At 64.0% G+C, this 54299-nt stretch carries 60 protein-coding genes and 2 pseudogenes (1 of these 62 running past the window's edge); 26 read left to right on the forward strand and 36 right to left on the reverse strand.

Annotated elements, in window-relative coordinates; all coding sequences use genetic code 11:
- Nucleotides 1–261: 261 nt before the first annotated feature.
- Nucleotides 262–1635, reverse strand: a complete 1374-nt coding sequence (locus SO139_RS20720; RefSeq protein ID WP_449379986.1) for a PleD family two-component system response regulator — start codon at nt 1633–1635, stop codon at nt 262–264.
- Nucleotides 1636–1647: 12 nt separating this feature from the next.
- Complete coding sequence (locus tag SO139_RS20725; RefSeq protein ID WP_027523000.1) at nt 1648–2013, reverse strand: response regulator; 366 nt, start codon at nt 2011–2013, stop codon at nt 1648–1650.
- 231 nt (nt 2014–2244) lie between these two features.
- Between SO139_RS20725 and SO139_RS20730 the strand changes: the two genes are divergently transcribed.
- Together SO139_RS20730 and SO139_RS20735 are read left to right on the forward strand one after the other, a co-directional pair.
- Nucleotides 2245–2556, forward strand: a complete 312-nt coding sequence (locus tag SO139_RS20730; protein WP_449379985.1) for a DUF3572 domain-containing protein — start codon at nt 2245–2247, stop codon at nt 2554–2556.
- Complete coding sequence (locus tag SO139_RS20735; protein WP_449379984.1) at nt 2553–3845, forward strand: DNA polymerase IV; 1293 nt, start codon at nt 2553–2555, stop codon at nt 3843–3845. Before SO139_RS20730 ends, SO139_RS20735 begins: the two co-directional genes overlap by 4 nt.
- Nucleotides 3846–3969: 124 nt before the next feature.
- Here the strand turns inward: SO139_RS20735 and SO139_RS20740 are convergent, their stop codons facing one another.
- Both SO139_RS20740 and SO139_RS20745 read right to left on the reverse strand, forming a co-directional pair.
- Nucleotides 3970–4371, reverse strand: a complete 402-nt coding sequence (locus SO139_RS20740) for a RidA family protein (protein ID WP_449379983.1) — start codon at nt 4369–4371, stop codon at nt 3970–3972.
- A gap of 250 nt (nt 4372–4621) precedes the next feature.
- A complete protein-coding gene (locus SO139_RS20745; protein ID WP_449379982.1) occupies nt 4622–5470 on the reverse strand; it encodes a cell envelope integrity EipB family protein in 849 nt (282 codons plus the stop codon).
- Between SO139_RS20745 and SO139_RS20750 the strand changes: the two genes are divergently transcribed.
- From SO139_RS20750 to SO139_RS20770, 5 genes are all read left to right on the forward strand, one after another.
- A complete protein-coding gene (locus tag SO139_RS20750; protein ID WP_449379981.1) occupies nt 5469–5678 on the forward strand; it encodes a hypothetical protein in 210 nt (69 codons plus the stop codon). The two genes, SO139_RS20745 and SO139_RS20750, sit on opposite strands and share 2 nt — an antisense overlap.
- Nucleotides 5679–5716: 38 nt before the next feature.
- Complete coding sequence (locus tag SO139_RS20755; RefSeq protein ID WP_449379980.1) at nt 5717–6184, forward strand: RidA family protein; 468 nt, start codon at nt 5717–5719, stop codon at nt 6182–6184.
- Nucleotides 6185–6200: 16 nt separating this feature from the next.
- On the forward strand, nt 6201–6947 hold the full coding sequence (locus SO139_RS20760; protein ID WP_449379979.1) for a glycerophosphodiester phosphodiesterase: 747 nt from the start codon (nt 6201–6203) through the stop codon (nt 6945–6947).
- A gap of 178 nt (nt 6948–7125) precedes the next feature.
- Entirely contained in the window at nt 7126–8367 is a 1242-nt protein-coding gene (locus tag SO139_RS20765; RefSeq protein ID WP_449379978.1) for a GNAT family N-acetyltransferase, read from the forward strand.
- 50 nt (nt 8368–8417) lie between these two features.
- The gene (locus tag SO139_RS20770; protein ID WP_449379977.1) at nt 8418–8843 is read left to right on the forward strand and encodes an HIT family protein; all 426 of its coding nucleotides are present in this window, start codon (nt 8418–8420) and stop codon (nt 8841–8843) included.
- A gap of 34 nt (nt 8844–8877) precedes the next feature.
- Here the strand turns inward: SO139_RS20770 and tsaA are convergent, their stop codons facing one another.
- From tsaA to SO139_RS20790, 4 genes are all read right to left on the reverse strand, one after another.
- A complete protein-coding gene (tsaA, locus tag SO139_RS20775) occupies nt 8878–9369 on the reverse strand; it encodes a tRNA (N6-threonylcarbamoyladenosine(37)-N6)-methyltransferase TrmO (RefSeq protein WP_449379976.1) in 492 nt (163 codons plus the stop codon).
- Between the two features lie 178 nt (nt 9370–9547).
- Complete coding sequence (locus SO139_RS20780) at nt 9548–9892, reverse strand: AzlD domain-containing protein (RefSeq protein WP_449379975.1); 345 nt, start codon at nt 9890–9892, stop codon at nt 9548–9550.
- Nucleotides 9889–10629, reverse strand: coding sequence for an AzlC family ABC transporter permease (locus tag SO139_RS20785; RefSeq protein WP_449379974.1), 741 nt, complete (start codon nt 10627–10629; stop codon nt 9889–9891). Before SO139_RS20785 ends, SO139_RS20780 begins: the two co-directional genes overlap by 4 nt.
- A gap of 133 nt (nt 10630–10762) precedes the next feature.
- Complete coding sequence (locus SO139_RS20790) at nt 10763–11734, reverse strand: transglycosylase SLT domain-containing protein (protein WP_449379973.1); 972 nt, start codon at nt 11732–11734, stop codon at nt 10763–10765.
- 141 nt (nt 11735–11875) lie between these two features.
- Here SO139_RS20790 and SO139_RS20795 point away from each other — a divergent pair, with 141 nt between their 5' ends.
- Entirely contained in the window at nt 11876–12523 is a 648-nt protein-coding gene (locus tag SO139_RS20795) for an HAD family hydrolase (RefSeq protein WP_449379972.1), read from the forward strand.
- A 31-nt stretch (nt 12524–12554) separates the two neighbouring features.
- On the opposite strand, the pseudogene SO139_RS20800 reads toward SO139_RS20795, so the two are convergent.
- Nucleotides 12555–13572 (reverse strand): annotated as a pseudogene (locus SO139_RS20800) (carbon-nitrogen hydrolase family protein).
- 174 nt (nt 13573–13746) lie between these two features.
- Here SO139_RS20800 and SO139_RS20805 point away from each other — a divergent pair.
- The 4 genes from SO139_RS20805 (at nt 13747) to SO139_RS20820 (ending at nt 16565) form a co-directional block, all read left to right on the forward strand.
- Nucleotides 13747–14700 (forward strand): AraC-like ligand-binding domain-containing protein, encoded by a 954-nt coding sequence (locus tag SO139_RS20805; RefSeq protein WP_449379970.1) that lies wholly within the window; start codon nt 13747–13749, stop codon nt 14698–14700.
- Nucleotides 14701–14715: 15 nt separating this feature from the next.
- Nucleotides 14716–15867 (forward strand): transporter substrate-binding domain-containing protein, encoded by a 1152-nt coding sequence (locus SO139_RS20810; protein ID WP_449379969.1) that lies wholly within the window; start codon nt 14716–14718, stop codon nt 15865–15867.
- A gap of 195 nt (nt 15868–16062) precedes the next feature.
- Nucleotides 16063–16296, forward strand: coding sequence for a hypothetical protein (locus SO139_RS20815; RefSeq protein WP_449379968.1), 234 nt, complete (start codon nt 16063–16065; stop codon nt 16294–16296).
- A 107-nt stretch (nt 16297–16403) separates the two neighbouring features.
- On the forward strand, nt 16404–16565 hold the full coding sequence (locus SO139_RS20820; protein ID WP_449379967.1) for a hypothetical protein: 162 nt from the start codon (nt 16404–16406) through the stop codon (nt 16563–16565).
- Between the two features lie 18 nt (nt 16566–16583).
- Here the strand turns inward: SO139_RS20820 and SO139_RS20825 are convergent, their stop codons facing one another.
- The gene (locus SO139_RS20825; RefSeq protein WP_449379966.1) at nt 16584–17471 is read right to left on the reverse strand and encodes a helix-turn-helix transcriptional regulator; all 888 of its coding nucleotides are present in this window, start codon (nt 17469–17471) and stop codon (nt 16584–16586) included.
- 180 nt (nt 17472–17651) lie between these two features.
- Between SO139_RS20825 and SO139_RS20830 the strand changes: the two genes are divergently transcribed.
- Nucleotides 17652–18563 carry a DMT family transporter gene (locus SO139_RS20830; RefSeq protein WP_498540535.1) on the forward strand — a complete coding sequence of 304 codons (912 nt, stop codon included), beginning with the start codon at nt 17652–17654 and terminating at the stop codon, nt 18561–18563.
- A 168-nt stretch (nt 18564–18731) separates the two neighbouring features.
- The gene (locus tag SO139_RS20835) at nt 18732–19187 is read left to right on the forward strand and encodes a PEGA domain-containing protein (protein WP_449379964.1); all 456 of its coding nucleotides are present in this window, start codon (nt 18732–18734) and stop codon (nt 19185–19187) included.
- Nucleotides 19188–19256: 69 nt separating this feature from the next.
- Here SO139_RS20835 and clpA read toward each other — a convergent pair whose 3' ends face one another.
- The 3 genes from clpA to SO139_RS20850 all read right to left on the reverse strand — a co-directional run bounded on the left by clpA (nt 19257) and on the right by SO139_RS20850 (nt 23257).
- Nucleotides 19257–21671, reverse strand: a complete 2415-nt coding sequence (gene clpA / locus SO139_RS20840; protein ID WP_449379963.1) for an ATP-dependent Clp protease ATP-binding subunit ClpA — start codon at nt 21669–21671, stop codon at nt 19257–19259.
- A gap of 188 nt (nt 21672–21859) precedes the next feature.
- Nucleotides 21860–22192 carry an ATP-dependent Clp protease adapter ClpS gene (clpS, locus tag SO139_RS20845; RefSeq protein WP_027523020.1) on the reverse strand — a complete coding sequence of 111 codons (333 nt, stop codon included), beginning with the start codon at nt 22190–22192 and terminating at the stop codon, nt 21860–21862.
- 726 nt (nt 22193–22918) lie between these two features.
- Entirely contained in the window at nt 22919–23257 is a 339-nt protein-coding gene (locus SO139_RS20850) for a phasin family protein (RefSeq protein WP_027523022.1), read from the reverse strand.
- A gap of 437 nt (nt 23258–23694) precedes the next feature.
- On the opposite strand from SO139_RS20850, the gene SO139_RS20855 reads away from it, so the two are divergent.
- Nucleotides 23695–25515: a serine hydrolase gene (locus tag SO139_RS20855; RefSeq protein WP_449379962.1), complete on the forward strand. Its 1821-nt coding sequence runs from the start codon at nt 23695–23697 to the stop codon at nt 25513–25515.
- 241 nt (nt 25516–25756) lie between these two features.
- Here the strand turns inward: SO139_RS20855 and SO139_RS20860 are convergent, their stop codons facing one another.
- From SO139_RS20860 to SO139_RS20875, 4 genes are all read right to left on the reverse strand, one after another.
- Nucleotides 25757–26482 carry a DnaJ domain-containing protein gene (locus SO139_RS20860; RefSeq protein ID WP_449379961.1) on the reverse strand — a complete coding sequence of 242 codons (726 nt, stop codon included), beginning with the start codon at nt 26480–26482 and terminating at the stop codon, nt 25757–25759.
- 67 nt (nt 26483–26549) lie between these two features.
- Entirely contained in the window at nt 26550–27305 is a 756-nt protein-coding gene (locus tag SO139_RS20865) for a vWA domain-containing protein (RefSeq protein WP_449379960.1), read from the reverse strand.
- Between the two features lie 130 nt (nt 27306–27435).
- Nucleotides 27436–28296, reverse strand: a complete 861-nt coding sequence (locus SO139_RS20870; protein ID WP_449379959.1) for an alpha/beta fold hydrolase — start codon at nt 28294–28296, stop codon at nt 27436–27438.
- Between the two features lie 333 nt (nt 28297–28629).
- A complete protein-coding gene (locus SO139_RS20875; protein ID WP_449379958.1) occupies nt 28630–29553 on the reverse strand; it encodes a division plane positioning ATPase MipZ in 924 nt (307 codons plus the stop codon).
- 311 nt (nt 29554–29864) lie between these two features.
- Between SO139_RS20875 and panC the strand changes: the two genes are divergently transcribed.
- A complete protein-coding gene (gene panC, locus SO139_RS20880) occupies nt 29865–30716 on the forward strand; it encodes a pantoate--beta-alanine ligase (protein WP_449379957.1) in 852 nt (283 codons plus the stop codon).
- Between the two features lie 19 nt (nt 30717–30735).
- Here the strand turns inward: panC and SO139_RS20885 are convergent, their stop codons facing one another.
- From SO139_RS20885 to SO139_RS20905, 5 genes are all read right to left on the reverse strand, one after another.
- Complete coding sequence (locus SO139_RS20885; RefSeq protein ID WP_449379956.1) at nt 30736–31176, reverse strand: DUF1489 family protein; 441 nt, start codon at nt 31174–31176, stop codon at nt 30736–30738.
- 41 nt (nt 31177–31217) lie between these two features.
- Entirely contained in the window at nt 31218–32195 is a 978-nt protein-coding gene (locus SO139_RS20890) for a hypothetical protein (RefSeq protein ID WP_449379955.1), read from the reverse strand.
- A gap of 147 nt (nt 32196–32342) precedes the next feature.
- On the reverse strand, nt 32343–32546 hold the full coding sequence (locus tag SO139_RS20895) for a hypothetical protein (protein ID WP_156944292.1): 204 nt from the start codon (nt 32544–32546) through the stop codon (nt 32343–32345).
- A 196-nt stretch (nt 32547–32742) separates the two neighbouring features.
- A complete protein-coding gene (locus tag SO139_RS20900; protein ID WP_449379954.1) occupies nt 32743–33111 on the reverse strand; it encodes a YidB family protein in 369 nt (122 codons plus the stop codon).
- A 117-nt stretch (nt 33112–33228) separates the two neighbouring features.
- Nucleotides 33229–33888 (reverse strand): glutathione S-transferase family protein, encoded by a 660-nt coding sequence (locus tag SO139_RS20905; protein ID WP_449379953.1) that lies wholly within the window; start codon nt 33886–33888, stop codon nt 33229–33231.
- A gap of 125 nt (nt 33889–34013) precedes the next feature.
- On the opposite strand from SO139_RS20905, the gene SO139_RS20910 reads away from it, so the two are divergent.
- Nucleotides 34014–34712: a DUF599 domain-containing protein gene (locus SO139_RS20910; RefSeq protein WP_449379992.1), complete on the forward strand. Its 699-nt coding sequence runs from the start codon at nt 34014–34016 to the stop codon at nt 34710–34712.
- A gap of 8 nt (nt 34713–34720) precedes the next feature.
- On the opposite strand, the gene SO139_RS20915 is transcribed toward SO139_RS20910, so the two are convergent.
- Entirely contained in the window at nt 34721–34930 is a 210-nt protein-coding gene (locus SO139_RS20915; protein ID WP_449379952.1) for a hypothetical protein, read from the reverse strand.
- 283 nt (nt 34931–35213) lie between these two features.
- Here SO139_RS20915 and SO139_RS20920 point away from each other — a divergent pair, with 283 nt between their 5' ends.
- On the forward strand, nt 35214–36731 hold the full coding sequence (locus SO139_RS20920; protein WP_449379951.1) for a hypothetical protein: 1518 nt from the start codon (nt 35214–35216) through the stop codon (nt 36729–36731).
- 6 nt (nt 36732–36737) lie between these two features.
- Here the strand turns inward: SO139_RS20920 and SO139_RS20925 are convergent, their stop codons facing one another.
- From SO139_RS20925 to SO139_RS20950, 6 genes are all read right to left on the reverse strand, one after another.
- Nucleotides 36738–37463: an amino acid ABC transporter ATP-binding protein gene (locus SO139_RS20925; RefSeq protein ID WP_449379950.1), complete on the reverse strand. Its 726-nt coding sequence runs from the start codon at nt 37461–37463 to the stop codon at nt 36738–36740.
- On the reverse strand, nt 37460–38209 hold the full coding sequence (locus SO139_RS20930; protein ID WP_449379949.1) for an amino acid ABC transporter permease: 750 nt from the start codon (nt 38207–38209) through the stop codon (nt 37460–37462). Before SO139_RS20930 ends, SO139_RS20925 begins: the two co-directional genes overlap by 4 nt.
- Nucleotides 38206–38919 carry an amino acid ABC transporter permease gene (locus SO139_RS20935; protein ID WP_498540536.1) on the reverse strand — a complete coding sequence of 238 codons (714 nt, stop codon included), beginning with the start codon at nt 38917–38919 and terminating at the stop codon, nt 38206–38208. The genes SO139_RS20930 and SO139_RS20935 overlap by 4 nt, the downstream gene beginning before the upstream one ends.
- A gap of 30 nt (nt 38920–38949) precedes the next feature.
- Entirely contained in the window at nt 38950–39780 is an 831-nt protein-coding gene (locus SO139_RS20940) for an ABC transporter substrate-binding protein (protein ID WP_449379947.1), read from the reverse strand.
- A 169-nt stretch (nt 39781–39949) separates the two neighbouring features.
- Complete coding sequence (locus tag SO139_RS20945) at nt 39950–40633, reverse strand: RraA family protein (protein ID WP_498540537.1); 684 nt, start codon at nt 40631–40633, stop codon at nt 39950–39952.
- A 38-nt stretch (nt 40634–40671) separates the two neighbouring features.
- Nucleotides 40672–41331: an RraA family protein gene (locus tag SO139_RS20950; protein ID WP_449379945.1), complete on the reverse strand. Its 660-nt coding sequence runs from the start codon at nt 41329–41331 to the stop codon at nt 40672–40674.
- A 182-nt stretch (nt 41332–41513) separates the two neighbouring features.
- Between SO139_RS20950 and SO139_RS20955 the strand changes: the two genes are divergently transcribed.
- Nucleotides 41514–42413 carry a LysR family transcriptional regulator gene (locus SO139_RS20955; protein WP_449379944.1) on the forward strand — a complete coding sequence of 300 codons (900 nt, stop codon included), beginning with the start codon at nt 41514–41516 and terminating at the stop codon, nt 42411–42413.
- A 187-nt stretch (nt 42414–42600) separates the two neighbouring features.
- Here SO139_RS20955 and tolA read toward each other — a convergent pair whose 3' ends face one another.
- From tolA to mgtE, 4 genes are all read right to left on the reverse strand, one after another.
- Nucleotides 42601–43425 carry a cell envelope integrity protein TolA gene (tolA, locus tag SO139_RS20960; protein WP_449379943.1) on the reverse strand — a complete coding sequence of 275 codons (825 nt, stop codon included), beginning with the start codon at nt 43423–43425 and terminating at the stop codon, nt 42601–42603.
- 49 nt (nt 43426–43474) lie between these two features.
- Nucleotides 43475–44293, reverse strand: a complete 819-nt coding sequence (locus SO139_RS20965; RefSeq protein ID WP_449379942.1) for an aldo/keto reductase — start codon at nt 44291–44293, stop codon at nt 43475–43477.
- A 108-nt stretch (nt 44294–44401) separates the two neighbouring features.
- Entirely contained in the window at nt 44402–44698 is a 297-nt protein-coding gene (locus SO139_RS20970) for a helix-turn-helix domain-containing protein (protein ID WP_449379941.1), read from the reverse strand.
- A gap of 63 nt (nt 44699–44761) precedes the next feature.
- A complete protein-coding gene (mgtE, locus tag SO139_RS20975; RefSeq protein ID WP_449379940.1) occupies nt 44762–46183 on the reverse strand; it encodes a magnesium transporter in 1422 nt (473 codons plus the stop codon).
- A gap of 82 nt (nt 46184–46265) precedes the next feature.
- Here mgtE and SO139_RS20980 point away from each other — a divergent pair, with 82 nt between their 5' ends.
- Nucleotides 46266–47066 (forward strand): polysaccharide deacetylase family protein, encoded by an 801-nt coding sequence (locus SO139_RS20980; RefSeq protein WP_449379939.1) that lies wholly within the window; start codon nt 46266–46268, stop codon nt 47064–47066.
- A gap of 181 nt (nt 47067–47247) precedes the next feature.
- Nucleotides 47248–48513, forward strand: coding sequence for a polysaccharide deacetylase family protein (locus tag SO139_RS20985; RefSeq protein WP_498540538.1), 1266 nt, complete (start codon nt 47248–47250; stop codon nt 48511–48513).
- A 14-nt stretch (nt 48514–48527) separates the two neighbouring features.
- Here SO139_RS20985 and SO139_RS20990 read toward each other — a convergent pair whose 3' ends face one another.
- Nucleotides 48528–48902, reverse strand: coding sequence for a hypothetical protein (locus tag SO139_RS20990; RefSeq protein WP_449379937.1), 375 nt, complete (start codon nt 48900–48902; stop codon nt 48528–48530).
- A 342-nt stretch (nt 48903–49244) separates the two neighbouring features.
- On the opposite strand from SO139_RS20990, the gene SO139_RS20995 reads away from it, so the two are divergent.
- On the forward strand, nt 49245–49502 hold the full coding sequence (locus SO139_RS20995; RefSeq protein WP_449379936.1) for a hypothetical protein: 258 nt from the start codon (nt 49245–49247) through the stop codon (nt 49500–49502).
- 130 nt (nt 49503–49632) lie between these two features.
- On the opposite strand, the gene SO139_RS21000 is transcribed toward SO139_RS20995, so the two are convergent.
- Nucleotides 49633–50058, reverse strand: coding sequence for an Lrp/AsnC family transcriptional regulator (locus SO139_RS21000; protein ID WP_449379991.1), 426 nt, complete (start codon nt 50056–50058; stop codon nt 49633–49635).
- A 120-nt stretch (nt 50059–50178) separates the two neighbouring features.
- Here SO139_RS21000 and ocd point away from each other — a divergent pair.
- Nucleotides 50179–51189, forward strand: a pseudogene (ocd, locus tag SO139_RS21005) (ornithine cyclodeaminase); the annotation flags it as partial.
- A 244-nt stretch (nt 51190–51433) separates the two neighbouring features.
- On the opposite strand, the gene SO139_RS21010 reads toward ocd, so the two are convergent.
- Nucleotides 51434–52252, reverse strand: a complete 819-nt coding sequence (locus SO139_RS21010; protein WP_449379935.1) for an IclR family transcriptional regulator — start codon at nt 52250–52252, stop codon at nt 51434–51436.
- A 152-nt stretch (nt 52253–52404) separates the two neighbouring features.
- Between SO139_RS21010 and SO139_RS21015 the strand changes: the two genes are divergently transcribed.
- The 3 genes in view from SO139_RS21015 to SO139_RS21025 are tightly spaced (at most 44 nt apart) and all read left to right on the forward strand, a layout consistent with a single transcriptional unit that may run on beyond the window.
- Nucleotides 52405–53400, forward strand: a complete 996-nt coding sequence (locus SO139_RS21015) for an ABC transporter ATP-binding protein (protein WP_498540539.1) — start codon at nt 52405–52407, stop codon at nt 53398–53400.
- The gene (locus SO139_RS21020; protein WP_498540540.1) at nt 53393–54088 is read left to right on the forward strand and encodes an SDR family NAD(P)-dependent oxidoreductase; all 696 of its coding nucleotides are present in this window, start codon (nt 53393–53395) and stop codon (nt 54086–54088) included. The genes SO139_RS21015 and SO139_RS21020 overlap by 8 nt, the downstream gene beginning before the upstream one ends.
- Before the next feature lie 44 nt (nt 54089–54132).
- Nucleotides 54133–54299, forward strand: partial view of a (2Fe-2S)-binding protein gene (locus tag SO139_RS21025; protein ID WP_449379990.1) — the 5' portion only. It continues 70 nt past the right edge of the window; the window shows 167 of its 237 coding nt (coding positions 1–167); its start codon is at nt 54133–54135; its stop codon lies off the right edge, out of view.

A 54299-nucleotide genomic window follows, 5' to 3' on the forward strand; every position in this document is an offset into this window, starting at 1 on the left:
CCTTGACGCCCGCCGCACCACAGGCGGCCAGCCGTCTTGAGGTCAGGACCAGCAGACGTCCGCCTCCTTCGAACAAGCAGATGATCTGAAATGATCTAACAACCACTCATCCTTGACCAAGCCCATACAAGTATTCCAGAGACGGTTGTTGGATACTGATAGGCTGCGGCGTACTGGATTCCCCGCTTTCGCGGGGAATGACGGCGGAGTGGACGGCAAGAACAACGCGCCCCTCACCCGCCCTGAATCACGCCTTCAGCCTCACGCCGCCTGGGCCACCACGCGATTGCGGCCGTCGTGCTTGGCGCGATAGAGCGCGGTGTCGGCGCGCTTGAGCACATCGGCCACTGCTTCGCCCTTCGTCTCCAGCGTGGTGAGGCCGATCGAGATCGTGACCTCGATGCGCTTGGTGCCCTTGTGGACGGAGAATGACTCGCCCGCGATCGAGCGGCGCAGGCGCTCGGCGACCATGCCGGCAACGTGCAGGTCGGTCTCCGGCATCACGATGACGAACTCCTCGCCGCCATAGCGGCAGGCGAGATCGATGCCGCGAATTGATTTGCGCACGCGCACCGCGAATTCGCGCAAGACGTCGTCGCCGGCATCATGGCCGTAATTGTCATTGATCGACTTGAAATAGTCGATGTCCAGAATCATCAGCGCCAGCGGCTTGCCGCGTGTCGAGGCCTGTTCGGCGAGCGTTGCCAGATGGCTTTCCATGTAGCGGCGATTGTGCAGGCCGGTGAGCGCGTCGGTGATCGCCATCTCGATCGAGTTCTGCACGTTGTCGCGCAGATGATCGGTGTAGCGGCGACGGCGGATCTGCGTGCGCGCACGCGCGAGCAGCTCGTTCTTGTCGACGGGGCGGAGGAGATAGTCGTTGACGCCGATCTCGAGCCCGCGAAGCAGCCGCGTGCCGCTATCGGCGTCGGCAATGGCGAGGATCGGCACGTGGCGGGTGCGCTCCAGCGAGCGCGCCTGGCTGCATAGCCGAAGCCCATCGAAATTGTTGAGGTCGAGCGAGACGATCAGCAGGTCATAATTGCCCTCGGCGGCGTGGAACAGCGCCTCCGTCGGGTTGGGCTCGACGTCGACGGTGTGCTCGGCGGCGAGCAGGCTCGCCAGCCGTTCATAGGAGGACTGGCGGTCGTCGACCAGGAGGATGCGACCGCCCTTGCCGGTGTCGGCCACCGCGCTGCGCTCCGGCGCTTGCACGCCGATCTCGAGCGAGGTGATGGCGCGCATGCGCAATTCGTCCGTCATCATCTTCAGCCGCGTCAGCGAGCGCACGCGCGCGATCAGCACGACGTCGGAGACGGGCTTGGTGAGAAAGTCATCGGCGCCGGCTTCCAGCCCGCGCACGCGATCAGCGGGGCTGTCGAGCGCGGTCACCATCACGACGGGAATGTGATGTGTCTGCGGATCGGTCTTCAGCCGGCGGCAGACCTCGAACCCGTCGATGTCGGGCATCATGACGTCGAGCAGGATGATGTCGCACTCGGCTCTCCGGCAGATCGCCAGCGCCTCGGCGCCGTTCGAGGCCGTCATCACGTCGAAATATTCGGCCGAGAGTCTGGCTTCCAGCAACTTGACGTTGGCAGGGACGTCGTCGACGACGAGGATACGCGCGGACACCTGACTCACTCCCTACCCGATAAAACGCCGGACCGTCTCGATGAATTTGCCGACCGAGATCGGCTTGGAAAGATACGCCTCGCAGCCGCCCTCGCGTATGCGCTCTTCGTCACCCTTCATCGCGAACGCGGTCACCGCGACGACGGGAATGTTGCGCAGCTCCGGATCATCCTTGATCCAGCGCGTCACCTCGAGCCCCGACACCTGCGGCAGCTGAATATCCATCAGCACGAGATCGGGACGCATCTTGCGAACGAGATCGAGCGCCTCGTAGCCGTTGCTGGTGCCCGACGTTTGATAGCCGTGCGCCTCCAACAGGTCGCGAAAGAGCTTCATGTTGAGCTCGTTGTCCTCCACGATCAGGACGGTCTTAGCCATCCCGTCCCTCCCAATTGTCAGGAGACCTGTTCGACATCTGACGCCTCAGGCGCCTTCCGCGGGCGCTTCGAAAACTGGATTCAAACTAGCCTCAGATTCGCTCTAGTTTCGTTAAACCCGGGGGCCAACTTTCCGCGATGTGGTTTCCAGTTGCTTGTCTGGGCTTACTAGACTCGGGCATGATGATTCCAAATTAGAGCCCGAAAGTTAACGGAAAGGCAAATCGTCCGCTTGAAAAAGCCTGTTCAAAACCCCCGCGAAGTAGCTGAAATCGTTGCGATTCAAGCCTTATCCTTCGTCGCCGGCGATCCCGAGCGGCTGGGCCTGTTTCTGGCCGAGACAGGCATCGGGCCGGAGACGCTGCGGAACGCGGCCTCCGACCCCAATTTCCTGATCAGCGTGCTCGATTTCGTGCTGCGCGATGACGCGACCGTGAAGGCCTTTGCGGGCGCCTCGGAGCTCCATCCGACCAACATTGCCGCGGCCCGGCAAGTCCTTGGAGATGCGCTGGGTGACCCGCATTGGGAGCGTGACGTGCCGTGACCACTCCTGAGGCGGCCGGGCCCCGCTGCTTCTGCCGGGATTGTCTGGCCGACCAGGGCGTGACCGCACGGCGCTGTTCCGCCTGCGGTTCCCCGCGCCTCGCCCGCCACCGCGCGCTCGCCGCGCTGACCATCGCCCATATCGACTGCGACGCGTTCTACGCGACGGTCGAGAAGCGCGACAATCCCGACATCGCCGACAAGCCCGTGATCATCGGCGGGGGAAAACGCGGCGTAGTGTCGGCCGCCTGCTACATCGCGCGCACTTTTGGCGTGCGCTCGGCCATGCCGATGTTCAAAGCGCTGGAAGCCTGCCCGCACGCGACGGTGATCCGGCCGGACATGGCCAAATACGTCCGCGTCGGCCGCGAGGTGCGCCACGCCATGCAGGCGCTGACGCCACTGGTCGAACCACTCTCGATCGACGAGGCATTTCTCGATCTCTCCGGCACCGAGCGCGTTCACGGCATGATCCCGGCCAAGGTGCTGGCGCGCTTTGCCCGCGACGTCGAACGTGACATCGGCATCACCGTGTCGGTCGGGCTCTCCTGCAACAAGTTTCTGGCCAAGATCGCCTCCGACCTCGACAAGCCGCGCGGCTTTGCGACCCTCGACCAGGAGGAAGCGCGCGTGATGCTGGCCGACAAGCCGGTCGGCTTCATCTTCGGTGTGGGACCGGCGACGCAAGAGCGGCTGGTGCAGCGCGGCTTCCGCATCATCGCGGACCTGCAGAAGGCCGACGAGATCGAGCTGATGCGGCAGTTTCCGAGCGATGGCCGCAGGCTCTGGCGGCTCGCGCGCGGCATCGACGATCGCCGCGTCGAGCCCGATCGCGGCGCCAAGACGATTTCCAGCGAGACTACATTCGAGAGCGACATCCGCGACTTCGCGACGCTCGAGAAGATCCTGTGGCGGCTCTGCGAGAAGACCTCGTCACGGCTCAAGAGCAGCGAGCTTGCAGGCTCGACCATCACGTTGAAGCTGAAGACCGCCGACTTCCGCCAGCGCACCCGCTCACAGTCGATCAACGCGCCGACGCAGCTTGCCGCAAAGATATTTTCGATCTGCCGCGAGATGCTGGCCAAGGAGATCGACGGCACCGCCTTCCGCCTCATGGGCGCCGGCGTCAGCGCACTCCGCACGGGCTCGGCCGCCGACGATACCGACATGCTCGACCGGCGCGCCGCCCACGCCGAACGCGCCATCGACGGCTTGCGCAAGAAGTTCGGCAGCGCCGCCGTGATCCGCGGGATTGCCTATGACGGGCCGGAGAAGGCCGAGCAGGAGTGAGGGACAGCATGTCCCTGCCCACATACCGGCGTCATGCCCCGGCTCGACCGGGCATCCAGTACGCCGCGGCTTCTCGATTGATCACGACCGCCTCTGAGCGCGTGCGCCAATCTACGATCGCGCCTCAATCCGCGACCGCCACCGCCTCGATCTCGATCAGCCATTCCGGCGCCGCGAGCGCCGTGACACCGACGAGCGTGCTCGCCGGCGGGTCCATGCCTTCGAAGAAGGCGGAGCGCGCCTTGCCGATGATCGGACGGAGTTCAGGTTTGTAGCCGACCACGAAGGTCGTGATCTTCACGATGTTGGCGTAGGTCGCACCCGTAGCCTTGAGCGCGAGACCAAGATTCTGCATCACCTGCGTCGTCTGCGCTGCAAGATTGCCTTCGCCGACCACCCGTCCCTCCTCGTCCACGGAGACCTGCCCCGAGATGTAGATCGTGCGCGCGCCGGAGGCCGTGACGACGTGGGAATAGGCCGGGTTGTGGTGCAGGCCGCTCGGGCGGAGATGGTCGATTTTCGGCATGTGTGCCTCCCTGATGTTTGTGATTGGGAGGGAGCGTAGCGGGGGACAGAGCTCAAAGCCAGACCGTCATTGCGAACACAGCAAAGCGACGAAGTGCCGGACCCTCAGCCTGAGGAGCGCGCTCTTCGCGCGCGTCTCGAAGGGCGAGGCCACCAGCGGGGCCTTCATCCTTCGAGACGCGCGTTCCGCGCTCCTCAGGATGAGGAATTAAGGTTGGACTATCTCGCGCCCCCCGGAATGATGACGCTTGTCAATTACACGGCTTCGTATCCTTGACGTCGAACTTGCCGAGTGCGCCCGAGATGACGAAATCGTTGTAGTCGAGCACCAGCGCGCGGGAGACACCGTTTTCGTAGAGCTCGAACGACATCGCGTAGACGGGGGTCTGCTCCCCCTCTTTCTGCTGGGCTTCGCGATCGAAATAGCTGACCGTGACCGGCCAGCGCGTCAGCGACTTCATGTGCTCGTCCGCTGTCGACGGATCGGGCGAGGACGCCGCGCGGTCGGCCGGGATCGGCTGCCCGATCACGGTCAGCGTGTTGTAGACCTTCTCGCCATTGTCGGAGCCGTCATAGACGGAAAGCTCGAGCAGCGACTTGCCCTCCTTGGCGGCGGCAATGATGCGCTGGATCTGCTCGGTCGGAAACACCGTCCTGCCGTCGAGCGTGAAAGTCTTCGGCGCCGGCAGCTTCAATTTGACGTTGATGTGGTCGCCATCGCGCTCGGCCGATCCATCGACCTGGCTCGAGTCGACGTCGTTCATTCGCGTCTCGATCTTGAAGCGATAGCTTTTGCCGGCCGCGTCCTCCCAGGAATTGGAGCGGAGGTCGCTGAGCGTGACCTTGCCCTCACCGCTGTCGAGCTCGGAGACCTGGCGGAATTCCGACGTGTAGCCCTCGCAGGAATTGCCGGCGAAATTGTAGAGGATGCGCCCGCGCGCGCTGTTGATCGAACTCGAACGCGACTTGACCAGGCTTAAATCGTACAGGGCCTGATGCGAGAGGAACGGACCATTCGCGGCCTCAGCCCTGCCAGAAACGCCAACAGCCACAACCGCGAGCGCCATGACACCGAGCGACGTCCGGAAAAGGTGCACCATGAATATTCCTTGGGAAATCGAGATTCGTCATTTTAATGACCGGCGCATTGCGTCGCAACTGCGGCCGCTTCACGGAAAGTTGCGCTTTTTCCCAGAAAATCGCAGCCTTGCCTCGGAAACATGCAACCCTGCCGGGCGTCCGGGCCATCGCCTCGCCGCCTTGCATGTCACCGCGCAATCGGCGAAACAGGCGCGCCGGCCGGCTTGAGGCCGGGCAGAATTTCCAGATGACATCGAGGTCGGAACATGGCGGGCACGGTCGAGCAGAAACTGGCGGAACAGGGCATCAAGCTGCACGAGGCCCCCACTCCCGTGGCCAATTACGTGCCGTTCGTGCGGACCGGCAACCTCCTCTTCGTTTCGGGCCAGCTCTGCTTCGATCCCACCGGCACGCTGATCGCCAAGGGCAAGCTGGGCGCCGGCGTCTCCATCGAAGAGGGTGCAGCGGCGGCGCGCGGCTGCGCCATCAACTTGCTGGCGCAGGTCAAGGCGGCGCTCGGCGATCTCGACAAGGTCGTGCGCGTCGTGCGGCTCGGCGGCTTCATCAACTCGGCGCCGGATTTCGTCGACGGGCCGAAGGTGCTGAACGGCGCCTCCGACCTGATGGTCGCTGCCTTCGGCGACAAGGGCCGCCATGCCCGCACCACCGTCGGCGTCGCCTCGCTGCCGGCGGACGCGGCGGTCGAGGTCGAAGGCCTGTTCGAGGTCGCCTGATCCGGGAGCAACAGACGTGCGTGCTCCGGATTGGCTGACGGCGCGGCCGGTCGCGCACCGCGGCCTGCATGACATCTCACGTGGTATCGTCGAGAACATGCCGGGCGCCGTGCAGGCTGCGATCGCGGGCAATTTCGCCATCGAGGTCGACATCCAGCTCTCCGCCGATGGCGAGGCCATGGTGCATCACGACCATGCGCTCGGCCGCCTGACCGAGGACGAGGGCGAGCTGATCAAGAAGACCGCGGCCGAGCTCAGGGCTGTCAAGTTCAAGGACACGCCCGAGCGGATGATGTCGTTGTCCGACCTCTGCGCCATGGTCGCCGGTCGGGTTCCGCTGGTGATCGAGGTGAAGAGCCATTTTGGCGGCGACCGCAAGCTCGTGAAGCGGATGGCGGAGGTGCTGGCCTCCTATGACGGCCCCGCCGTCGGCATGTCCTTCGATCCCGACCAGGTGCTGGCGCTGCGGGAGCTGTTGCCGTCACGCCCGCGCGGTATCGTGGCGCAGCGGACCTATGAGGACGAGTACTGGGCAAAGCTCACGCAGGCACAGCGCGACGGCATGCTGTACTTGCGCCACGGCGTTCAGACCCAGCCGCATTTCGTCGCCTTCAAGGTCGATCATCTGCCGGCGCCGGCGCCATGGATCGCGCGCAACGTGTTCGGCTGCGCGCTGCTCGGCTGGACCGTGCGCACGCCGGAACAGCGGGCGCAGGCCGGACAATATGCAGACCAGATGATCTTTGAGGGGTTCGTGCCGTAGGGAGTCTGCCTTCCCAACGTCGTCCTGGCGAAAGCCACAACCTCACCCTGGATCCTGGCTTTCGCCAGGACGACACGTGGATGGACCTGAGCATTCATCCCCCGGTGTGAGTTCCTGCCCCCTTGAAGTCGCTGCTGCAATGCACGATCTTCGGCTAGTGGGTTCTTCAAGACACGCGATGGCATCATCCGAAATCACGCTCGAGGCCGTGCCTTCCATTGGCGACGTTTCCGCTGAGGGTTGGGACGCCTGCGCCAATCCTGCTCGTGTCTGCAACGGCAAGGACGCGGGAACTTCATCCGGGCTGGCCGGCGCCTCCATCGCGCTCTCAAAACCGGCCTATAACCCCTTCGTCTCCCATGCCTTTTTGTCAGCAGCGGAGAATTCGGGTTCAGCAACTGCGCGGACCGGCTGGGGAGCACGGCATCTCGTTGCCAAGCTCAACGGCCGCGTCGCAGGCGTTGTGCCCTGCTATCTGAAATCGCATTCGCAGGGCGAGTACGTTTTCGACCGCGGCTGGGCCGACGCCTATCAGCGCGCTGGCGGGCGCTACTATCCCAAGCTGCAGGTCTCGGTTCCCTTCACACCGGCAACCGGCCCGCGCCTTCTGATCCGCGACGGGGTTGATCGCGAGCGCATTGCCTCCGCGCTGGCGAGCGGGCTGATCGCGTTGTGTGGGGTGAGCAAGGCCTCCTCGGTCCACGTCACCTTCGCGCGCGAGGCCGAATGGAAGCTGCTCGCCGAGCACGGCTTCCTGCAACGGACCGACCAGCAGTTCCACTGGCACAACGATGGCTTCGCGACCTTCGACGACTTCCTCGCCACCCTGAATTCGCGCCACCGCAAATCGATCAAGCGCGAGCGGCGCGATGCGCTTGCCGCCGGCATCAGCATCCACTGGCTCACCGGAAGCGACATCACCGAGGAGGCCTGGGACGCGTTCTTCGAGTTCTACATGGAGACGGGCTCGCGCAAATGGGGCCGCCCGTATCTGACGCGCGAATTCTTCTCGCTGATCGGCGAGACCATGAGCAACGACGTGCTGTTGGTGATGGCCCGCCGCAATCACCGCTGGATTGCGGGCGCCATCAACTTCATCGGCTCGGACACGCTGTTCGGCCGCAACTGGGGCGCGGTCGAGCATCATCCGTTCCTGCATTTCGAGGTCTGCTACTACCAGGCCATCGACTTTGCGATCAAACACGGCTTGACGCATGTCGAGGCCGGCGCGCAAGGCGAGCACAAGATCGCGCGCGGGTATCTGCCGCGAACGACGCATTCGGCGCATTTCATCGCCGATCCAGGCCTGCGCCGGGCCATCGACGATTACCTCAAGCGCGAGCGCGCCTATGTCGCGGAAGCCGGCCGCGAGCTCGCCGATCTGGGCCCGTTCCGCAAGGGCGCCGAAGAGGCGCCTTGACGGCTTCTTCGAGGTGATGACAGTAAGGCCGCAACTTCAGGAGCTGCCGCATGACCGCCTACGATCCCAACAATATCTTCGCAAAGATCCTGCGCGGCGAATTCCCCTGCTACAAGGTCTACGAGGACGAGCACGTGCTCGCGTTCCTCGACATCATGCCGCGCTCGCCCGGCCATACGCTCGTCATCCCGAAAGCCCCGGCCCGCAATATCCTCGACATCAAGCCCGACGACTACGCCCATGTCGCGCGCGGCGCGCACAGGATCGCTGCCGCCGCGATGAAGGCGTTCGATGCCGACGGCATCACCGTGCAGCAGTTCAACGAGCCCGCCGGCGGCCAGGTCGTGTTTCACCTGCACATGCACGTGATGCCGCGCCACGACGGCGTCGCACTGCTGCCGCCGGCGAGCCGCAAGGAAGACGGCAAGGTGCTGGAAGAGCATACGGCGAAGCTGATCGCGGCGTTGAAGGGCTAGGTCCTTCCCCTCGGCAACGACGACGGTGAGACCGTCACTCCGTCTCGAAATCCCCGGCCTGCGGCGCGGCAAGCGGCGTGAACTCGCAGCGGTCCGGCTTGATGTCGATCAGCGGCGTGTTGTCGATGCAGTCGAGGCCGCGCACCAGGATGGTGTTGCCCTCGATGCCGACCAGCTTGACGATCGAGGTGCCTATCGGATTGGGCCGCACCGGCGAACGCAGCGAAAACGTGCCGCGGGTCTTTTCGTTGTTCTTCGGGCTCTGCAGGATGATGTCGCGACGCGACCGGTCGAGCCAGTAGAGCACTTCGAGATTGCTGTAGAAATCGACGCCCTTGATCGCCGGCACGAAGGGCTCAAAAATCTCCAGCCGGCACACGGGGCCGTCATGCCGCCCCTGCCGCGGCGTCTCCAGCCGCGAGGTCCAGGGCGTGCGGATCCGGCCGATGAAGACCAGGCCGGCGTCCTGCGTCGCCGGCAGCTCGATCGCGACCTCGCCTTCGCGGAGCTCATTTTCGCGAACCATTTTTCTGTTCCTTGCTGTTCGAGCAGAGTCTAACCGATCAGCGCGCTGCGGCAAACACGGCTCTCTCCCCTCATCCTGAGGAGCGCGGAACGCGCGTCTCGAAGGATGAAGGCCACCAGCCGGGGCTGCATGGTTCGAGACGGCCGCTCCGCGGCCTCCTCACCATGAGGAGCAGCAGCTACCCCAGCCACCACCTGCCGGCCAGCATGAACAGCTCGCCGGTGACGACGCCGGCAAAGATCGAGCGGCGTGTCAGCATGAAGACGATGAAGCCCGCAACCACCGCGCCATAGCGTAGCACGTCCGGCACGCTGGCGAGCGCGCCCGGCGGCTGGACCACGATCTGGGCGATGACGCCGGCCAGGATCGCGGTCGCCACCGCCCTCACCCAGACCAGAAGCTCCGAGCCCTCGTCGATGCCGCCGCCGAACCACAGGCCCAGCATGCGCCATATCTGGTTGGGAATAACGCCGGCCACGAACAGCACGGCAAGCGCATGCCAATCGCCGATGAAGGCACTCATGTGCGCGCCTCCCGCCAAAGATGAACGCCATAGGCGATGGTGCCCGCCACGACACCGCTGACGAGGATGTCGAGGCCGCTGTTCATCTTCGCGGCCAGCGGATAGAGCACGAGCCCGAGCACCAGCGCGACGACGTCGGCGATCTCGCGGCTGTTGCGCGCGGTCGAGAACAGGAACGACAACGGCGTGAGCAGCAGGATCGCCGCGCCCAGCGTCTGCGTGAGGTTGGCGGCGAGGAAATAGCCGACCGTATTGGCAGTCAGGCACACCGAGACCAGGCCGCAGCCGAGCCCGTGGACGAAGGCAATGCGTCGCTCGCGCGGCACCTGCGGCAGGAAGCGATGGCATTCGACCCACAGTGTCACGGCGGTGAGATGCGCCGCGAAGATCATTTCGCGCCGTTTTGTCGTCGGCGTGCGCATCAGCGGCAGGACCGACACCACCATCGGAAACAGCCGGATGGCGCTGACCGTGACGGCGATCGCCGACTGGATGATGGTCGCCCCGGAGCCAAGCGTGGTGATCAGGATGATCTGCGCCGGCCCCGCCCAGACGAACAGCGTCGAGGCCAGCGCCCACGCCAGGCTGAAATGCGTGTCGTGGGCGAGCGCCCCGATGCCGAGATAGGTCACGAACAGCACGACGGTGAGGATGGTCTGCGTGATCGAGCGCAGCCCCCACGCAAAAGCGCGGAAGGCACTGTGCCATTCAGGTGAATCGAGCGGAGGAAGCGCCACGGAGAGACTTGGTCGGGAGAGGAATCGTGCCTGCATAACGGGCAATACGAAGCGTCACGTCAAGGAACCAGGCGGCGGGGCTGGCATGCACGCGCACCAACCGCCCGTCATTCCGAGCGCGACCCGGAAGCCCCTACCCCGTAACGCCCCTGTTCTTCAGCACGAAGCAGGCACCGCCGGCTCTACGGATGCGGTTGCAGAGATCATCCGCCTCTGGCCGCGTATCGGCACCGATGCGCACCTGATAGAAGGTGTGGGTGCCGCGGCTGCGCATCACCGAGGAAAGCAAGCTCGGGTCGCGATCGCCGACCACCGAGCTCAGGCGCGTGACCGCGCGGGAATACATCGCGAGCGCCTTGTTGCGGTCGAAGCCGGCGGCGAGCTGCACGCCCCAGATCTTCGCGGCGGCAAGCTCGACGTGCTGCTCGAGCCCGGCGACGAACGGGTTGGGCGCGCGCTTGAGCAGCGCCATCAGTTCGCGGCAGCTCGTCGGCGGTGAGCTTTGCAGCGTCTTGCCGCCGCGCCCGGCCGCCTTCCAGTCCTCGACTGTCGAGCCGGTGATGGCGACGACGTAGTTGCGCGTCTGCTCGGGCATGCCGCCGGTGCCGGCGAGCCACTCCAGCACGCGGCGGGGACCGGCATTGTAGGCGGCCGCCGCAAGCCCGAGATTGCCGAACTGGCTGCGCAGCTCGTTCAGGAATTCCGCCGATTTCGGCAGCGCCTGCACCGGATTGAAGGGATCAAGCAGCCCGCGCTCGCTCGCGGTGCCCGGCATGAACTGCGCGATGCCCTGCGCGCGCTCACCGCTGCGCGTCACCGGGCCGACCGCGTCGCTCTGGAACCGGCTCTCCTGCCAGATCACGCGGGCAAAGAATTCGAGCGGCAGGCTGGCATCGCGCGCCGCCGCCTCGATGATCAGGCAGATCGATTCCCGCGTGTCGCTCTCGCGCGCCGCCTCCGCGGGCTTTGCCGGCGGCATCGCGAGCTCCTCGACGCTCGGCACGGCGACGTCAGTCTTCGCTGGCGAATTGTCCCAGGCCGCCGCCGGCGCAACCAAGAACAGCGAGGCGGCGGCCTGGCAGAGCGCATATCGGGCTCGTGTCATTGGCAGGTACCGGCGATATCGGGCAGATCGGCTTGAACTCCAAGGCCCTTGAACTTCAAGGCACTTGAACTCCAAGGCACTTGAACTCCAAGGCCAAGCCAACTAGCAACTGGCGGCATAATCAACGCAGGCCGGGGCGGAATGGCAACAATCTATTTTGATCTCGACGGCACGCTGACCGATCCGAAGCCGGGGATCACCCGCTCGATCCAGTATGCGCTGGAACGGCTCGGACAGCACGTCCCGAGCGAAGACGATTTGACCTGGTGCATCGGGCCGCCGCTGCATGCGAGCCTCAAGAAGCTCACCGGAACCGACGAGCTCGCCGACCGGGCGCTGCTGCTCTATCGCGAGCGCTTTGCCGATATCGGTCTGTTCGAGAACGAGGCGTATTCCGGGATCGAGGAGACCCTGTCCGCGCTCTCTGCGACGGGTGCGCGCATGTTCGTGGCGACCAGCAAGCCGGCGGTGTACGCGACCCGGATCGTCGATCATTTCGGCCTCAAGCGTTATTTCGAGCAGGTGTTCGGATCCGAGCTCGACGGCACGCGCGTCGACAAGGGCGACCTCCTGGCTTACGCGCTCGACACCGCCAGGGTCGATCCGCAAACGGCTGTCATGATCGGCGACCGCAGCCACGACGTGGTCGGCGCCCGGAGGAACGGCATGACGTCCATCGGCGTGCTCTATGGCTATGGCAGCGAGGCTGAGCTCAGGGAGGCCGGGGCGCATCATATCTGCGCCGCGCATCCCGAGCTGCTCGCCCATTGCGCGACGCGCGCCGCGTGAACGTCAGGCACTGACGATCGCGATCCGCCGGTCAGCTCGCTGCCGCCGCGATATCCGCAGGCTCGACGCTGTCGACCGGCAGCGCGAACTGCTCGACCCGCTTATACGGCCTCTTGTTGAGCAAGAGCCGCGTCACGTCGGGCCGCGAATAGTGCCCGGCCGGATCGGCGGCGTTCTTGGCGACGCCGATGGCGCCGAGATCGATCTCTGCGACCAGAAGCCCTTCCTGATCCGGCGCCAGCTTGTCGCCGATCTGGCTGCCGTCGGGGCCGTAGATCGCGGCAAAGCCGCCACCGGCATGCAACAGCGCATGCTTGTCCGGCCGGTCGCAGAGCTCATCGATCATCGCCTGAGAGACGGTCGCGCAAGGCGCAAGCACGAAGCACGAGCCCTCCACCGCATAGACGCGCGACGCGGCGTTGTTCACCTCTGCTCCCAAGGCGGGCGCGAAAGGATCATAGAGCGAGAAGCTCGGCCAGGACGCCACATGCACCTGCTCGTTCTGGGCGTACATCGCGTATTTCGACAGCGGCTGGAGATGCTCCCAGCAGCACAGCGCGCCGAGCCGTCCGATGTCGGAGCGGTCGTGGACGGCAAGATCGCTGCCGTCGCCTTCGCCATAGACGGTGCGCTCGGCGTGGGTCGGCCTCAGCTTGCGACGCTTTGCAATGGTCTCGCCATCAGGTTCCGATCAGCCATTGCGCGATGTAGAGGCTGCCGCCGTCGCGCTCGGAGAGCCCGATGACCGCGGTCAGGCCGGCTCTGCGCACGGCCTGCCGCAGCTTTTCGGCCTGCGGGCTGTCGTAGGCGAGCGAATTGTCGAAATAGCGCTGCACGAAGCCGCGGCCGATCGACCAGGCCGGCGAGTCCAGCCAGATATGCCAGGGGTATCCGGGGATGAACACCTCCGGGAAAGCGATTAGCTTCGCACCCTTTCCTGCGGCCTCCTCGATCAGCGCGATCGACTTGTCGACCGACGCATCAAGGTCGAGCCAGGCCGGCGCCGCCTGCACCACCGCGACCCTGTATTTCGGATGTTCGATGCCCATTCCCGCCTCCATGCTCCCTGGGACAGGGCCGCTTTCCAGTTGATCGAAGGCCCAAGTCCGATGCAATCTTCCGACGCAGTCTATTGAGCCACGGCCGGACGACGCCTGCTCGACCGCCATGGCATGAAAATTCGACCGGGACGACGGCGTGGTATGTGAAAGGAAGGCCTGCCGATGACCATCCAGTTCACGACGGACGGCAGCCCCGGCCACCGGCGCCTGGCGCTCTGGCAGGACATCGTCTGCGACGTCTTCGTCGAGCTCGACTGCAAGTCGGATCTCGGCAGCGCCTTCCGCGGCTCGGTGACACAAGCCTCCCTTGGGCGCGCGGTCTGTTCGGATGTCTGCTCGGACCGTCAGCACGTCTTCCGCACGCCGTCACGGATCGCCCGCTCGGATCTCGACTTCGTCCTGATCGCGCTGGGCAATCAGGGCGTCGGCGGCGTGGTGCAGGATGGCCGCGAGACCGTGATCCATCCCGGCGAATTCGCCCTCTACGACACCACACGGCCCTATGAGCTGAAGTTCGATCACGCCTTCACGCAGACCATCTTCAAGGTGCCACGCGAAATGCTACAGCGGCGCCTCGGAGCCACCGAGGCTCTAACGGCGATATCGTTCGGCGACGCACCGCTGCAAATGCTCGCTTACGATTTCATCTTCAAGCTTTGCCACACCGCCGATCAGATTGATCCGCAGCATGCCGTCGCGCTCTCCGAGCAGGCGGTCGATCTCGTCGCCATGGCGCTGAGCGAACGGCTCGGCAAGACGTCACTGCCCTCCTCGACGCATCGCTCGGCCCTACTCTACCGGCTGAAGATGCATATCCGCAGTCATCTCGCCGAGCCCGATCTGTCGTTGTCGGATACCGCAGCCGCGCTGGGCATCTCGCCGCGCTATGTCAACGATCTCCTCAGCCGGGAGCACACCTCATTCCAGCGCTATGTGCTCGCAGAGCGGCTTGCCCAATGCAGGCGCGATCTCGCCTCGCCCGCGCTCGCAGGCCGTCAGGTCGGCGAGATTGCGTTCGCCTGGGGCTTCAACGACCTTTCGCATTTCGGTCGCGTCTTTCGCGAGCATTTCGGAATGTCGCCGCGCGACTTCCGGCAGAGCCAATTGCCGCACTAGACTGGAAATGATTTGATGCTTTGCGCCAATCTTGCGGTCCGTTTTCGCACAAGGACCGTCCGGCTGATCCTGACGCTCGTGCGCAGCGCTGCGCTGGCGTTGGCACTTTTTGTCTGCACCTCCGGCTCCATGGCCCAGGAGGGGACCACCAAGCTGGAGACCACCAAGCTCCGGGTCGCGACTCGAATAGTGCCTCCCTTGGTCATCGAGAAGAACGGCACCCTGAGCGGCTTCAGCGTTGAGCTCTGGAACGGCATTGCGGAGCGGCTGCATCGCGAGACCGAGTACGTCATCACGCCCGACGTCGCTGAGTTGCTTGCGGCCGTGGAAAGCGGGCGGGCAGATCTCGGAATCGCAGCCATCTCGATCACATCCGAGCGGGAGAACAGGTTCGACTTCTCCCAACCGATCCTGAATTCGGGACTGCAGATCCTGGTGCGCGGTACCGCCGCCAATGTCGAGCCGAATCCGCTGCTCGAGTTCGTGGAGCTCTTCTTCTCCCGCACTCTCCTGATCTGGCTTGGCATTGCGCTGCTCCTGATCCTCATTCCGGCGCATCTGATTTTCCTGGTGGAGCGACATCATCATAACGGAATCATCCCAACCAGCCGGTATTTTCCGGGAATCTTCCATGCGATGTTTTGGGCTGCAGGCACGCTGGCGACCCAGGCGGATCAAATGCCCCGGCACTGGATCGCTCGCATCGTCGCCGTGTTGTGGATGTTCACGGGCGTGGTCTTCGTAGCCTTCTATACGGCGCAACTGACGGCATCGCTGACGGTCCAGCAGATCAGGGGACCGATCAACAGTCCGCAGGATCTCGTCGGCAAGCGCGTCGGCACGACACGGGGAAGCACGGCCACACTCTATCTGAACGAGGTCAAGGCCGAGGTCCGCGAATTCGATAAAGTCGATGACCTCTACAAGGCCCTGCTGGACCAGGAGGTCGACGCGGTCGTCTTCGATTCACCTGCGCTGCTTTATTACACAACCCACGACGGCAGAGGATTGGCACGGACCGTCGGCAGTGTCTTCCATCGGGAAGACTACGGCATCGTCTTTCCGACCGGCAGCCCGCTGCGCAAGCACGTGAACGAAGCGCTTCTCGCACTGCGCGAGAGCGACGCGTATCAGCGGATTCACGAGGAATGGTTCGGCAAGCGCTAGGCCGATCCGACGCGCTCGGAGGAGCCACCACAGATCCCCGCCGTTTTCGACGCCTCGCGGACCGACGCAATTTATCCAATACGAGCGTCGCGCGCGATGCCGCCGATGTGACCGATCGTGAAGCCGCGGGAGATTGCGGCGCCGCGAGGCGAGCCTCACCTATGCTTGGTGGCAGGTTCCATCGGGGAGAACGCAATGCGTCCCATCTTGCTTTTGAGCCTTCTGATCGCGTTGTCGAGTGCTGCCAACGCCGCGCCGGTGCATCACACGCACCGGCACTATGCCGTTGACCCTGCCGCTCGCGTGTTCAGGGATCCCATGTCGAGCTATGGCTATGCGCCGCCTCGGGCGCCGGCCCCCTATCTGTACGCGCCGAGCTATCAACCCGATGCGACGTATGACAGCCCCTACAAGAATTGGGGCGGCTAGCTGATATCGCGTGCAGCCGGTCGTTTCGCACGGTTGCGCGTCACGCATTGACGTGCGTCAAGCCGAGGTTTCCCGAACGTGCCATGGTGCACGCGCGAGGATCATCGATGCGCCGATTTGCCATGAAGGCACTGTTCACCGCCCTCCGGCTCAACCGAGAGGACAGGACGCGGATCGATTGGGATCGCAATGTCCTGATCTTCTCGACGGCGGTCACTGCGGGTCTGATCACGCTCTACGTCTTCGGCAAGGCGACGGCGCGCTGGTAGCAGCCTCTCCACTTCGGCTCAACCTTTCAGCATGCGCGTGTATTGGCGCGGCGTCATGCCACTCAAGGCACGGAAGCGCTGCGTGAAGTGACTCTGGCTGCTGAACCCGCAGGCGAGCGCGACCTCGGCAAGTGGAATATCGACTGTCGCCAACAGTTGCTTCGCGCGCTCGATACGACGGCGTAAAACAAAGCCGTGCGGGGTTTCACCCGTGGCACGCTTGAACATGCGCGCGAAATAATACGGGCTGAGCTCGGCGACCCCAGCAAGATCCTCGATGCCGAGTGGCCGGTCGAGATGGGTTTCGACAAAGTCGGTGATGCGTCGCAGTCGCGCCGGCGGGATACCGCCACGCGTCCGCAGCGCTGCCGGACCACGCGTGGTGAGGCGCGCGACCACATAGGCAAGGAGCGTCTGCGCGGCATGGCCAAGCGTCACCCGCTCCGCCGGCTCATCCCAGGCAAGAGGCAGCATGGCCTGGCGTATCAACGTCTCGATGTGGGGATCGCGAAAATACGTCTCATCGCGCAGGTCGATGGCGGCAGGATCGGCGTGAAGCGCCTCCACGGCGGCGCGCTCGAAGGCCGCGCGCGCGACATAAAGGTGGAACATGGCGATGGGACCGCTGACGTCCCAATCGCTGGTGAGACCGCGCGGCATGGTGCAGAGGCTGCCGGCGCCGTGACTGCCGATGCGCTCCCCGTCGCGACGACGATAGATGCCTTCGCCGCCACGCAGATAAAGGCTAATCGTGTGATGGTTGGGCGCGGCGTAGCGCGTGAAGGCCGTCTCGTCGCGCTCCCACAATGCCACCGCCAGGCCGCCGCCGAGCGCGACGGCGCTCCGCAACGACACATGGGCACCCTTGAGGCAGTCGAAGACGGTGAATCCCTGGAGACCGGACATCGCTAGCCGTATGGCGGTTGAAGACGCGTCCGATTAGAGCAAAAGAGCCATCGCGCCACAACGTCAGGCGCCTCGGACGCCGCGCTTTTGGAGCAAGATCCTGACAAGAACAGGCAGCGTTGCGACAGACAAGCTAGCAAGAGCCGGACTAGGGATCGCGGACTCCAACGATCGAGTGCCATGACCGCTCTGCTCTTCATCACCGTCGTCCTTGCCTGGGGCTTCACCTGGTTCGCGATCAAGCTGCAGCTCGGGATCGTCGCTCCGGAAATCTCGATCCTTTGGCGTTTCGCTCTCGCGACGGCCTTGATGTGGGCTGGCCTTGCGGCAACAGGGCGGTTGCAGCGCGTCGACTTGCAGCAGCATGGCTGGTTCGCGGCCATGGGCATCTGCCTCTTCTGCGTCAACTATATCCTCACCTATGCCGCGATCGGCCATGTCGCGAGCGGCGTCGCCTCCGTCATCTTCACGACGGTCACGATATTCAATCCGCTCAACCAATGGCTCTTCCGGGGCGAGCGCCCGAGCCGGCGCATCCTCAGCGCCGGTTTGCTGGGAATGGTCGGCATCATCCTCCTTTTCGGCGAGGCGTTCGCGGGCGTTGCGGTCGATGCCGGCACGGCGCTCGGCGTTGCGCTGCAGCTCGCCGCGGCGCTTGTCTTCTCGCTCGGCAATTTCGCCTCCTTGCGTGCCACGGCGAACGGGACGAACCTTCCCAACGCCGTCGCCCGGGCCATGACGTGGGGCACGGTCTTCCTCGCTCTCTTCTGTCTGGCACAAGGCGCGACCTTCGTGATCGACCCCTCGCCCACCTACCTCCTCAGCCTGCTCTATCTCGCGGTGATCGGCACGATCGCGGCGTTTCTCGCCTATCTCTCGCTGGTGGCGCGGTTGGGTGCCGATCGCGCCGCTTATGTGACGGTGCTCTACCCCGTGGTCGCGCTCGCCGTCTCCAGCGCCTTCGAGGCCTACCCCTGGTCGCCCTGGTCGATCACCGGATTGGCACTCGTTGGCCTCGGCAATGTCGTCCTCTTCGTGCGCCTGCCGCCGAGCCGAGCCGCGACTTTGGAGCGAGCCGCGACGCGGGCTTGATGTCCTGCTGCGCCCGGGGGACGGCTACGGCAGCATTCGCCGCTTCATCCCACCCTGCCCGCGCGTCCGCCGCACAACCTGTGCGTGGCTTAACCATTTGGCATGCCTGCCACTTGCCCTCGCGCACTGGTTGCGCTTGATTTGCGGCGGGGATTTTAGGGGCATTTCATGCGAATATTTGGAATTGTGGCGCTCGGCGTCATGCTGGGCGGCTGCGCGTCGGTCACGCGCGGCACGACGGAAAACATCGCCATTTCATCAACACCATCCGGCGCCGAGGCGGTTGTTTCGGGACTTGACGTGCCGACCACCTGCACCACGCCATGCTCGGTCGTTGCCAAGCGCAACGCCGATATTTCCATCACCTTCCAGAAGCCGGGTTACGAGTCACAGGTGGTCCAGCTGCAACGCGACATCCCGGGCACCGGAGCCGCCGGCTTTGCCGGCAATCTGCTGCTGGGAGGTGTCGTGGGCATGGGCGTCGACGCGGTAACGGGCGCGGCAACCGACCACAAGCCCAATCCAGTCATCGTCACGATGCAGCCTTCGGCTCCGCCGCCGCGCGCGCCGGCGCCGGCTGCGAGAAAGCCGCGTCCGCCGAAGGCGCCCGAAGCCGGCACCTAAGCCTGCTCCGCAGATCGACAAAAAAGGCCGGCTCTTCAGCCGGCCTTTTTCAATTCATGACGCTCCCGATCAAACCTTGACCAGCGGCCCCTTGGAGGTCGGCCCCTTGGAGGGGCCGCCGGGACCGCCCGGCTTGGACTTGCCTGACGGCGGGCGCTTGCGGGTGCCGGGCAGCTTCTCCTGCTTCGGCGTGACCGGGCCCTCGACGAACTCGAAGCCAATCTTGTCCTTCTCGGCGTCGGCCTCGTCCTTGACCAGCACGACGCGGACATGGCCGCCGCCCTTGAGCTTGCCGAACAGGACCTCGTCGGCGAGCGGCTTCTTGATGTGCTCCTGGATCACGCGGGCCATCGGCCGCGCGCCCATCTGCTCGTCATAGCCGTGCTTGATCAGCCAGGCCTTGGCCTCCTCGGAGAGCTCGATCGTGACGTCGCGGTCGCCGAGCTGGGCCTCGAGCTGGAGCACGAACTTCTCCACCACCATGCCGATCACATCGGCATTGAGATGGGCGAAGGAGACGATGGCGTCGAGACGATTGCGGAACTCCGGCGCGAACTGCCGGTTGATCGCCTCGTGGTCGTCGCCTTCCCGCTTGGAGCGGGTGAAGCCGAAGGCCTGCCTGGCAAGGTCGGCCGCGCCGGCATTCGTGGTCATGATCAGGATCACGTTGCGGAAGTTGACCTGCTTGCCATTGTGATCGGTGAGCCGGCCGTGGTCCATGATCTGGAGCAGCACGTTGTAGAGATCGGGGTGCGCCTTCTCGATCTCGTCGAGCAACACCACGCAATGCGGATGCTGGTCGACGCCGTCGGTGAGCAGACCGCCCTGGTCGAAGCCGACATAGCCGGGAGGCGCGCCGATCAGGCGCGACACGGTGTGCCGCTCCATGTATTCGGACATATCGAAGCGCAACAGCTCGACGCCGAGGCTGGAGGCAAGCTGCTTTGCGACTTCGGTCTTGCCGACGCCTGTGGGCCCTGAGAACAGGTAGCAGCCGATCGGCTTCTCCGGTTCGCGCAGGCCGGCACGCGCCAGCTTGATCGAGGCGGACAGCGACTCGATCGCCTTGTCCTGCCCGAACACGACGCGTTTCAAGGTCTGCTCGAGATGCTTGAGCACCTCGGCATCGTCCTTCGACACGCTCTTCGGTGGGATCCGCGCCATCGAGGCGATCGTGGTCTCGATCTCCTTGATGCCGATCGTCTTCTTGCGCTTGTTCTCGGCAACCAGCATCTGCGCCGCACCGGATTCGTCGATCACGTCGATCGCCTTGTCCGGCAGCTTGCGGTCGTGGATGTAGCGCGAGGAGAGCTGCACCGCGGCCTCAATGGCCTCGTTGGTGTATTTCAGCCGGTGGTAGTCCTCGAAGTACGGCTTCAGCCCCTTGAGGATCGCGATCGCGTCCTCAACCGTCGGCTCGTTGATGTCGATCTTCTGGAAGCGCCGCACCAGCGCGCGGTCCTTCTCGAAATGCTGACGGTATTCCTTGTAGGTGGTCGAGCCCATGCAGCGGATAGTGCCCGAGGCGAGTGCCGGCTTGAGCAGGTTCGAGGCGTCCATCGCGCCGCCCGACGTCGCACCCGCACCGATCACGGTGTGGATCTCGTCGATGAACAGGATGGCGTTGGGATGCGCCTCGAGCTCCTTCAGCACCTGCTTCAGGCGTTCCTCGAAGTCGCCGCGATAGCGCGTGCCGGCGAGCAGCGTGCCCATGTCGAGCGAGAACACGGTTGCCGCCGCCAGAACCTCCGGCACCTCGCTGTCGACGATGCGCTTTGCAAGGCCTTCCGCGATCGCGGTCTTGCCGACACCGGCCTCGCCCACGAACAACGGGTTGTTCTTCTGCCGGCGGCAGAGCACCTGGATGGCGCGGTTGATCTCGGAATTGCGGCCGATCACCGGATCGATCTTGCCGTCGCGCGCCTTCTTGTTGAGATTGACGCAGTAGGTCTCGAGCGCCTCGCCTTTTTTCTTGGAGTCCTCGTTGCCCTTTGTCTCGGTTTCCTCGTCGACGCCGCGAACGGGGCGCGCCTCCGAGACGCCCGGCCGCTTGGCGATGCCGTGGCTGATGTAGTTGACCGCGTCGTAGCGCGTCATGTCCTGCTCTTGCAGGAAATACGCGGCGTGGCTCTCGCGCTCGGCGAAGATCGCGATCAGAACGTTCGCACCGGTCACTTCCTCACGACCGGATGACTGCACGTGAATCACGGCGCGCTGGATCACGCGCTGGAAACCGGCCGTCGGCTTGGCGTCGTCGGCTCCGTCCGTCACCAGATTTTCGAATTCGGTCTCAAGATAGTTGACGAGACTGGTGCGCAGCTTGTCGAGATCGACGCTGCAGGCCCGCATGACGGCTGCTGCGTCGGAGTCATCGATCAGCGACAGCAGCAGATGTTCGAGCGTCGCGTATTGGTGGTGACGCTCATTTGCGATCGCCAGCGCACGATGCAGGGATTGTTCAAGGCTTTGAGAAAAAGTCGGCATTCGCGTCCTCTGTGGCCCCCACCATCATGATCGCCATCGCCCGGTCAGGCAACAACAACCTTTGTCACATATAGTTATACAAGATCGCGGCGAAAGAGCGGTTCCGCGACACAGGACTCATGCGCGGTATTTTCGATGCAAAACCCGTTCCGATTTGGGCGGAGGTGACCCCAGGACTCGGGAGGCGCCTACTTCTTTTCCATCACGCATTGCAGCGGGTGCTGGTGCTTGCGGGCAAAATCCATCACCTGTGTGACCTTGGTCTCGGCGATCTCGTAGGTGAAGACGCCGCATTCGCCGATGCCATGATGGTGGACATGCAGCATGATCTTGGTCGCTGCCTCGATGTCCTTGTTGAAGAACTTCTCCAGCACGAGAACCACGAACTCCATCGGAGTGTAGTCGTCGTTCAGGATCAGCACCCGGTAAAGGTTGGGTCGCTTGGTCTTGGGCTTGACCTTGGTGATGACCGAGGTGCTCGGGCCGGACGGACCATTAGAACGGTTCTCGTCATTGCTCATCCGCGGAGCATAGGCGACGGCTGACGTGGGCAGATCGAGGCTGGAAGTTAGTTGCGGCATGGCACAGGCGTTCAAAATCCCCACGGAAGCGTATGGCAGCCCGCCGCGCTGCTCCGTCGTCGGAGCCTCGCATAGGCGAGCCGTCTTGTTCGATCGCCGCTCCCGACCGGTCCGGTCCTCACCGGAACGGCATCAAGGAATATGGGCCTGCCCCCGACCCGCCGCAAGCGTGCAAAGGCTCGACCAATGCGGCCGCAGCGGTCCCGATTCCCGGTCACTGGCGATCCTGACCAAGGTTAATCAATCCGGACCCATTTGACAAAAAAATCCGATCGGCAGGAACCCGGCGTGAATCCCCTGGCGGCCGCGGACCGAACACACCTCCGGTTTTCTACGGTCGAATTAACCAGCCCGCTCTTCACCGACAAAGCACCTCGCTGGCGATGTCATGAACCGCAGCGATCATCAAGCCAGTGTGCGCAAGCAACAGCTCGACGGTTTCGACAATTCCAGTCGACGACGATCCGACACCGTTCTGCGGGACTGCGCGAGCAGCTCGGCAAGTTCTGCATGCTGACCAGCTCGCCTCAGATTGTGACGACCTTCAACACGATCGATACCGCGCTCAGCAAGCTCAGGGTCTCGCAATAGCCCACGCGAACCCACCCACGAAAAAAGCCCGGCTGAACCAGCCGGGCTCTTCCGATTCCAAGACTTGACGAAGTGTTAGTGAGCGGCCGGGGTGAACTTCGAGACGATGGTCTCGACCGGCTTGAACGCCTGCTTGGCGAGGTCGTTGTAGAGGCCGGCGATCTTCTGCGATTCCGCAACGAAGGTCTCGTAGGCGGAGCGTGCGAAATCGGTCTGCGCTTCCAGCGCCTTGTCCAGCGACTTCACGCCGGAAAGCTTCTCAACGAAGGACTTGGTGTCCTCGAACGACTTCTTGGTGTAGTCGCCATAGGCGCTGGCGATCGCCTGGAGGCCGTGCTGCACCGAGCTCGCAGAGGCGACGCACTGCTCGAACTGCTCTTTCCCGTAGTTCTGAAAGTCTTCAACCTTGAACATCATGGAATCCTTTTTTCCCTGGCTCTCGTCCGGAAGCCTTAGATTTCTCAAGCCTTGGATATCTCAAGTCTTGGTTCTCTCCTTGGGGCCGCCTGACGCTGCCCACAAATAGTGCAACGCACAAAAAAGTCAAGAATCTTTGTGCGACGCACAATAATACGTGCAACTTGAGATGATTCCCGGATATCTACGCAAGGGTTCCTTAAGCTTTTGGAAACCGGCCGCCCCTACCCTGATTCCCTGGACGTGTTCAGCTTCCGACAGGCGGTCAAAAGCCGTTTGCGAACATCGCCTTAGCCAGAACAGCGGTTTGAGCCTCGATTGCCGGCGATGAGCGCCGGCGGATTGGCGGCTTAAGCAGGTCATGGTCCCGGATCTGGAGGGCACAATTTTGCCTAACGAACCGGTGATCAAGTCAGAAACGGGGACGGGGTTTCATGCTTCGTAAGAACTGGTCATCCTCGCGCTTGGCGCGGGCTGGGGTTTTCGGGCTTCTTACAGTCACCACCGCAGTCATCTTCACGACCGATGCTGCCGAGGCGCGGCGCCATCGCGGCAGGCATTATGCGCACCGCGTGCATCGCGACTCCGGCGAGAGCTATAGCCCGCAATTCGCCTCGATCATCGTCGACGGCAATTCCGGCACGACGCTGCAAGCGACGAGCCCCGACGGGATTCGTCACCCCGCTTCGCTCACCAAGATCATGACACTCTATTTGCTGTTCGAGCGTCTGGAGTCCGGCAAGGTCAAGCTCGACACCGAGATGCCCGTATCCGAACACGCTGCCGACCAGGATCCCACCAAGCTGGGCTTGCGCCCCGGCCAGACCATCCGGGTCGAGGACGCGATCAAGGGCCTCGTCACCCGTTCCGCCAACGACGCCGCGGTCGTCATCGCCGAATATATCGGCGGCACCGAGGACGATTTCGCCCAGATGATGACGCGCAAGGCGCGTGCGCTCGGCATGTCCAGGACGGTCTATCGCAACGCCTCGGGCCTTCCCAACGACGAACAGAACACGACGGCGCGCGACCAGGCCACGCTTGGCCGTGCGATCCAGGATCGCTTCCCGCGCTACTATCGCTACTTCTCGACCACGGCGTTCAATTTCCGCGGCCGGACGATCACGGGCCACAATCACCTGCTCGGCAGTGTCGAGGGCGTCGACGGCATCAAGACCGGCTATACCCGCGCCTCCGGCTTCAATCTCGTCAGCTCGATTCACCGCGGCAACCACTTCCTGGTCGGCGTGGTCCTGGGCGGCCGCAGCGGCGGCTCACGCGACGCCATCATGCGCAACCTGCTCGCAGAGAACCTCGAGAAGGGCGCCAGCAGCCGCACCGTGGCCGCCATCACCGAGCGCAATGGCGCCGACACCAGCACCGACGTCGCCGATGCCTCCGACACGCCAGCGCGTGCAGCACCGCAGGCCCAGGCCGCCGCAGCCCCCGCCCCCGAAGCGCCCGCGCCGCGCCCCGCCTCACGCCTCGCCACTCTTGCGGCCGCTACCGCGGCCATGCCGCCGGCCGCCAAGCCGGAGCCCAAGGTAGTCGAATCCAAGGTCGAACCCGCGCCGTTGACCAATGGCGTGATCTCGAGCCAGCCGCTCTCGATCATTCCGGGCTCCTCCGAACCCATGAAGCCGGTCAAGGTAAAGACGGTTCAGGTCAAGGCCGGCGCCGTGAAGATCGCCTCCGCGGCCCCGTCGCAGCCGGCACCGCCGATCACCAACACGATCTCCAGCGCGCGTGCCGAAGTCGCGGAAACCTCCGGCGCCGTCGTCGCCAAGGCTGACGTCGTCAACAAGCCGGAGGTCATCGCCAAGCCTGAAGTCGCCCGCAGCGAGTTGCCGCCGCAGCCGCCGGGCTTTGGCACCGGCAACGGCATCCTCGGCGTCCTGCCGGCCTCCAGCGCCGCGGCCCCCGCGCCTGCGCCTGCCGCAAAACTCGCCTCGGCCGAGCCGGCCCCGCAGCCGATCCAGACGAGCGCAACGACCAAGCCGGTCGCCGCGCATAGTGGCTGGATCGTGCAGGTCGGCGCGCTGGAAAGCGAGAACGAGGCGCAGCAGCGCATCGAAGCCGCCCGCAGTTCGGCCCGCGGCCTGCTCAGCAAGGCCGATCCGTTCACCGAGGTCGTCGCCAAGGACAATCGCAAGCTGTTCCGCGCCCGCTTTGCCGGGCTCGAGCGCGACCAGGCGGAGGCCGTCTGCCGCACGCTGAAGCGTGCCGACATCTCCTGCATCACCGTCCGCAACTGACGCCCACCAAATCGATCCGATCCCGATGCCCGCGCCTGGTGCGCGGGCATTGTCGTTTCAGGCAAGTCGTTTGAGACAAGCGCGAAGACTGTTTCGCAACAACCTCTCGTCAACGATTTACGGTTAAGATTTCGCTCAAGGAATCGACCACGCTGACAATGGCGGGCGACATCGGGGCGACGGCAGGCAGAGCAATACGGAGCTGACGCGGTACGGGCGTTTGTAGCGTTAGTTGCCGGAGTTAGCCGTTATGCGTGCGAAGCAGAGTATCCTTGGCCTCGTTTACCCGAGCAGCGAGATACGTCGAGCCCCCCTGGTCGGGATGCAGTTTCTTCATCAAGGTCTTGTGGGCCCGGCCGATCTCCTCGCGCCCCGCTCCCGGCTGCAGGCCAAGGATCTGATAGGCTTCCTCCGCCGTCATTTTGCCGCTCGGCGCCGCGCGACCCTGCCGCCCTGCCGCATCTCCCTGCGCGTTCTGACGCCAGGCGGGAAACCGGCGGTCAAGATAGCTTTCGAGTAGCGCGACGCTCTCCGCGTCGAAGGCGGGGCACATCGCAAGCAGCGCGGCAAGATCGAACTCGTCAAGCGAACGCCCGGCATAAGACCCGGCGACGATCTCGCCCGCAAGCTGGCCGGATTCGTGGTCCAGCCGCATGTCCAGAAATTGCGAGCGGACGCGCGAGGTCTGCCCAGGCGAGCGCGGCGCGCCGCCGAACAGCCCGCCGATATTGCCGAAGGTCGAGTTCGCGAGCGGCGTCCAGCCGAGCAGGCCGGCACCGAAGATGCCGAGCGGGATCGCGACCGCCAGTTCGCCCCGCAGGCCCGTGAAGGCAGCAACCGCCAGCGCCACGACCCCGCCGCCGACCTTGATGGCGCGCGCAAGCACCGCCGGATTGGCGGAACGGAACATCTGCAACAGCAGGTACAGGGTAACGACGGCGACAGCGCCTGCGATCAGGGTCGGCATGATCGGAATATAGTCGCCTTGGTCACAAAAAGCATGCGGGCCGGTTTCGACGCGGACGGCTAGCGCCTCACTTCATCTGCCCGATCAGCTTCGCCGCGCCGCTCGTCGTCTTGGCCAGCCTGAGCAGCGCCTCGCGGCCGCCGGCGGCGTAGGCCGCTGCCGCGCGCAAGAGCTCGCGCAGTTGCGCCGCCGCGCCCGGATCGAACCTGCACCACGCTCCGCCGGTCAGCCGTGCGATCTCGCGGAACGCCTGCTCGGCGGTCGCATCATGACCTTCCTGAAACACGAAGACCGGAACCTTGAGCATGCCGAGCTCGCCCGCCTTGGCACAGAGCTCGTCGACCTTCTCCTCCATGGCATCGCCGACGAAAACCACCGCGCGTACGCCGGAGGATGCCGCTTCGCGCCGTGCCTCCGAAAGCACCCGGCCGATCTGGGTGTCGCCGCCGCGGCAATCGATCTTGCTCATCAGGCGCGCGAGCTTGGTGCTGTCGGAGATCCATCCTGTCGCACGACACTCGTTGAAGCCACGGTAGTAGACGAGGCGGATATCGAGGCTGCCGAGCGCTGCCGCCTCGCGGAACATGTCGGCCTGGAGCGCACAGGCCATGTCCCAGGTCGGCTGCCGGCTCATCGTAGCGTCGAGCGCGAAAATCAACCGGCCCTTCGCACCGGGCGCATGCGGCGACATCGCGCGTGCCTTGGCGACGAAGGCCGCGATGTCGTCGCTGGTGGAGGTCTTTGCCTGCGGCAACCTCTCGTCGGCCTCGGCCCGCGCCGACACGGCATCGCCGCTGCGTGGTTTGGTCGGTTCGCCGGACATCCCTGCTCGCACACTAGACTACATCACCAATATGTGGCGAGCGCGCCATGATCGGTCAATGTGCAAAGGCCCCCGCGGCGGTCAGCAGCGGAGGCCCGGCAGGGCGAAAGTTCGGAGGTCGACGGAAGCGTCAGCTCTTGGAAGGTGCCATCAGCGCGACCGGGCCCGGCTCGAGCACCTTGGGCGGCGCGTTGAGGGTGTCGACGGGCGCCACTTCGCTGTCGGTGTCCGCCAGGAACTTGTCGAGCATGCCCTGGATCGAGTTCTTCGCGTCATCCGGTCCGGTGTCGCGCATGTCGTTATGCTGGAAGTCGGTCTTCACGACGGTGATGCCCGCCTTCTCGCACTCCTCGTCTGTCGGAAGCACGCCAGGATCGGTCTTGAACTGCGGATCCTTCGAGCGGAACGACAGGATCTTGAACTTGCCGGCGGTGACGAAGGGTACGCGCAGATTGTCGAGCGTCACGACCTTCTTGACCTCGTCCGGATACTGCTTGGCGAAATACATGGTGATGTCGCCGCCCATGGAATGGCCGACCATCGTCACCCTGGAATAGTTGGCGTTGGGCTGGACGGTCTTCATGTCATGCAGCGCCAGATGGATGTTGGCCACACCGCGCAGAATTTGCGGCAGGCGGCCGACATAGAGTTCGCCCGGCTTGGTCACCATCGGCGGATCGGTCGGCAGGTCATGCTGCGGGCTCACCACGAGATAGCCACGCATCGCAAAGACGTTGGCGAGGAAGCCATACTCGGTGTTCTTGACGGTGTTGCCGTGGTTGATCACGGCGACCGGCAGCGTGATCAAGCCGCTATCCGCCTGCATTTCGCGGTCACGACGAACGGCGACATCAACCGGCACCGGGCGGTTGTCGCGCGAGGCATCATAGAAGGTGATGGTCTCGTGCTTGATGGCCCACTTCGCCATCGTGAAATAGGCGACGCCTGCAAGGGCGGTGACGGAAACCAGAACGGCAATTCCACGCTTCATCTTCGTCCTCAGCCTCACGCTCAGGCTCTTCTGGCCTGAACTCCCGTTTGAAATTGTATTGCTTGAAGGCTCTTGGGCCCCTTGTCGGTTATTCCTTAATATATGTCACAGCGTCGTGACGGGAAGACCAAAAATTGTGAACCGGCAGCTCTTTCATTGTGCGCCGCACTCGTTTTCTGAGCACGGTATTCCAAGACCACTACGTCAGGTACTATTATCCCTCTGACGCAACCTGTCTGCGCCAGGTTCAATCGCAGATGGTCCCGCCGGTTCCCGTGGAACCCGGGCGCCGATCAAATATCTTTGGTGGAAGTAGCTTCGTACCGCGCCCGGTCAGGCACCGACGATGTCGTGAAGCTCGAGCGGCTTGTCGACCTGGCTGAACCATTCGGCGCGATTGGCGGCGCGGCGGCGGCCGCGCTCGTCGAGCGGCAGCTTGAGCTGGCGGAGCAGGCTCGTCACCTCCTCGCGGGCGGTGACGTGGCCGAGATTGGGCCGCATGCCGAGGGTCGCTTCGTCGATATCGTCGAGGGCGGTCAGGCCGCGCGGGAAAAATTCGCGGTAGACGACGCGCTCGGCAAAGCCGTCGACATAGCGGAAGCCGAGCCGCAGTGACAATTCCTTCAACCCGTCGGCGACGAGCTGCTTGTTGCGTGAGCCCAGCATCGACAGGCGGTTGCGCACGACGATCCAGTCGGTGGTCGAGCCATCGAGCTGGCGGCGCTTGCGCCTGACGTCGCGGACCATCTCGGCATAATGACTCTCGCCGGTCACCGCATAGTTGGCGGGATCGACGGTGCCGAGCACGTCAAAGTCGAGGAAGCTGTCGTTGATCGGGGTGACCAGGGTATCCGCCATCGAGTGCGCGAGCCGCATCAGGTAGCTGTCGGTTCCGGGCGTATCGATGACGATGAAATCGAAGTTGCTCTCGACCGCCGCGACCGCCTCCATGAACTGGAGGAACTCGGAGTTTTCGTTGTCGGCGATCTGCATGGTCTCGCCGAGTTTGATGCAACGATGCACCGGCAACTCGAGGGCGAGGCCGGTACGGCGCCCCCAGGCGGAACGGTTGTTGATGTAACGGGTAAAGCTCTGCTGGCGGCAGTCGAGGTCGATGGTGGCGACGCGTTGGCCGGCCTTCAGCAGCGCGACCGCGATGTGCAGGGCCGTGGTGGATTTCCCAGAGCCACCCTTCTCGTTGCCGAGCACGACAACATGCGCCGAGCCCAATTGGCCTTGGCTAGCCTGCACAAGCATGTAGGAATCCTCAACGCCCCTAACAAATATCTTCAAGTTGACCGGGTCTGCGGTCAAGTGAAATGCGCGACAGGAAATGCAAATCGCAACGCGCGTTTCTTAATCATGAATCGCGCACGTGTTTCGCGTCCATGATCCAGCCCACGCACCCGCGAAACATTCTCTGACTCCTGCACGTGCATGGCGTCCACCCGTGCCGCTTGTTAAGGTTAGCCCTGTCTCGCGGAACGCCGCTCCCGCGGCTACGACTTCAGCAAAGAATCCAGAAGCCGAGAATCCAGAAGCCAAGACTCCAACAGCCAAGAGTCCCGATGCCACGAAGTCCCCTGATCGCCCGCACGGTCCCTGCCCTGCGGCGCAGCCTCGACGTTTTTCACAAGCGCAAGGCCACGGTCGCGCTGGTGCCGACGATGGGCGCGCTCCATGACGGGCATATGTCCCTGGTGCGCCTCGCCAAGCGACGCGCGAACAGGGTGGTCGTGTCGATCTTCGTCAATCCGACGCAGTTCGCGCCGACTGAGGACTTCGGCGCCTATCCGCGCACCTGGAAAGCCGACATTGCAATGCTCGCGGCGGAAAACGTCGACCTCGTCTGGCACCCGACGGTCGAGGCCATGTATCGGGAGGGCTTTGGGACCCGCATCGTGCCGGAAGGACCGGCGCTCGCGGGGCTCGAGGACCGTTTCCGTCCGCACTTCTTTGGCGGCGTAGCCACCGTCGTCGCCAAGCTGTTCACGCAGTGCCGACCGGACGTCGCGATCTTCGGCGAGAAGGACTTTCAGCAATTGCGGGTGGTCACGCAGATGGCCGGGGATCTCGACCTCGGCGTCAAGGTGGTTGGCTCGCGCACGGTGCGCGAGCGCGACGGGCTCGCGATGTCCTCGCGCAACGTCTATCTGTCGGCCGAGGAGCGCAAGCTCGCCCCCACCCTCTACCGTGCCATGAAGGAGAGCGCTGGGCGGATCCGCGCCGGCGAAGCGATCGCGCCGGTGATGGCCGATGGCGCCGGCATGATCGAAAAGTCCGGCTTTGCGCTCGACTATTTTGAAGCGCGCCATGCCGAGACGCTGGCGCCGGCCACCTCGCGCATGGACGGGCCGCTGCGCATCCTGGTGGCGGCGCGGCTCGGCACCACCCGCCTGATCGACAATATCCCGGTGTAGGACGCGTTTTGGCGGCGTCTCAGAGCAAGCCGAGATCGCGCAACTCGCGCCGCATCGGCTCGGGCATCGCCGCGATGGTTCCGGCGGCGGCCTTGCCGAGATCGGGCGGCACGGCATCTTCCGTCAGATAGCGCCAGCCCTGGAACGGCCGCATCGGCCGCGGCGACACCGCGAACACCTTGGGCTGCATCACGATGCGGCAGCGCCCGATGCCGTCCTTGTCGCGGAACGGCTCGATACCGATGATCTTTTCGCGTGCGGCGATCTCGCCCTTGATCACCCAGTAAAGGGAGCCACCCGAGAGGATTTCATCGCCGCGCTTGGGCACCATGCGGGTGACGTGGATATGGCGTTGCGGCAGGCCCTCCTTCTTGGCGGTCTGCATCCGCTCGGCGATCCACTCCTTCAATTCCTTGACGGAGTCGCAGCCGACGGCGAGCTTGATCAGATGTAATGGCATGGCCCAGCATTAGCGGGCCGGCCGCGCCTTTGAAAGCCGAACTAATTGTTATCCGCAGCCGCGGGAGCAGCCGGAGCTGGCGCGGGCTGAGTTGGCGGCGCGATTTGAACCGGCGCGGGCGCAGGCGCACGCGCAGCCTTCGGAGCAGGCGGCTTCTTCGCAGCCGGAGGCGGTGCCGAAGCTTGCGCCGAACTCGCCGCAGCAGGCGCGCGCGGCGCAGCCGGCGCTGCAGCGGTTCCCGACGGCGCCGGCCGGGTGCCCGGCTCCGGCGCCATGATGCTGACCGCCGGCGTCGATGCGGCGCTCGGGAACTCCGCATTGGTCGGCTTGCCAGTCGGCATTGAAGGCGGCAGCGCGGCGACCGCACCCGGCATCGCCGCCACCGGCGTGTTCCAGCTGGATGCGTAGCGCGCGACCAGCCCCTCATAGAGATGGGCGTCCATGTTGGCGGCGACCTGTTGCTGATCCGTCAGCGAACGGAACGCGGCACAGTCGAATTGCGTGCAGCCGTCGCGGGCGACAAGCACTTGCGCAACGAGGCCATAGCGGTCGTGCTCGATGGCCCGCCGCAACGCCTTGAGCTCCGGGGGCAGGTTCTTGCCGGCGGTAGCGGCATCGCCGAGCGCCGTGAGCCGGCTGATCTGGGCCGCAGTGTAGGAGACGGCGGCGGCGACCGCTTCAGGCGAGCCGAACAGCGCCTTCTCGCAGGCCGCCAGAACGGTGTCGCCCGCGAGATCGTCGATGCAGGACAGCGCGGGCAACGCGGCGGTCATTCCGGGCCGCGCGCGGGTTTCGCTCGCGGCTCCTTCTCCGCTCGGTGCATAGGCGCGAATGGTCGCCGCGACCGCTATGCCGATCCCGAGCAGCGTGATCACGGTCAGCGCACCGTTCGCAACCGATCGCTCGGCGCGCAGCAACGTGATCAGAAGGATCAAGCCGAAGAAGCCGGCGGCCGCCAGTGTCAGCCACATCGGAAAGCCCGCTGAGCGCCAGATTTCGTCGGCCCATGCCCAGTTCATGCGCGACGTCCCCTCACGCGAGCCGAGATCAAATTCGGTGATGGCAACTGCCCGCGAAACGACTGCAGCCCGCTCATCATGTTGACTTGAACCGGGCCGTCTGACGGCGGGTCGACATCCAATTCGTCATCACACCCTTGCGTATCGTCACGACAGGGCGAGCTGGCTTTCCTTGGCAACCCGTTCGAAGGCTTCGGTCGAGCTCTTGATCCGATACTGACAATCGTCGCCCTCGGTCGGCAGCAGACGGATGACCTCGTAGGTGCCGCTGGCAGCCGGGCGCGCGATATTGCTGGCCGTGAACAGGACGCGCGCGCCCACGGGGAATTTGTGCTTCAACACCCTCTCCATCACTCAAACAACGCCTGCCGCGCCCACGTGTCCCGCTGCGGCGGCCGGCCAGAAGCCCGGCGCGGTGTATAGCACGCGGCCGGCCTTCTTGGCCAGCGCTATGCCACTATGGCGAATGTGTGATTTTTGTAATCTTTTCAGCACGATAGCGGGCAGACCGCCCGCCAATGGTACCGTCTGGAACCCGCCAACCGCGTCAGGCGCCGTGGGGCAGCTTTCCGTCGGGGCTCGCATTATCCACAGCCTTGGGCAGCTCCTGGGCCAGGATCTGGCTGATCTGGTCCACCGGGATGTTGTAGCGCGCGGCAAGCTGTCTGACCGTGTCGTTGCCGAGCACCTGACGGAGCTGGTCGGCCGAGATCGGCAGGTTCTGGCCATTGCCGAGCCACGACTTGACCTGGTCTCCGAAGCCCGCCTGCTCGAGCTTGGCGACGATGGCGCCCAAGCCGCCCTGGTTGTTGCTGCCCAGCACCTCGTTGAGCACGGCCGGCAGCACCGCTGAGCCAAGCTGGCCGAGCGCGCTGCGGAATGCGGGATTGTTCTCAAGCGCGTCGAAGATTCCCATGGCCCGTCTCCCCTTGCGCCCGATGCGCATTTCCCATTGCCGATTGAGCGCCGCCGGCCGGCCTGCCGTCAAGCCGCGCCCAATCACATTCCTGTCTGCGCGCCGATCCCGCCCCGCCTACGCGGTTTCGAACTTCTCGATGACCAGCGTTTCGGCAAGGCCGTCCCGCGTCCATTCCTGGAATGCGGGCTGCGCCAGCATGGTGTCCATATAGGCGCGCGTCTGCGGCGCAACCTCGATCGCATAGGTGCGGAAGCGATGCACCACCGGCGCATACATCGCGTCCGCCGCGCCGAAGCGGCCGAACAGGAACGGTCCGCCCGCGCCATAGCGCTCGCGGCACTGCTGCCAGATCTCCTGCACGCGCGCGACATTGGCTTGCGCGTCCGCCGACAGCGTCACGGGACGTACCGGCCGATGCAGGTTCATGCCGCATTCGCCGCGCAGCGCCATGAAACCGGAATGCATCTCGGCGCACACCGAACGGGCATGCGCGCGCGCCGCGGCGTCGTCGGGCCAAAGCTTCTTCTCCGGAAAGCGCTCGGCGATGTATTCGATGATGCTGAGCGAATCCCACACCGTGACGTCGCCGTCGACCAGCACCGGCACCTTGCCGGCGCGGCTGAAGGAGATGATGCGTTGCTTGTCCGCGGGATTGTCGGTGTAGAGCGGGATCACGACCTCCTCGAACGGGATGTCGTTGGCGCGCAGCGCGAGCCAGGGCCGCATCGACCATGACGAGTAGTTCTTGTTGCCGATCGCGAGCTTCAGCGCCATGTGACTGGTCCTTCTCAAATGCTGGTCCATCAAGCCGCTGCTTTTAACGCCATCGCCTGCACGCAATCAATCGTTGCCGCAGCGGAACATGCATGGCAATCCTGCGCGCCAACGAGGGGATCACAATGAGCGGATACTGGGTCGACATCGCCGCCGTCGGCTTTTTCGTGCTGGAATGGCTGGTTTATGCCATCACGCTGGAGCACTCGTCCTATGGCCGCGACAGCCTGTCGGCGCGCATGAATCGCTACCGCGAGGTCTGGGTGCGCCGACTGCTCGACCGCGAGGCGCGCATGGTCGACATGCAGATCATGGCCTCGCTCCAGAACGGCACCGCCTTCTTCGCCTCCACCAGCCTGTTCGCGATCGGTGGCGCACTGGCGCTCTTGCGAGCGACCAACGACGCGCTCGCGATTCTGAGCAAGCTGCCGATCGATCTCAGCCCCTCGCCCGCGCTGTGGGAGCTGAAATGCGTCGGCCTCGTCCTGATCTGCGTCTACGCCTTCTTCAAGTTCGCCTGGGCCTATCGTCTGTTCAACTATGTCGCGATCCTGTTCGGCGGCATGCCACCGGCCTCGCAGCGCGACACACCGGCGGCCGAAGCGCATGTCCTGCGCACCTCCCGCCTGTTCGAATCGGCCGGCAGGCACTTCAACCGCGGCCAGCGCGCCTTCTTCTTCGCGCTCGGCTATCTCGGCTGGTTCATCAGCCCCTGGGTGCTCTTCGTGACGACGGCGGCGGTGGTGATCGTGACGTGGCGGCGGCAGTTCGCATCCAGCGCGTGGGCGGCAATGGCGCCGGACGAGGCGTCCGCGCAGGGCTAGATTGGTCGTCATGACGAGGCGATCAGTTGCTCCAACCTTTGCCCACATACAGCTGTCATGCCCGGCTTGACCGGGGCATCCAGTACGCCGCGGCCTATCGATTCAATCACGCCCGTCTCGGAGTACTGGATCGCCCGGTCAAGCCGGGCCATGACATCGAGAATTTGGCGCGCGCGTGCCCCAATCTCGTCATTGCGAGGAGCGAAGCGACGAAGCAATCCAGAATCCCGCCGCGGAAAGACTCTGGCTTGCTTCGTGCGCTCGCAATGACGGAGTGCGGGCGGCTTGCGATCTCCTCCAACTCGCATTTCGAATTGTGGACGCCTGCTCGTCGTCAGCGGACCGATGATCATAGATATTGACGTGGGATACTTTCCCACATATGTCTCCCGTCGCGAATTCGGACGGTAGCCGGCGCGCATGCATCCTTTCCTATGGCCGGCATCGGCACACACTGCGGTGAGGCCGCGGCAATACAAGCACATCGGCTGCGCAGGCGTCTTGGCAGCGACAATTGCAGTTGTCGCTGCCGCCCTGTCCGTTCGGCTGAATTCGTTTCCCGGCCTGCACGGCGACGAAGCCTGGGTGGGGCTGCGTGCGTTCGAGCAACAGGCGCGCGGGATGTTCACCCTCCGGGGCATGAATGGCTACACGGGATCGCTCTTCCCCGAGATCGTGACGATGAGCTTCTCGATCATCTCACCCGGCGTCGGCAGCCTGCGGCTGGCGGGCGTCGTTCTGAACAGTCTCGCCCTCGGCCTCTCTGCTGTTGCTCTTTGGAGACGAGGAGGAGCAGCAATCTACTTCGTGCTGCTGATGGGTTCCTCGCTCCTGTTCCTCTTCTACAGTCGTGTCGCCTGGGAAGTGAACGCATTGCAGAACCTTCTGCTCGCAATCGTGCTCCTGACGCTCCCGCATGTGGCGGAGCCAGGTCGAGGCCGACCGAAGTGGCTCTTCCTTCTTCTCCTTACCTTCTCGCTGGGATGCTGGAGTCACGCGATCTTTGCGGCTGCCGCGCTGTCCTTTGCCGCGGCGGCAACGTTCGTCGCGCTCAAATGGCCGGGTGAAAGCAGTGCGAGGCTGCTGCTGATCGGGCAGTTGAACCTGCTTGTTCAATTCGTGCTGTCCGCAAGATATTTCGTTGGCGACGGCAGCTTCTCGAGCCGGGTGCTACCAGCGATGCTGGTGGGCCTCGCTTTCCTCGCGCTCGCAACACATGCCTATCTTCGCCTGGAATGCCGCCTTCTTCCACACGCGCTGAGGGCGATCACCGATCGGCGCGTCGCAAGCTGCGTCGATCCCATGCTTGCCGGCTTCGTGGTGCTCTCGCTGGCGGCTTCACCGATCGGCGATGTCAGCTTTTTCGGGACGGCATCGGGCGTGATCCTGCTCGAGCGCGTCGTCTCCTACCTGCCCGGTCCGATCGAGATGACCGCGCTACACGCGCGCATGGCGCTGCTTCTCGCAATATTCGCGGCGATCGCGCTCGGAGCGTTCCGCGGCAAACGGAACGGACCCGAGCAACTGATCCTGCCGCTCTTCGTCTTGTGGACGATCGCCTATTTCCCCGCGCTGCGGCTCTCGATCGCCAGCGTTGCCGATCGATACTACATCATACCGCAGTTCCTTCTCTTCGTTTCGATAGCCTTGGGCCTCGACAGCTTTCGCGCGACCTGGCGGATCCTCGTCATATCGTTGCTGCTGGTCGCCTTCGCCGCCGCGCAAGTCACGGCGTTCCGCGAAGCCCTTCGCGAAAATGACCGGACGCCCTTCGAGCTGTTCAACTATGCCGGCTACACCGACACCTCTCGCCATTTCATGAAGCTGGGTGTCCTCACGGATTACCTGAAGTCGCGGAGCTATTGCCGGGTCGAGTCGTCCAGTTTCTTCATCGCCCAGCCCATGCGCTTCCTGATGGCGGTGGATCGGCCCTGCACCGGCGCCGACACTGTGCGGGTGGAGTATTGTGCAACGTGTCTCGCGCCGGTTCCGGGATTTGCGGTGCAGTTGCAGAAGTAGCCACCCTCAGTGCCTGAGGTCGGAGAGAAAGCGTTTGACCCGCTCGTGCTTCGGTGCCGCAAAGAACTCCTTGGGAGATGCATCCTCGATCAACACGCTCTTGTCGAGGAACCAGATGCGGTCCGCCACCTCACGCGCGAAGCCCATCTCGTGCGTCACGCACATCATGGTCATGCCGGAGTGAGCGAGATTCTTCATGACCGCCAACACCTCGCCCACCATCTCCGGATCGAGCGCGCTGGTCGGCTCGTCGAAAAGCAGGACGGGAGGGTCCATGGCGAGTGCGCGCGCGATGGCGACGCGCTGGCTCTGCCCGCCAGAGAGCTGGTCGGGATAGGCATCGGCCTTCTCTGCCAAACCGACCCGCGACAACAGATCGCGCGCTCGATCCTCCGCTTTTCCCCGGTCGATCTTGCGGATTTTCACCGGTGCGAGCGTGATGTTCTCCAGCACGCTCATGTGCGGGAACAGGTTGAACTGCTGGAAGACGAAACCGATCCCGCTGCGGAGCAGATCAATGTCTACGCCCTTCGCGTGCACGTCCTGGCCGTTGACGACGATGCGTCCGCCTTGGATCGGCTCCAGGCGGTTGATGGTTCGGATCAGCGTGGTCTTGCCCGAGCCGGACGGACCGCAGAGTACGACGACCTCGCCCTTCCCAACGTTGGCATTGATGCCGGCAAGGCACTTGTGTGCGCCATACCACTTGTCGACATTCTCGAATGTGATCATGGCAGGGACTCCGTGGCGAGCGCCTCGTCGAGGCCGGTCTGAGGCTTTGCTGCATTGACCCGTTGCAGCCTGCGACGCAGCATGCGGCGCTCCATGAGGCGGGCCGTCTGCGTCAACGCAAAGCAGAGAAGAAAATAGGTCACCGCAAGAATCGAGAAGACCTGGACGGGCTTTGTGAGCAGCGCGTTGTTGACTTGAGCGGCCGCAAAGGTGAACTCGTTCATGCTGATGACGTAGCCAAGCGAAGTGTCCTTGATCAGCGACACGAACTGGCTGAGCAGGCTCGGCAGCGCGTTGTGCAGGGCCTGGGGCAGGATCACATAGGCCATCGTGCGACGGGCGCCCAACCCGAGCGAGCGAGCCGCTTCGGTCTGGCCGACTGGCAAAGCCAGGATGGCGGAGCGGATGATTTCGGCCAGGTAGGCGCTCTCATAGATCACGAGAGCGCCGATCAACGTCACGAAGCCCGGAATCGCATGACCGATCAGCATCGGCAGCGCGAAATAGCTCCAGAAGATCACCATGAGGACGGGCGTACCCCGCACCACCTGGATGACCACGGTCGCCGCGAGAGATAGCGCGCGAACTGAGCTGAGCCGGGCCAGTGCAAGGCCGAGCGCGCAGGGGAAAGCCAAAACCAGTCCCGCGATCGCGACGATCACGGTCATCGCGAGCCCGCCGAACGGGCCGTTGGGATATTGTCCAACCAGGAACAGAAGCCAGTTGTCGCGGATGATGCCAATCATGGCACGGCCCCCGTCCGCTTCCCGAGACGCGTACGCCTCTCCAGGTACTCGCCAAGCCCCGTGATCAGGAGCGAGATCGCGATGTAAATCCCGGTCGCCACCAGGAACGACTCGAAGGTGCGGAAGGTGTCGCTCTCGATCTGCCTGACCTGATAGGTCAGCTCGTGCACGCCGATCGCCATGGCGAGGCTGGTGTTCTTGAACAACAGCAGCGAATAGTTGACGAGCGGCGGAATCGCGACCCGCAAGGCCTGCGGGATAACGATATAGCGCATCGTGCCGAGATAGCCGAAACCGAGCACCCGCCCCGCTTCGTATTGCGTCTTCGGAATGGCGCGGAGTCCGGTTCGCAGCGCCTCCGACATGTAGGCAGCGAAGCAGAAGGACAGCGCGAAGAAGGCCAGGATGAATTCGCTGTTGCGCTCATTCAGCCAGATGCGGGCGTCCTCCGGTAGCAGCTCCGGAACCGCGAAATACCAGAACATCACCTGGACCAGCAGCGGGATGTTCTGGTGGACTTCCACGTATGCGGCAACGAGCCATTCGGCGTCCTTGAAGCCGGCCGAGCGCACGAGAACGAGGCCGATCGCTACGAGGAAGGCCAGGCACCACGCACAAACCGCCAGCTCAAGTGTGGTGATCAGACCCCCGAGCAGCCATTCCAGGTGTTGCCCGCTGAGCACCGGCCTGAAATCGAGCGAAAGGGTCATGGATCGTCCCCCGATGTGGCGGCCCGGCTATCAGCTCTTGGGGTCGAGGACCGGACTGCGCACCGTTTCGTCGAGACGGAAGGTGCGTTCAAGCTTGTAGGGACTATCCTTGCCGAGCCATTTGGCGAAGATGGCAGCGCCCTCACCCGAAGCTTCGAGCTTCTTGAGGGTGTCGTTGACGGCCGCGAGGAAGCCCGGCTCGTTCTTGCGCACGCCAAGCCCCCAGAATTCGACTGCAACAGGCTGCTTCAGCAATTCGAGGCCACCTGCCTGTTGCTGGAACTTCACCAGGCCAAGCTCACCGAGCGCCATGGCCTGAACCTTCGATTGCTCGAGCGCCAGGAAGGCGCTCGGCGGATCCTGGAACGTGAGGATCGTCGCACTGGGCAACAGGGTACGAACGTATTTCTCCGAGGTCGATCCCTTCGGAGCGCTGACCTTCTTGTCCTTGAGCTGGTCGAGCGACGAGATGCCGCTCGACGACTTCACCATCAGCATCTGGCGGCTGACGAACGAAACAAGGCTGTAGTCGATCAGCTGGGCACGCTCATCCAGATAGCCGAGAGCCGCCGAGAGAATATCGACCCGCCCCTGGGTGAGCTCGGGAATGCGCGCCTCCACCGCCAGGAGTTTCAGCTCCAGCTTTACACCGAGTTGCTTCGCGACTGCCTGGCACAGGTCAACCTCGTACCCCACCGTCTCGCGGGTCTTGGGGTCCTGGAAGCTGAAGGGCTCGAAGGTGCCTAGCGTGCCGCAAATGAGCGTGCCGCGCTGCTTGATATCGGCGAGCTGATCTGCGCGGGCGGCGGCGGTCATGCCGATCGAAAGGCCAAATGAAAGGACGATGGCTAAGGCTTTCATTGCGACGTTCTCCAGAGGTTGATCATCTTTGCGTGCGGCTTCCCTACTCACCAGCGCGATGCCACGTCGTTGATCGGCACGTGTACCGCCGCTCAGGGCGCAGTGCGGGGCGAGCACGAATGTGATCAAAGGAATTGGGCAGCAGCGATCCTCGAATGCGTGGAGCCAATCATTCCTTGCGTTGCAGGGTGTGGTAGCCAAGCGCTGCCCGCGCTTCGCGGATCGACGCACCGCTCGCGATGCGCTCGCGGATGGCTGCTTCGACCGTCTCGATCTTGCGGGCGGCTTCGGCGACCTCGCGCGCGCGCTGGCGCGGCACGACGACGACGCCGTTGGCATCCGCGACGACGATGTCACGCGTGGCGACACGCACCGTGCCAATGGCGACGGTTGCGCTCACGGATTCGACCTGCACACGATCCTTGCCGGTTCGCATGAAGCGACCGGCAGTGAAGAGCGGATAGCCATCCGCCAGTGCCTTGCTGACGTCGCGGCAGACCCCGTCGATGACCGTGGCTGCAATGCCGCGCAGACCCGAATATTGGGTGAGGATGTCGCCCCAAACGGTACAGTCCGTGCGTCCGCCGTTGTCGATCACAACGACATCGCCCTCAGGCACGTCGTCGATGTAGTCGCCGACCGAGCCTGCGGGTACGGTCGCGGGCACGTATTTCACGGTGAAAGCCGGGCCAACCAACACCTGCGAATAGTCCGCCAGTGGCGCAATGCCGAGCGCCTGTCCGTGCAAACCGAGCTTGTCGAGAGCATCCGAGACGCCGGGGGTGTCGAGCCCTGTGAAGAGCGCAACCAGCTCCTGATCTTCGGCGCTTGCTTTACGGGGATTCTGGGTCATTGGAGGAAGTACCTCGTCAAAGAGAGACAGCGACGCCCTCAGGCGCGGCGGATGGCTTCGAATTCCTTGTCGTGCATGACTTCAGCGACCGGACGGCCGGCTCGTACCGCAACGACCATGCCGTCCTGCCGACGCGCGATGCGCTCGCCGAGGTCGAGCACCTCGTCGATGCGGGCCGCCGGTATGAACGCCGTGCCGCAGCGGTCGGCGATGACGTAGTCGTCCTGGCTCACGGTGACGCCAGCCATCTGGACCGGCGTGCCGGAGGCGATCTGGATCACCCGATTGCGCGCGCTGATCATCGTGATGCCGCGGCCATAGACGGGATAGCCGATCGACTCGCTGCCCTCGATGTCACGGCTCACGCCGTCGATGACCGAGCCGCGGATCTGCTTGGCACGCGCGGCATTGGCGATGATATCGCCCCAGCAGGAGATTCCCTCCAACCCTCCGGCAATGACCAAGATGCGATCGTCAGTGGCGATCGCGTCGATGACCGGCGTTATGAGGTGAACCGTCGGCGCCGCATTGGTCTTCGGGCCAAGTTGGATGGTGCTGGCCCGTCCAACGATCTTCGGGCAATCCCACAACGGCCGCAGGCCGTAGGTGGCCCCGGGCAGATCGAGGAAATCCAGCGCATCGGACACGGTGTTCGTGTCGAGCGAGGCCAGACGGTCGAGCAAATTGGATATTGTCATCGCTGAGGTCCCTGTTTCCCCCGGCGGCAAGACTGAGCTGAAACTGCTGATATTGAAATTTCGATTAACTTATGTCTGTGATAGCCATTTCGGATCAGACCGCCGGATCGCGGGCATAATTGCCCACTGACGGCGTAATTGCCCACTGACGGCGGCCAGGTTCGGCGGGGACCCTGCCTGCAATGAGCACGATCGATTTCCGGCTGATCCGGCAGCTATGGATGTTTCTGGCCGTCGCCGAAGAGCAGCATTTCGGCCGGGCCGCGCGACGCCTCGGCATGTCGCAGCCTCCACTGACCGAGCAAATCCAGGTGCTGGAGCGTTCACTCAAGCTCAAGCTCCTGGAAAGATCCCGGCGCGGCACCAAGCTCAGCCCCGCAGGCGCAGCCCTGCTGCCAGCCGTCCGCCGGTTCGCCGGGCATGTCGAGCAACTGGAAACCGTCGTGAGGGAGATTGCCGCGGGGCATTCCGGCGTGCTTCAGATCGGCGCGATCACCTCGGCCATGCTGGAAACCGTTCCGCCCCTGCTGAGTGAGCTTCGGCAACGCTATCCGGCACTGACCATCTTCGTTCGGGAAATCGACAGCTTCGAGGCAGTCGCGGGGCTCGAGGCCGGGGAACTCGATCTGGCATTTGTCAGACTGGAAGGAGAAGTCGGATCGGGCATTTCCACCATGCCGCTGACCGAAGATCGGCTGGCGATTGCCCTGCCCCGAGATCATGCCCTTGCTAGGCTTCCGCGGGTGCGGCTTCGGTCACTGGATGGCGAGCAACTCGTGATGCCATCTCGGCAAGTCAGCCCGATCTATTTCGATGCGCTGGTCGCAGCATGTCGGTCCCATGGTTTCGCCCCGCGCATTCAGCACGAGGTACGCTCGATTTCTTCCCAGATCGCCTATGTGAGCTGCGGCCAAGGAATCGCACTGGTGCCAGCGACCATGCGCAAGCTCGCGCCGGAGGATGTGGTTGTTCGCCCTCTCAAGGAAAGGGTGATGGTGGTAACGGCGGCACTCGCCTGGAATTCAATGCGCTATAATCCGATGGTCGACGCGACCGTCGCATGGTTGAAGGCGCACTACTGAGGTCAAGACGTCTCGGCCAAGCGCGTAGATGTCGCCGTCGCTCGTCCGGGCCACAATATCTTGTGTTGCCAGCCGAAACGGCGATCTAGCCCTACTTTGCATGGGGTTGATTTCGAGGAATCAGATCAGCCATCGGGCAGAGCCTCTCGTCCTCCAATCGGCTTCGCTGCGCACGCCATGACGGGAACTACGACGCTCCGAAGTCCTTCGGTGTAAACGTCAGGTCGAGCACCCTCCACTCCTCGTACTTGTCGGCCGGCAGCATAGTGTAGGGCTGGCAGGCCTGGAGCGCGGCCTTGGCGGCCTGCATCAGGGCAAGGCCCTTGGCGGGCGATGCGCTGGCCTCGATCAGTGCCGGGACGGTGGCGAGCTGGCCGTCGGTGGTCATGAAGGTGCGGATCTTGATGTGGATGTTGTCGGACGGCGCGATCGTGTCAGGCAGCCTGGCGCAGCTTCGCAGGTGACGGCGGAATTCGGCGATGACGTTGGCCGGAAGCTTGGCCGCCTCAGTGGCCGTTTCACCGCCGCTCTCATTTTCCTTGGGGCCCTCTTTCGGCATGGGCGGCAGCTCGGCGGGCAAGCCCAGCATCACCCCGTATTTGAGGGTGACGTCGGGCTCAGGTGGCGTGTAGCTCGGCTGCGGCGCGGGTTGCGGCTGAGGCTGCGGTTGCGCTTCGGCCTCGCGCCTGGAAGGCGATGGCTGCGGCGGCGGTGAGGCCTGTGGCTCCGGCTGCGGCGATGGCTGCTGCGCCGATTGTGGCGATGGAGGTGGTGCGGGCGCCTCCGCCTTGTCCTTCGCGGTCAGCTCGGGCAGTGAAATCTGCGGCGACGGCGTCGGCTCCGGCAGCTTCTCCTTCAGTTCCTCCGGCGTGACGATGTCGACGGCGACCGTGTCGCTCGGCGGGGCATGGAACGGATGCACCTCGCTGATCAGGACGATCAATGCAACCAGCGTCACGTGCACGACGGCCGACGCCGCAATGTCCGTCCGTATGATCCGCCGCCGTTCCATGGCCCAACTTCGGTTGCTACCCACGGTCCTAGCATATGGATGCGGCGCCTCAATCCCATTTCGGCGCGAAGCCGAAATCGGTCAGCCGACCCTTGGGATGTGCGAGAGCGGCAATCTGGCTCATCTCGTCGGGCGACAAGTCGAAATCGAAGATCTCGATGTTTTCCGACAAACGTTCGACGCGCGAGGTGCGCGGGATCGCCACGACGTTCTGCTGCACCAGCCAGCGCAGGCAGATCTGCGCAGCCGTCTTGCGATGGACCCGGCCGATTCTGGCCAGTGTCTCGTCGCTCTTGATGCGCCCCCTGGCGATCGGGCTATAGGCGACGAGGGCAAGGCCGTGCTGGTCGCAGGCCGCCCTCACCTTGGTCTGATCGAGATAAGGATGAAATTCGACCTGATCGCAGACCAGTGGCTCCGGACACGCGGCGACCGCCTCTTCGATCAGCGCCACCGTGAAGTTGGAGACACCGATATGCCGCGTCAGCCCGAGCCGCCGGGCATGCGCCAGCGCGCCGAGCGTCTCGACAAGCGGCACGTGCGGATTGGGCCAGTGCAGCAGCAGCAGATCAACCGACGGCAGCCGCAGCCTGACCAGACTCTCCTTGACCGAGCGTTCGAGATCGTTCGGGGCAAAATGATTGGTCCAGACTTTCGTCGTGATGAAGACGTCGTCGCGGCGCACGCCGGAGGCGCGAACGCCATCGCCGACCTCGCGCTCATTGTCGTAGACCTGCGCGGTGTCGATATGGCGGTAGCCGAGCCGCAGCGCCTGTTCCACCACGCGCGCGCAGGTCCGGCCGCTCAGCTCCCAGGTCCCGAGCCCGAGAGCAGGAATGCTTGCACCATTGGCCTCGACGAACAGCATGAGGAATCCTCTCCTCGCCCGCCCCCGGTTGCATTATGGACCCCACGCACGCGGCTGCCAACCGAGACAGCCGGCATTGGCGTCAGGCCTTGTAGTCAGGCCCTGTAGTCAGGCCTTGGCGAGCGCCTGGAAGACCATATCCGGCGCATGCGCGATCACCGCAAGCAGCGCCCGTGCAGGTCCCCGCGGCGCGCGCTTGCCCTGCTCCCAGTTGCGGATGGTCTCGACGGGCACGCCGAGTTTTGCGGCGAACTCCATCTGGGTGAGACAGGCACGGCGGCGCAGGTCGCGCACTTCGAGCGGGCCGGCTTCGCTCGGCACAGCCGCGCCTTGCAGCGGAAGCTCCTGCCCGTCCCGCAATTCGACGATCCGTCCGTCCGCTTTCAGCCGCAACCGCATGTTCATCCCCAAGCGGGGCGATCATGATCGAGCTGGCTTAAGTTCGGATTAATGATAGCGCGATTGCAGCTATTTCAGCCCGAACCACAAGGTCGCAATGCCGAGGAAGGAGAAGAAGCCGACGACGTCGGTCACCGTCGTGACGAAGGTGCCGGAGGCGACCGCAGGATCGGCGCGCACCCGTTCGAGCCCCATCGGGATCAGAATGCCGCCGAGCGCGCCGGCAACGAGGTTGCAGATGATCGCCAGCCCGATGACGATGCCGAGCCCCGGGATCTTGAACCAGGCCACTGCGGCAATGCCGGTGATCACTGCAAAGGCGAGGCCATTGACGAGGCCGACGAAGGTCTCGCGCATCACCACGCGCCAGGCATTGGAGGAGCCGAGCTCGCGGGTGGCGAGCGCCCGCACCGCGACCGTCATGGTCTGGGTCGCGGCGTTGCCGCCCTGGCTCGCCACGATCGGCGCGAGCACGGCGAGCGCCACCATCTTTTCGAGCTGCCCCTCGAACAGGCCGAGCACGGAAGATGCCAGGAACGCGGTGGCGAGATTGACCAGGAGCCAGTTGAAGCGGGCGCGCGCAATGGTCAGCACGCTGTCGGACAGTTCTTCGTCGCTGGTGACGCCGCCGAGCGCCTTGAGGTCCTCGTCCGCCTCCTCCTCGATGACGTCAACGACATCGTCGACGGTGATGACACCGACGAGACGGTCCTGTGTATCGAGCACGGGTGCGGCAACGAGGTTATATTTGCCGAACATGTGCGCCACCTCCGCCTGGTCCTCCAGGACGGAGACGCGGCGGCGATCCTCGTCGCGGAGGTCGGCGAGCGGCACCGGGCGCCGGGCGCGCAAGAGCACGTCGAGCGGAACGGCGCCCTGCCAGTGCTGGTCCTTGTCGACGACGTAGATCTCGTAGAAGCGGTCCGGCAGATCGGGCGTCTCGCGCATGTAGTCGATCGCCTGGCCCACGGTGAAATCCTGGGGGACCGCAATGAACTCGGTCTGCATCCGCCTTCCGGCGGAGTTTTCCGGATAAAGCAGGCTGCGCTCGAGCGCGACGCGCTCGGGCAGCGGCAGCTTCTCGAGGATCTCCTCCTGATCCGCCTGATCGAGGGTCTCGAGCAGCTCGACGGCGTCGTCGGATTCGAGCTCGCGGACACCCTCGGCAACCGTTTCCGGCGGCAGCTCCTCGAGGATCTCCTCGCGGACGGCCTCGTCGACCTCGTTCAGGGCCGAGAAGTCGAAATCGCGCCCCGTCAGCTCGACCAGCCGGACGCGGTCATCCGCCTCCAGCGCGCCGATGAGGTCGCCAAGGTCCGCCTCGTGCAGTTCCGCGACGATGGCCCGCAACTGGGTGCTGTCGGAGGCCTCTATGGCACGCGCGATTTCCGCGACGAATTCGTGACGAATTTCGCCATCTTCATTGCGCATGGGAACGTGGTCGAGGACCGAGGTCTCGGCGGGTTCGGCAACGTCCATATGTTCGTCCATGGCGCGCCTCGCCGTTTGACAGGATGGATCAATTGGTCTGAGCTGGAGTTGAGGCAATAGTCACAAGGCAACATCGAGCGCAATGACAAAGATGCGTCTGCACCAATGGTCCCTGTCGGTCGCCATCGCGACGGCCGTGCTTGCCGGCAGCACGGCGGCGGACGCGGCCGACTGCCCGCGTCAGGATGCGCTCGGCACCGCGCGCGTGCTCAGCGTCGATGCCAAGACCTATCCGCGGGTCGGGCTGAAGAGCTTTCCGCAGACCCTGCCGCTCGCCGATCACGAGGTCGTGCTGACCTTCGATGACGGGCCCCGGCCTCCGCACACGCAAAAGGTGCTGGCAGCGCTAGCGCATGAATGCGTGCGCGCCACCTTCTTCCTGGTCGGCCAGTCATCGGCGGAATCTCCCGCACTGGTCAAGCGGATCGCTGCTGAAGGCCACACCGTCGCGCATCACACCTGGTCGCACCCGATGTCGTCGAAAATCTCCTTCGAACAGGCAAAGGAGAACATCGACCGCGGGATCGAGGCCGACGAGAAGGCACTCAACGGCGTGGCGACCCGCACGCCCTCGACGCCGTTCTTCCGCTTCCCCTATTTCGACTCCACGCCAGCGACGCTCGATCTGCTCCAGTCGCGCGGCATCGCCGTGTTCGGAGCAGACCTTTGGGCGAGCGACTGGGAGGACATCACCCCCGAGGAGGAATTGAAGAAGGTCAAAGAGCGGCTCGAGGCCGCCAGGAAGGGTATCATCCTGTTGCACGACGCGCAGGCGCGAACTGCGGCCATGATGCCCGCCTTCCTGCGGTACCTGCACGACAATGGCTACCACGTCGTTCACATTGTCCCGGCGGCGACGCAAAAGAGCGCCAATGCGCATTGATGCCGGAATGTCACGGCGGCCCAAAATGGGGTGATCGTGGGGCAATTAAGCCTCCGTTCATGCTAGGCCATGCAAATTGGACGGGGACCGGGCCTGAACCATTTCGGCTGGGCTTCGACCAAGGTTTTGAGATCGCGTGGATGTTCTGTCGCGGATCGCGTACGAGGGCAGACGGAGAGCAATGATCGGTCGTAGAGTTTCCTGCCGGATGCGGTCCTGGATCGTCTGCCTCGGATTTTTGGCCGCTGGCCCTGCCGCTGCGCTCGCCGCCGACTGTCCCGGCCATCCCGACGCGCTCGGCACCTCGCGCACGATCGTGGTCGACCCCCGCGAGCATCCGCGCATCGGCACGATGCAGTACCGGGAAACGCTGCCGCTGAGAGACCACGAGGTGGTCCTGACCTTCGACGACGGTCCGCTGCCGAAATACTCGAACCAGGTGCTCCAGATCCTGGCCGATGAGTGCATCAAGGCGACGTTCTTCACCATCGGCAATCAGGCCAAGGCGAACCCCGAGGGCGTGCGCAAGCTGGTCGCGGCCGGCCACACCGTCGGCACGCACAGTCTCACCCATCCCCTGACCTTCGAGAAGATGCCGATCGAGAAGGCGCAGGCCGAGATCGAAGGCGGCATCCAGTGGACCACCGCGGCGATGACCGATCCGTCGGCGCTGGCGCCGTTCTTCCGGATTCCCGGGCTGCTGCGCGCTGATGCCGTAGAGAACTATCTCATCTCGCGCGGCATCCAGGTCTGGAGCGCCGATTTCCCGGCTGACGACTGGCGGCACGTCTCGCCCGACCGTGTCTATCAGCTTGCCATCCAGCGGCTCGAGGCCAAGGGCAAGGGCATTCTGCTCCTTCACGACATCCAGCCGCGCACCGTCGCGGCGCTGCCCAAGATCATCCGCGAGCTCAAGGCCCGCGGCTATCGCATCGTGCATGTGGTGCCGGCGACTGCCGAACGGGCGGCAACGCCGACCGAGCCGGTTGAATGGTTGCTGCATCCGGCGAGCGAGAATGTGGCCGCGGTGCGCTGGCCGAGGATTCCGAGCTTCGTCTTCACACGGAGCGAAACGCTGCCGGCCCCGCTGCTGTCGGATTTGAACGCCGAGCTGCCGCGCCAGGCCGGCTCGTCGCATTGGGGCGTCGCGAAGGCCGGCGCGGAAAGCCTGCCCGTTCCGAGCCGGGACCTTTTCGAGATCAAGGAAGGCTCGCTCGAAGTGCTGCTGGCCAAGACGGCGTCACGCCAAGTCGCAACAAAGCTCGCGCGGGCCAACACGGCCGATGCGGTCTCCTCGAGGAATGCAAAGGGCCGTGCGGCGGTCGCAGCGCATGGCGGCCAGCATGCGCAGGCCTCGCGCGCTACCTCGAAGCGCACAGCGCGGGACGCCAATGCCAGCGCGTCGCGCCCGACAAAGCTCGCGAGCCTGAAGAAAAAGCAGCAATAAGGCTTACAAGCCGCCTACTGCCGCACGATGGCGGCGACACAGAGCAGCACGATCAGCGCCAGGAAGAACAGGTCCATATAGGACTTGAGCTCACCGTCGCGGCGCAGCCGCGCCACATCGGTCACGATCTGCTTGCGTGCATTGGTTCCGCCACTGCCGTCATTGATCGGCGCTTGCAGGCGCCGCGTCTCGCCTTCCAGCTTCTCGATCTTCTGATAAAAGTAGAACGCGCGCAGCGTCGAGGCCGCGCGCATGCCGCTATAGACCAGCACGAGAATCGCGAGGATCGCGCGGTTGGGGTATTTCTCCATGAAGTTCAGGCTGAAATAGACCATCGCCAGGAACGCGAAGTTGGTCACGAAGCGGTAGACGAAGCTTAGAAAGACCATGCTGGCTCCAGCGAAGGGCGGCGCGATCGTGCGATCGTTGTGAGTTGCGGAGATATTGGACGCAAGCCGGAACTGCCGGCCTGGAATGCTGTGGGTGCTGGTCTACGCCAAGATTGTGCAACCAAGATTAAGGGTGCCCGCGCAGTGCGGGCCGAGAATCGATCGGGGGCCGGACGCGCGCGCCTTTTAGCTACGCTTGGCCATAATGCAAGAGAGCGCAGGCGGCTTGCCGCGACGCCACGCGCGGACGGCGGCGGCCGCGTCGGCTCAATGGAGATTCAGGAAAAGTCGCGTTACACTGCCTTTGCCACCAGACTTTGCCTGACGATGTGGGGTCTGCCGATGCCGAAAAAGGGAATCACGGGCCACGACGAGTGGGTGCTCACCGAGGCGCTGGCTACCGCGCTGGTCGCGCTGGAGCAGCTCGCGCCAAAGCACCAGCCGCGCGCGCATATGGACGACATCCGCAAGATGCTCGCCAGCGGCAAGGAGCCGGCGACGGTCAGCCTGCACCTCGCCCAGGCCAAATGCCGCCTGTTCCCCGACACCGATCCGCTCGAGATCTACCGGGAATACGGGATCGGCGAGGAATATGGCTGAGCGGTCCGCTCGTGAGTCCCCTTCCTGAAGACGTGAATTTTTCGAGATCGCTGCGCCCGGGAGGGGTGGTCGCACTTGCTGCGATTTCAATGGTTTGCCGGGATCGTTGTGACGGGCGTTTGCAGTCCCCTCAGATTGAGCTCAGCATAATGCTGGTCTCGGTATTCAAGATTCCATCGATCGTGCGCACCTTGCCCAATACACGATCGAAGTCGCTGAGCCCCGACGCGCGGATTTCCGCAATCAGATCCCAGCCGCCATTGGTCGTGTGAAGCGCGTGAAGTTCCGGAAGGCCCCGCAGCCGCCGGATCACCGCGGTCGTAGAGCGGCCCGCGACTTCGATCATCATGATCGCTCGGATCGTGTTTGCGTCGTAGTCCTGCCGGACCCGCAGCGTGAAGCCGAGCACGGCGCCGGATTCTAGAAGTCGGTCGAGCCGGCTCTGCACCGTGGCGCGCGACACGCCGAGAATGGTCGCAAGCTTCGAGATCGGAGCTCGTCCATCCTCCCGCAGGGCAGCGACCAGGCGATGGTCCAGATCATCTAGAATGTGCATTGCGCAAATTGCCATCAATGACCGTGCACAATGCGCAATATAGCACGGTAAATTGTCATCTATTCCCATTTTCTATGCAAATTGTGAAAATTAACACTGCTCCTCCCAAAGGAGCAAAAGATGGTCCGATTCGTCGGGGTAGAGAACATGTTGCGGCTGGTGCGCTCGATCGGCGTCGAGCCGTACCTGGTCGGTCTTTCGTCCTATATTGAAGAGGACTTCCGCCGCTGGACCGTCTTCGAGAAGACGCCGCGCCTGGCCAGCCATTCGCGCGATGGCGTCATCGAGCTGATGCCAACCAGCGACGGCAGGCTCTACGGCGTCAAATATGTCAATGGTCATCCCAAGAATACCCGGGCCGGACTTCAGACGGTGACGGCGTTCGGCTTCCTATCCGATGTCGATACCGGCTATCCCCGATTGCTCGCCGAAATGACGATCACGACGGCACTACGAACGGCCGCCACCTCGGCGCTCGCCGCCAAATATCTGGCCCGCGCTGACTCCCGAACAATGGCCATTATCGGCCTGGGGGCGCAGTCCGAGTTTCAGGCACTGGCTTTCAAATCGTTGCTCGGCATCCGCCATCTTCGCGTCTACGATATCGAGGCCGCGGCGACGCGAAAATTTATCGCCAATCTCGCATCCTTCGGCTTCGAGATCGAAGCCGCCCGAAGCGTGCACGAGGCGATCCTTGGCGCGGATATCATCACGACCGTGACTGCCGACAAACTCAAGGCGACCATCCTCTCCGACAACATGGTTGGCAGTGGCATCCATATCAACGCGGTCGGGGGCGATTGTCCTGGAAAGACAGAACTGCAACGCGAAATCCTGCTACGCAGTGACGTCTTCGTCGAGTTTCCCGAGCAGACGCGAATAGAGGGTGAAATCCAGCAGATGCCGCCGGACTTTCCGGTCACCGAGCTATGGCGAGTGATCGTCGGCGACGTGCGCGGACGAAGCTCGCGCGAGCAGATCACTATTTTTGATTCAGTGGGATTTGCGACCGAGGATTTCTCCGCGCTGCGCTTTCTGGACGATCTTGTCGACGGAACAGATTACTATGACGATATCGATCTGCTCGCCGAACCGGCCGATCCGCGCGATCTCTTCGGTTTGTTGTGCAAGAAGAGCAGCGATTTGCGCCGAGCTCGCAGTGCAGCAATTGTGCAAAAGCTCTCCGCGCAGGCGATTGCTGACTTGATTGGCGAGCACCCGCTCGTTGAATGAAATGCAGTCCGGCTCCAGTGCGCCCATTTTGCCTCGTGTCCAGGATGCTTTGGCCTTGGGTTCGGAGAGTGTGCACACAAACTGCGCAGAAAGGCGACTGCGGACCACATGAAAGAGACCATGTTGGTGCACATGGGACATCTCAATACGAGCCGGCATATTGGCCCGGCCTCCGCAAGGCGACATCGAACGGGTTGACCTTCTGTGCCAGCGCCTCGGCCTCGCGCCTGAGCACCTGGACCACAATCGGCAAGCGCTCCGAATTGAGCCGCTCGACTGTGCTGCCGATACTGATCGCGGCGAGCGGCCGTCGTTCGCGATCAAGGATAGCAACGGCAACACCAGCCATGCCCGGCAGAAGCCCGGTACCGCGCGCTGCGTAACCGTTCTCCCGCACTCGATCGATTTCATTGCGGAAGAACACCTCGTCGAACAGGCCGAAATTGAGGAGGCGCGGCAGGTTGAAACGGATCACCTCCTCACGCTCCGCCTCAGGCAGGTGAGCGAGGATGGCCATGCTGCCCTGCCCGACCCCAAGGATCACCTTGCCCCCGATATCGCCGGTGAAAGAGCGGATCGGCACCGGTCCTTCGCAGCGATCGAGGCAGACCGCATCATATCCACTGCGTACCAGGAGAAAGACCGTGTCCCCCAAAGCCGCCGACAGCCGCAACAGCGTCGGCCGGCAAACCTCGCGCAGATTGCCGGGGTTTCCGGCCCGGGCGGCAAGCGCAAAAAACTCGATGCTCAGTCGGTAATACTTGCTGCGCCCATCCTGCTCTACCAGGCCTTCGTCGATCAGCATGCGCAGCAATCTGTGCGCCGAGGCCGGTGTCAGTCCGGCCGTCTCGGCCGCATTCGTCAACCGCGTCCCCGCGCTGCCGCACGTGGCTAGCGCACGCAGCAAGGCGACGGCGCGCGGCAGACTTCCGGAAGGTCCAGCACTCGAAGTATCATCCATCAGATGAAAATATCCTCTCCGTCGCCGCCTTCAAATTACACATACCGAAAGAGTCGTGTCGGATGTTTGCACATATCGGAATATGGCATTGACATACCGCGGATCAAAGACCTGAATGGTGAGTAACGCCCTCGCTCTGGCAGTCCTGCTCCATGCGCGAACCGGTCTTGCGTGTCGAAGATCTTCGGACCGAATTTCGCATTCGTGCCGAATGGTATGCGGCCGTCGATGGGGTGTCCTTCGCGCTCGACCGCAACGAGACGCTGGCCCTGGTCGGCGAGTCCGGCTGCGGAAAGTCGGTCACGGCCCTCTCTATTATGGGTCTCGTGCCGCAACCGCATGGTCGCGTGCCGGCGGGCCGCATCCTGCTCGATGGCGTCGATCTGCGAACTCTTGATGAAGCGAAGTTCGAGGCTCTGCGCGGCGATCGCATGGCGATGATCTTTCAGGAGCCGATGACGAGCCTCAATCCGGTAATGAGCATCGGATCGCAGGTTGCCGAAGCGCTGCGCGTCCATCGCGGCCTGCCCCGGGCAGCCGCCGAGGCGAAGGCGCTCGCGGTTCTCGAAGAGGTGAAAATTCCGTCCGCCAAGCAGCGTTTCCACGATTATCCGCATCAATTCTCGGGCGGCATGCGCCAGCGCGTGATGATCGCGATGGCGCTCGCGTGCGAACCGACGCTGCTGCTCGCCGACGAACCGACGACCGCCCTCGACGTGACCATCCAGGCGCAGGTGCTCGGGTTGCTCGCCGATCTGAAGTCGCGGCACGGCATGGCCATGCTGTTCATCACGCATAATCTCGGCGTCGTTGCCCAGATCGCCGATCGCGTTGCGGTGGTGTATGCGGGCCAGATTGTCGAAGAGGCGCCGGTGCACGAGATCTTCACAAAGCCCGCCCATCCCTATACGCGCGCGCTGTTCTCGGCTATCCCGCGCATGGATCGCGCGGAGCAGACTCTCGCCGCCATTCCCGGCCGCGTGCCGCCCCTCAACGACATGCCGAAGGGATGCCGTTTCGCGCCGCGCTGCCCGTTGCGCCGCGAAGGTTGCGAGACGCCGCAAGTTCTAGCCGCGGCTGCCCCACGGCATCTCGCCCGGTGTCATATCGCGACCAACACTTTTGCGAAGGAGCTTGCCCATGCTTGAGGCGGCCGGTCGCGTGGTGATGGTCTCTGGCGCTTCGCGCGGGATCGGCCGCGCCGTGGTGGAGCGCCTGGGCGCAGGCGGCTATCACGTCTCGGCCGGCGTGCGCGATACCCGCGGGCTGGTCGGATCCGACCGGCTGATGCTGCAGCGCTACGACGCCGAGTCGCTGGCCTCGGCGGAAGCATGGGTTGCGGCGACGATCGAGCGTTTCGGGCGCCTCGACGGCCTCATCAACGCTGCTGGAATCAATCCGGATGCCAATCTGACCGATCCGGACGAAACGGCGCTCGACGCCATGATGCTGATCAACGTCAAGGCGCCGATGCGGCTCATGCGACTCGCGCTGCCGCACCTCGCCGAGAGCGGCGAAGGACGCGTGATCAACGTCGCCTCGATGTCGGGCGAGCGCGTCCGCAATCCCAACGCCGGTTATGCAATGAGCAAGTTTGCGCTCATCGCGCTCACCCATGCCGTACGGCAATACGGCTGGGACCACGGCATCCGCGCGACCGCGATCTGCCCGAGCTTCGTTGCCACCGACATGACCGCGCATGTCACCAAATGGCCACGCGAGAAAATGAGCGACCCACGCGACATCGCCGAACTGATCGCGACGGTCCTGCGACTGCCAAACACCGCGACCATCGCCGAGTTGCTGGTCAATTGCCGGCTGGAGGACATGCTTTGAGATTGCAACGCCTGGCGGAGACCAATCGGGCCGCCGTGTCGTTCATGCTCGACGGTGCGCCCGTGGCCGCGCTCGAGGGTGACACTCTGCTCACGGCCATTCTCGCACAAGACGGCTACCTGCGCGCGAGCGAATTCGGCGATGGTCTGCGTGCGGGCTTTTGCCTGATGGGAGCGTGCCAGGATTGCTGGGTGAACGTCGAGGGAGGCGG

This window comes from Bradyrhizobium sp. UFLA05-89, assembly GCF_059803475.1.

Bases quoted from the DNA above. Each gene is read 5' to 3' on its own strand.
- SO139_RS20850 (WP_027523022.1), bottom strand. From the start codon at position 23,257: ATGTTCAAGGTTGAAGACTTTCAGAACTACGGGAAAGAGCAGTTCGAG.
- SO139_RS20865 (WP_449379960.1), bottom strand. From the start codon at position 27,305: ATGTCCGGCGAACCGACCAAACCACGCAGCGGCGATGCCGTGTCGGCG.
- SO139_RS20780 (WP_449379975.1), bottom strand. From the start codon at position 9,892: ATGAGTGCCTTCATCGGCGATTGGCATGCGCTTGCCGTGCTGTTCGTG.
- SO139_RS20980 (WP_449379939.1), top strand. From the start codon at position 46,266: ATGACAAAGATGCGTCTGCACCAATGGTCCCTGTCGGTCGCCATCGCG.
- SO139_RS20860 (WP_449379961.1), bottom strand. From the start codon at position 26,482: ATGCCGACCCTGATCGCAGGCGCTGTCGCCGTCGTTACCCTGTACCTG.
- clpA (WP_449379963.1), bottom strand. From the start codon at position 21,671: ATGCCGACTTTTTCTCAAAGCCTTGAACAATCCCTGCATCGTGCGCTG.
- clpS (WP_027523020.1), bottom strand. From the start codon at position 22,192: ATGAGCAATGACGAGAACCGTTCTAATGGTCCGTCCGGCCCGAGCACC.
- SO139_RS21020 (WP_498540540.1), top strand. From the start codon at position 53,393: ATGCTTGAGGCGGCCGGTCGCGTGGTGATGGTCTCTGGCGCTTCGCGC.
- SO139_RS20910 (WP_449379992.1), top strand. From the start codon at position 34,014: ATGAGCGGATACTGGGTCGACATCGCCGCCGTCGGCTTTTTCGTGCTG.
- SO139_RS20875 (WP_449379958.1), bottom strand. From the start codon at position 29,553: ATGCTTGTGCAGGCTAGCCAAGGCCAATTGGGCTCGGCGCATGTTGTC.
- SO139_RS20900 (WP_449379954.1), bottom strand. From the start codon at position 33,111: ATGGGAATCTTCGACGCGCTTGAGAACAATCCCGCATTCCGCAGCGCG.
- SO139_RS20740 (WP_449379983.1), bottom strand. From the start codon at position 4,371: ATGCCGAAAATCGACCATCTCCGCCCGAGCGGCCTGCACCACAACCCG.
- tolA (WP_449379943.1), bottom strand. From the start codon at position 43,425: ATGGAACGGCGGCGGATCATACGGACGGACATTGCGGCGTCGGCCGTC.
- SO139_RS20950 (WP_449379945.1), bottom strand. From the start codon at position 41,331: ATGACAATATCCAATTTGCTCGACCGTCTGGCCTCGCTCGACACGAAC.
- SO139_RS20870 (WP_449379959.1), bottom strand. From the start codon at position 28,296: ATGAAGCGTGGAATTGCCGTTCTGGTTTCCGTCACCGCCCTTGCAGGC.
- SO139_RS20795 (WP_449379972.1), top strand. From the start codon at position 11,876: ATGGCAACAATCTATTTTGATCTCGACGGCACGCTGACCGATCCGAAG.
- SO139_RS20745 (WP_449379982.1), bottom strand. From the start codon at position 5,470: ATGGTGCACCTTTTCCGGACGTCGCTCGGTGTCATGGCGCTCGCGGTT.
- SO139_RS20725 (WP_027523000.1), bottom strand. From the start codon at position 2,013: ATGGCTAAGACCGTCCTGATCGTGGAGGACAACGAGCTCAACATGAAG.
- SO139_RS20805 (WP_449379970.1), top strand. From the start codon at position 13,747: ATGACCATCCAGTTCACGACGGACGGCAGCCCCGGCCACCGGCGCCTG.
- SO139_RS20835 (WP_449379964.1), top strand. From the start codon at position 18,732: ATGCGAATATTTGGAATTGTGGCGCTCGGCGTCATGCTGGGCGGCTGC.
- SO139_RS20790 (WP_449379973.1), bottom strand. From the start codon at position 11,734: ATGACACGAGCCCGATATGCGCTCTGCCAGGCCGCCGCCTCGCTGTTC.
- mgtE (WP_449379940.1), bottom strand. From the start codon at position 46,183: ATGGACGAACATATGGACGTTGCCGAACCCGCCGAGACCTCGGTCCTC.
- SO139_RS20985 (WP_498540538.1), top strand. From the start codon at position 47,248: ATGATCGGTCGTAGAGTTTCCTGCCGGATGCGGTCCTGGATCGTCTGC.
- SO139_RS21000 (WP_449379991.1), bottom strand. From the start codon at position 50,058: ATGCACATTCTAGATGATCTGGACCATCGCCTGGTCGCTGCCCTGCGG.
- SO139_RS20855 (WP_449379962.1), top strand. From the start codon at position 23,695: ATGCTTCGTAAGAACTGGTCATCCTCGCGCTTGGCGCGGGCTGGGGTT.
- SO139_RS20750 (WP_449379981.1), top strand. From the start codon at position 5,469: ATGAATATTCCTTGGGAAATCGAGATTCGTCATTTTAATGACCGGCGC.
- SO139_RS20955 (WP_449379944.1), top strand. From the start codon at position 41,514: ATGAGCACGATCGATTTCCGGCTGATCCGGCAGCTATGGATGTTTCTG.
- SO139_RS21015 (WP_498540539.1), top strand. From the start codon at position 52,405: ATGCGCGAACCGGTCTTGCGTGTCGAAGATCTTCGGACCGAATTTCGC.
- SO139_RS20905 (WP_449379953.1), bottom strand. From the start codon at position 33,888: ATGGCGCTGAAGCTCGCGATCGGCAACAAGAACTACTCGTCATGGTCG.
- SO139_RS20890 (WP_449379955.1), bottom strand. From the start codon at position 32,195: ATGAACTGGGCATGGGCCGACGAAATCTGGCGCTCAGCGGGCTTTCCG.
- SO139_RS20970 (WP_449379941.1), bottom strand. From the start codon at position 44,698: ATGAACATGCGGTTGCGGCTGAAAGCGGACGGACGGATCGTCGAATTG.
- SO139_RS20925 (WP_449379950.1), bottom strand. From the start codon at position 37,463: ATGATCACATTCGAGAATGTCGACAAGTGGTATGGCGCACACAAGTGC.
- SO139_RS20990 (WP_449379937.1), bottom strand. From the start codon at position 48,902: ATGGTCTTTCTAAGCTTCGTCTACCGCTTCGTGACCAACTTCGCGTTC.
- SO139_RS20770 (WP_449379977.1), top strand. From the start codon at position 8,418: ATGACCGCCTACGATCCCAACAATATCTTCGCAAAGATCCTGCGCGGC.
- SO139_RS20765 (WP_449379978.1), top strand. From the start codon at position 7,126: ATGGCATCATCCGAAATCACGCTCGAGGCCGTGCCTTCCATTGGCGAC.
- SO139_RS20825 (WP_449379966.1), bottom strand. From the start codon at position 17,471: ATGTCCGGTCTCCAGGGATTCACCGTCTTCGACTGCCTCAAGGGTGCC.
- SO139_RS20895 (WP_156944292.1), bottom strand. From the start codon at position 32,546: ATGGAGAGGGTGTTGAAGCACAAATTCCCCGTGGGCGCGCGCGTCCTG.
- tsaA (WP_449379976.1), bottom strand. From the start codon at position 9,369: ATGGTTCGCGAAAATGAGCTCCGCGAAGGCGAGGTCGCGATCGAGCTG.
- panC (WP_449379957.1), top strand. From the start codon at position 29,865: ATGCCACGAAGTCCCCTGATCGCCCGCACGGTCCCTGCCCTGCGGCGC.
- SO139_RS21010 (WP_449379935.1), bottom strand. From the start codon at position 52,252: ATGGATGATACTTCGAGTGCTGGACCTTCCGGAAGTCTGCCGCGCGCC.
- SO139_RS20885 (WP_449379956.1), bottom strand. From the start codon at position 31,176: ATGCCATTACATCTGATCAAGCTCGCCGTCGGCTGCGACTCCGTCAAG.
- SO139_RS20830 (WP_498540535.1), top strand. From the start codon at position 17,652: ATGACCGCTCTGCTCTTCATCACCGTCGTCCTTGCCTGGGGCTTCACC.
- SO139_RS20820 (WP_449379967.1), top strand. From the start codon at position 16,404: ATGCGCCGATTTGCCATGAAGGCACTGTTCACCGCCCTCCGGCTCAAC.
- SO139_RS20810 (WP_449379969.1), top strand. From the start codon at position 14,716: ATGCTTTGCGCCAATCTTGCGGTCCGTTTTCGCACAAGGACCGTCCGG.
- SO139_RS20945 (WP_498540537.1), bottom strand. From the start codon at position 40,633: ATGACCCAGAATCCCCGTAAAGCAAGCGCCGAAGATCAGGAGCTGGTT.
- SO139_RS20995 (WP_449379936.1), top strand. From the start codon at position 49,245: ATGCCGAAAAAGGGAATCACGGGCCACGACGAGTGGGTGCTCACCGAG.
- SO139_RS20815 (WP_449379968.1), top strand. From the start codon at position 16,063: ATGCGTCCCATCTTGCTTTTGAGCCTTCTGATCGCGTTGTCGAGTGCT.
- SO139_RS20930 (WP_449379949.1), bottom strand. From the start codon at position 38,209: ATGATTGGCATCATCCGCGACAACTGGCTTCTGTTCCTGGTTGGACAA.
- SO139_RS20755 (WP_449379980.1), top strand. From the start codon at position 5,717: ATGGCGGGCACGGTCGAGCAGAAACTGGCGGAACAGGGCATCAAGCTG.
- SO139_RS20935 (WP_498540536.1), bottom strand. From the start codon at position 38,919: ATGACCCTTTCGCTCGATTTCAGGCCGGTGCTCAGCGGGCAACACCTG.
- SO139_RS20965 (WP_449379942.1), bottom strand. From the start codon at position 44,293: ATGCTGTTCGTCGAGGCCAATGGTGCAAGCATTCCTGCTCTCGGGCTC.
- SO139_RS20940 (WP_449379947.1), bottom strand. From the start codon at position 39,780: ATGAAAGCCTTAGCCATCGTCCTTTCATTTGGCCTTTCGATCGGCATG.